This is a genomic window from Vibrio sp. 1557 (assembly GCF_033340175.1).
GTDB classification, from domain to species: Bacteria; Pseudomonadota; Gammaproteobacteria; order Enterobacterales; family Vibrionaceae; genus Vibrio; species Vibrio alginolyticus.
This window is the reverse complement of sequence record NZ_JAWOVZ010000022.1, coordinates 1-57671: the sequence shown is the minus strand read 5'-3', so window position 1 is coordinate 57671 and position 57671 is coordinate 1. Positions and strand designations below refer to the sequence as shown.

Sequence of the window (57671 nt, the reverse complement as noted above, 5' to 3'; positions counted from 1 at the left end):
ACGTTCGATCTTGTAACTAAAGGTCCTTACCCACTAGTGCTGCAAACCGCAACGTACATTTTCCCAATGGACAGCAAGTTCTACACTGGCAAAACTGCGGACGGCAAAGACAAGTCTGAGCTAGTGAAGCACGGTAACTCATTTGCATCGACTAACGTATCTGGCACGGGTCCATTCATTGTGACTTCACGTGAACAGGGCGTAAAAGTGGAATTTGAACGCTTTAAAGATTACTGGGACAAAGAGTCGAAAGGTAACGTTGATAAGCTAACGCTTGTGCCAATCAAAGAAGACGCAACTCGTGTAGCAGCGCTGCTTTCTGGCGGTGTTGACATGATTCACCCTGTAGCGCCAAACGACCACAAACGCGTTGAAGATGCTGACGGCATCGACCTAGTTACGCTACCTGGTACTCGTATCATCACGTTCCAACTAAACCAAAACAGCAACGAAGCATTGAAAGACGTTCGCGTTCGCCAAGCGATTGTTCACGCAATCAATAACGAAGGTATCGTGAAGAAAATCATGAAAGGCTTCGCAACGGCCGCTGGTCAGCAAAGCCCGGCAGGTTACGTAGGTCACGATGACAAACTGGTTCCTCGCTACGATTTGAAGAAAGCGAAAGAACTGATGAAAGAAGCGGGTTACGAAAACGGCCTGACGCTAACGATGATCGCACCAAACAACCGTTACGTGAATGATGCGAAAGTAGCACAAGCGGCAGCGGCAATGTTGTCTAAGATCGGTATCAAGGTTGATCTGAAGACCATGCCAAAAGCGCAATACTGGCCAGAGTTCGACAAGTGTGCGGCAGACATGCTGATGATCGGTTGGCACTCAGATACAGAAGACTCAGCGAACTTCAACGAGTTCCTAACGATGACTCGTAACGAAGAAACCGGTCGTGGTCAGTACAACTGTGGTTACTACTCAAACCCAGAAATGGACAAAGTGGTTGAAGCTGCGAACGTAGAAACGGATCCTGCGAAACGTGCAGAAATGCTGAAAGGTGTAGAAGCAACACTATACAACGACGCAGCATTCGTACCGCTACACTGGCAAAGTGAAGCGTGGGGCGCGAAGTCTAACGTGAAAGCGGCAGACATCGTTAACCCAATGGTAATGCCTTACTTCGGTGACCTAGTGGTTGAATAATCACGGTTAGTCGACTTTGAGGAGGGATGGATTTCCCTCCTCAACTTAAAGCACTCGACTCAGTTTTGTTTCAGTCGGATTGAGTGGGTTATTTAGACTGAATTTTCTCTCTAATTTAGAGATCTATGGATAGTTAAGGGGCAAGGAATGTTTTCGTTTCTGGTCAAGCGCCTGTTTCAGGCACTGATAGTGATGTTTGTGATCAGTTTGGTGGCGTTTGCCATTCAGGACAACCTGGGTGATCCGCTGCGTGAGCTTGTAGGTCAGTCGGTTTCGGAATCGGAGCGTCAAGCGCTACGCGACGACTTGGGCCTGAACGATCCCTTTATCACAAAGTACACGCGCTTTGTGGGTAATGCACTGCAAGGTGATTTGGGTACCTCATATTTTTTCAAGCGACCTGCGGTTGAGGTGATCCTCGATAAGCTGGTGGCAACATTAGAGCTCGTGTTTGGCGCGACGCTCATCATTATCGTTTTCTCTATACCACTCGGGGTGTATTCCGCGATTCACCCGAAGAGTGTCTTTACCAAATTTGTTATGGCGATGAGTAGTGTCGGCATCTCGATTCCGGTGTTCCTAACCGCAATCATGCTGATGTACGTCTTCTCCATCGAACTCGGCTGGCTGCCTTCCTATGGGCGAGGTGAAACCGCTAACGTACTCGGTTGGGAATCTGGCTTCTTTACCATTGATGGTATCAAGCACCTCATCCTACCTTGTATTGCGCTAGCGTCTATCATGCTGCCGTTGTTCATCCGTTTGGTACGTTCAGAAATGCTGGAAGTACTGAGTTCGGAATACATTAAGTTCGCCAAAGCAAAAGGTTTGAACTTACAAAAGATTTATTACCAACATGCACTTAAGAACACCATGCTACCAGTATTGACGGTAGGTGGCGTGCAGATTGGTACCATGGTGGCCTACACCATTCTTACTGAAACCGTGTTCCAATGGCCGGGCACTGGCTTCCTTTTCCTAGAGGCAATCAACCGTGTAGATACACCGCTGATCACTGCCTACGTTATCTTTGTTGGTCTGATCTTCGTGGTAACCAATACCATCGTTGACTTGCTGTACGGCATCATCAACCCAACTGTGAACCTAACTGGAAAAGGAGCTTAATCATGAGCCAATCAAATTTAACACCAGCTCCTGCTCCATCAGCGTGGCAGCGTTTCAAAGAGTCAGATTTTCTGTATTACTTCAAACGCGACAAAGTGGCGATGGCGAGTTTTACCGTCTTTATGATGTTCTTAGTATTGGCATTGGCTGCACCGATTCTTGCGCCAACAGACCCGTACGATCTGACGTCTATCGACATCATGGATTCTGAGTTGCCACCTTCGTGGATGGAAGATGGCGATGAGCGCTTTGTGTTGGGTACTGACGAGCAAGGTCGCGATATTTTATCGACCATTCTTTACGGTTCTCGTTTGTCTTTGACGATCGGCTTTTTAGCCGTCGGTCTTCAGTTGATTCTGGGTATCATCATTGGTTTGTCGGCGGGTTACTTCGGTGGTCGTATCGATAGCTTCTTGATGCGCTTTGCGGATGTTCAACTATCGTTCTCGACCATGATGGTCGCGATCATCGTCTCTGCAATCTTTAAAGCCAGCTTTGGCAGTGATTTTTACAGCCAATATGCGGTGGTCATGCTGGTGGTGATCATCGGTGTGGCAGAATGGCCGCAATACGCACGGACTATTCGTGCCTCGGTATTGGCAGAGAAGAAGAAAGAATACGTCGAAGCGGCGCGTGTGATGGGCTTTAAAGCGCCGCGAATCATGTTCCGTCACATTCTGCCGAACTGTCTATCGCCAATCTTGGTTATCTCGACGGTACAGGTAGCGAACGCGATCATGTCGGAAGCGGCGCTGTCATTCCTAGGCTTAGGTCTGCCAGTCGATCAGCCTTCTCTGGGTGCGCTAATCAGCATCGGCTTTAACTACATCTTCTCTGGTGCATGGTGGATTACTGCTTTCCCTGGCATCGTGCTCGTAACATTGGTTTTGGTTATCAACCTGTTGGGCGACTGGCTACGTGATGTATTCAACCCGAAACTGTACAAAGGATAAGAATTTTCCCACCAAGCGTTGTAAATTCGCTTAATTCCTTCCTAAACTGAGAGCCGGATGCAAATTCCGGCTCTTTTTTTGCTAGTTATTCTTTGTTCACATTTTTTTGGCGCTTTTCCGCCATGATGACCTTACCCACTAATTTAGAGTGAAGTGTATGGAAATGAAGAAGGCACAACACCCATCTCGTATCTTCCAAGCAAGCCTAGCTTTCGGCTTGTTGCTGGTATGCGCCCAGTTTTCTAGCCCAGTATCGGCGGAGGAGTTCCTTTGCCAAGCCACTCAAGCCAGCGAGAAAGAATTACCGATGCTTGAGAAAACGTGCCCAATTGGTAACGGAGTATGGGGAAAGAAAGTGCCGCAGGGGGGCAACTACCTTTACTGGATTCAATGCGGATTGCTACCCAAGCCTATGTCTCTCGCGAAAGCTAAGCCTCTCTATAGTAAAATCACGACCGACGTATGGATGAAGCCTGAATCCAAAGGCTATCGCTGTTTGATTGGACCTTACAAGGCATTGTCTGATGCGAGGGATGACTTACGAGGAGTCAAAACCTTGTCGAATTACAAAGAGGCGTTCATCCGAGTGGTTGGGAAAGGGACGAAACAACCAGTAACACCACCTACACCTAAATCTACTGTATCGTCGAAATCAGCCGCATCTTCGGTTAAGCCAACACCGACGGTGACCCCGAAACCCGCGCCAGTTCCTGCTGTGCGAGCTGATACCGACGCCTTTAAAGCGCGGGCAGAGAAGCCAGATACCAAGGCAAAAAGTTCACGTGATAGCTCTTCGTCTACGCCTGTTGCTAAGACCAAAGCGAAGCCAATTGTCACTGGAAATGATGACATTGAAGTTCGGTTGAGAACTTCAGTACAGGGCAAAACGTACGTGGTCCCATATTTACTCGATCACCATAATCAGTTTTACATGGAACATGGTAAGCCGTGGAACCGCCTCAACTACGAAAACTCGCACAAAGTATGTCAGCAACTGGGTATGAGCTTAGCTAACCCTGCAGAGTTTAAAGCGCTGAGGGCGTCTGGGGTGATGGAAAAAAATCAATGGCCACTGCAACTGCCGTATTGGGGCAAAGATAAGAAAGGTTTGTTCGCCGATCGTGAGCCCAATCAGCTCACCGGGACCTCATTATTGAACGTGGTGTGCGTGAAATAACGACTCAGATATTGTGGTCAAAATATAGAAGAAAGCCCCGAGTTCGGGGCTTTTTTGCGGTCTCAAATATTATCGCTATTTGAGTGGCGTTTCTTTGTGACAGTTAGAGCAGATATACACTTCTTTGATGCCGACCAATCGTTCCCAAAGTGTTCTGCGTCTTCTACGCAAATGTACGCTATCACAGCAAGGGTTAACGATGGTTGCTTTAGTCATCATCACCAGGCTCCAAAATCGGTAGTGAACTCGCGATGCTTGTCATGGCTTCTTTGCTGTTAGAGTACAGACCATATTCCGGTGCGGATTCATGACCGTTTTGTTCTTTACTCCAACGAATACCAATATAAAAGTCACCAAAATCGCGGTTGATGTAACGATGACGAGTTTTGTAATCTGACTCTGAGCCTGTTTCTTCTAGAATCAGCAGTTCGCGGTCTTCATCATTCTGGACTTCCCAATTACCTGGAGTTTGGAATCCTGTTGGCATGAACGAAGTGTAGTTGTAAGTATCAGTGTCGTATTCGTACGTACCTGACGAGTATTTCAGGACTGTGTCGTCGCCTGTGCCATTACTTTCTACCATCAAGTCATGCTCTACCGTGCCTTGTTTGATGTGTTCTGCAACCGAAAGTGATTCTGCAAATGGGGTATTGCTTGAGTCCATCCAGAACAGCTCATCATCTGATATTTTAACGATCATTTGAGTACCGTTATGCTCGGTTTTGTGCTGGTACAACATTTCATACTCGTCGCCGTAGCTGTTGTATAGCTTACCGTCTTTCAGCTCAACGTCGTTACAGTCTTTATTGTTGTATTCCGTGTAACCAGTTTGTTGGTCCAGATCGGCAAGAATGGCGTAAGCATCGTGTTCCCATGTGTCTTTTAGGAAGTCACTGATGTTCGCTTTGTACTCTTGATTCATCTCATCGTGGTTTGAACCCCAGCAGAATAGTAGGCCTTCAGAATCTTGCATCAACATGGCGTAGCCAATTTCACCATCTTTCTGTGCAAAGCTACCCATTTTCCATTCTTGACCGTTGAAGTGCTCGTGAGTGAAGCCCAAAGTCGGTACTACTGGTGGTGGCGTGACGCCTTCGATAACCGTTGGCATGCTGAGCGCAATTTGTACCGCGGTATGGCCATCTGTTGCGCTAATCGCAAGTACTGCTCCAGCTTCACCTGCTTTTGTTGGTGTGCCTTTAATGGTGATAATTGCATTACCATCCTCAGATACTGTTAGACCTTCAATGTCTACATAGTCCGCTGAGTAGTCGGTAATTTGACCGTCTTTATCTTGGAACAAACCAGAAATATCGAGTGTTTGTTCAAACACTTCACCTTGTTGTAGGTACCAACCATCAACGATGGACTGCAGACGCGCTTGTTCTGTTTCTACAACCATTGGTGGTAAGTTTGCCGATTCGATTTCGAACTGAAATACGGTGCTTACCGTACCCAAAACCTTACCTGACGAATCAATGTCTTGCGCCGTTAGAACAATCTCAAAATCACCAGCTTTCTCTACGATTGCAGTTGGATGTAGAACAATCAGGTTGCCAGTTTGCACAACTTCAATGCCTGTGCCTGCAAAGTTGTGCGTCAGTTTGGTTGTCACAAGGTTTTGGTCTTTGTCTGCAAATAGACCTTCAATGTCTAGCTCTAAGCCATCAAAATCCACGCCTTGTACGATTTTTGGTAGTTTTTCTAGCTTATCTTTAGCTGCCTTTTCGACGATTTTGTTTACGGTTAGCTTGTTATTAACTGCCGTTTCAGGTGCTAAGGTGTCGCTGTCTGGGGTCGCGTCAGTGATGATTGGACGTAGATTTGGGTCATTGATGTTTTCGCCAGATGCAACAAGACGTTCCACTTCTTGGTTTGCCGCTTGAGCAAACTCCGTGGCTTTTTTCTCGTAGTTCGTTGGGTTTTGTGCTTTCGAGTCGGTCAGAATCTGAGCGGTTTTATGTAGTTCGGCGTTTTTTGTCGCACCTTCAACAAAATCACTGTACAGATCAATTGGTGCTTCTTCTGAGCCTCCTAGCGCTTGGTTTACTTTCGCTTTCGCATCTTCTTCACTAATGGCTGGATCTTTTGCCATTTCAATCGCCACAAGATCCGTGATAGGTGAAATCACGTTTGACGATGTTGGTGCACGGAATACGATTTCGTGCGCCATAGCTTGGCCTGGATGATCCATATCAACCGTGTATTTGCCAGCGTACTCTTTCGCATCCAAGGCGATGAGCTGTTTCTGCTTTGAACCGTTTGGTGTGATGGTCTGTAGCGCTAGAGTGCTTTCTGGTGTTGCATCCAATTTCAGTTGACCTTTCTCATCGGTCAGACCAAGGAATGTTTCTTGAGTGTCCCATTGGCCGTTGTTGTTCGTATCTTCAAAAACAACGGCATGCTTGAAGTAGCCGTCAAAACCTGTGATCACAACGCCGTCGTTAGCACTGTTTGAACCACCATCTGAACCGCCACAGCCTGTAAGAGCGATAGCCACTGACGCTGCTAGTAAACTCACCTTATTCATTATTTATTTGTCCTTGTTTCGTTTCCGAATGAGAAAGTCGCTTTTTTTATTATTTTTTTCTTTATATCTCACTAGTGAGATATAAGAGAGTGGTGTCTTTTTAATGACTATTGAGCTTAGGTTCAAGACACGAAAATCCGCACAAAACCCGTAAAATTTATTTCTATTTTTTGTCTATGATGGAAAATTTATAATTTGATCACGGTTCCAGTTTTATTTTGGGAATGATTGTTTTGTTAATATAACCACCGGTAAAAAAGGTTTATTGGGTGTCGCTAAGGACAGGGGCGTGATAAATCATGTTGATCTTAAATTCCTCAACGCGATCAGCAAATTGAGGGTGAGGTTTAAGCACATAACTGTAGACTTCGCCTGGAATGAATATGTCGTAATCTGTGTATTCAAGGTTGTAAAACATAAATGTTCGTTGCCAGTAATTATCTGGCCATTCAGCACAATGTATTGGATTTATGCCGTCAAAATCCATTGAGCTAGAGATAATATCGGCAAACTCTCCTCGCCCCGCTACGATAGAGCTGTACCAGTAAAATAAATAATCATGACAAAATAGGTCATGTTGATTTGATTTCATATTGAGATCAGAGTCCAGCTTGTGCACTGGTTCGTTACCCTGAACACTTCTATCAAATATGTAGTTGCTAGCAGTCCCGTTTATGTAACCTCCTCCTGAAATTGGAAAGAGGTAGTCAAACGACGTTCCTTGATATTCGTACTCGCCAGTGTGGACATTGATGCGCTTTTCCATGGACTGCTTGTTCTTTTGCATGGTATAGCTTTCGAATTGTTTACCATCAAACACGGTGGTGAAGTAGTTCCGAGTATCTTCATGAACCTGAGATGGGTATTCTTTTTTGATGGTCCAAATTTGGCGTACACCTTGGACATAAACGATCAACGAGTCATCACTGATTTTGTACTTGCCCACTTTTTTCAAGTCTCCCTTTTCAGGACACTGGCGTTTGTTGTGTGAGGCGGCATAACTTACTTCGCCCCCCTCAAACTGAAAGGCCTCGCAATACACCACTTCATACGCGTACGCGATACCTGCAAGATTTTGTGTCGTCTCTAGGCGATAAACTACATCGCCAACTAACGAGTGTTCTGTGTCATTTTGATCGGGTGTGATAACGGGTAACTCAAAGCGCGTTGTGACCCATGCATGATCGCTATTACCGTGATAATCATCGCGCGCTGCTACCGCCAAATATGTGGTGGTTTTTATTTCCTCAGGCGCTCCTTGCACCATCATTTGTCCTTGGTTGAGGACTCTTAACCCATTGGCGTTTTCAAGCCAAATCTGAGTGGTGAGGAGATCGCCATCTGGGTCTTCAAAAAGCTGGTTAAGGTTGAGCGAATAACTCACCGGAGAGTTTTGTTTCAGCTCCCAAGCATAAATAATGGTTTGTAGCTGCTGTTCCACAGTGAGGTTGATGATGGGTTTATTATTCTCTGATGGGTCCTCTTGTGGTCGGCTGTTCTTATCACCCAATGCTGACTCGTAAAACGTGTTGTCTTCTGTGGTATGAAATGGATTCGTAACAGGGCCTGGTTGTCCTAAAAGGGCGGAGTTAAATGCGTCATCTCCCGCTTTTTTATGAGTGCGATCCAACGCAGAACCTGTCAACGCTTGCTTTACTTCAACTAAAGATGTGCGCTCATATTGACGATGTGCTTGCTGGGTTGACTTGTCGGCGTTGTCTGACGAGTCTTCCACAGATGCCAAATTGTGTTTGTTTGAAATGAAGTAAATACCGAACAAACCGACGCATACTGCGCCGATTATCCAAAGCTTTTTGTTCATGATTACGTGTGCGCCATTCGTGATTGTAGCCAACTGCGAGAGAATTTGAGGTCTTTCTCTATCAGGCTTGCGCTGCATTCGAGTAGCTCACTGATTTCTTGGTTTTTCATGCCCATTAAATACTTGAGTTTGAGTGCGCTCGATTGGCGTGGATAGCGGCTACTGAAACTATCCAGAGCTTTATCCATGATAATCAATTGCTCGAAACGATCTTCTTCATCTCTCATCAATGTAATGTGTTGACGCTTTTGTGCTTGGTGCGAGCGTGCGTTGTCGATCAAGATTTGACGCATCACTTTGGCGGCCATCAAAAAGAAATCGCGCTTTGTTTCAATTTCACTCATGTCGCAGTTGGACATTTTCAGGTAAGCATCATGAATTAATGCCGTGGTGCTGTTGACGCTGTCTGCCAGTACTTTGTTGTCGGTGCCGTACTTTTCTGCATTTCGTTCACGCTCGTGTTGGGCGATCTTACGCAACTGTAAATAAGCAAACTGATAGAGCTCGCTCTCAGCTCGTTTATCACCAGATTGCCATTGTTGAATGATTTGTGTCAGTGCTACTGCTGTTGCCATGGTTATACATCCTCGCTCACTTTGACAAATTCAGAAATGGTGTGGGTTTCAATGCGATCGGAACCGTCTTGGTTGCGCAGAACATTTTGTTGATAGCGATATAAAATGCCTTGCTCCCAAGTTGCACCAGCTGGCAAGTATTCCCAGGTGGTGTAATTGATTTCGGATGGGGTTGTTGACCAACGTACCATGACGTTCATTTGCGCGAGTTCGGCTTTGGGGGCGCTATTGTTGACCCACCACATGTCGGCAAATTCGCGGGTAACATCTTGGGTGTACAGGCTTGTATCGGTTGGGCAGGTGTCCGTATTTTGCGGCAGTCGCATGACTTGTTGATGGCGCATCAATAGGCACGATTGTGTCATGGACTGTTGGTGGTATTCGGTTTGCTGCCACACGCCGAGGTAGTCAATATCGTGTTCGCTAGTATTGGGATACGTAAACCAGAGCATTTCTGTGCGGTTATTGTGTTGGATGTTTTTTTTACGCCCGAGACCTTGTACTTTTTCCATCAATAACTCGGTGCTCGGATCAAAATTGAGGGCAACGGAGCGGTACTTCCAGTCGCCTTCATCATCGAAGTCTTCGAGAGAGAAGCCATTCAAGTCGTTGCGGGTGCACCCTGTGATTGAACAACCAACGATATTAAACCAATCCGCAAACTTGCTTATCGGTTCGACGACATCTTCCGTGATAGGGCGTTTCATCGAGAGGAAGCAGCCTTGAAAATGATCGCCAATGCTTGGGTGTTCAATCAATGAGTCTTTGGTGATGGTGAATCGAGTTTCACCAATAGGAGGACGATATTTGGGATGATGCTGATAGCGTAGATCGTAAGAACAAGCGCGGCCTTGCCAATCCTTCTTTTTGATGACGATGTTTTTGAACGTCATGTCGCGAGGTTCAAAAATGATCTCATCAGAGGAAAAATTTTTTTCAATGTACTGCTGGCTTTCGTTTAGGTGCTCAATCGCCTCATTGACAGATACCCAATCGAGATTGAGGTAGCGTTTAGCGTCATCTAGGTAATTGAGATCAAGGCCTTTGAGCTGGCTTTGAAAGTGAGGATCAGACAGCACACGGTTTGCTAGGACAATTTCCTCACGATTCTCAGGCGTGCTGTCGAGAGAAAGCAGCAGACGCGTCATATTGATGCTGCGGCTAGGTTTGGTTGTCGCCATCGTCGGCGTCAGCACTTCTTGGCTTGATAAGGTCGTCAGCAGATAACCTTTATCATCGTTACCAAGGAAGAAGCTAATTACATCACCGGGTTGGTAATGAAATGCTCCTTGCTGAGTGACGCCAGTGATATTGGAACTGGTTTTGTAATACAGGCCAGTCACTGGGGCGTCGATAAAGTAGCCTTGCTTCAAGGTTGAAGCTGGTGGGTGTGAAGTGGCAGCTGAAACGTCTGCTGCCAACGTGGACGTAGCCGTCAATGCAGACAGCCAAAATACCACTGAATGTGTATACATCTTGTTTTAAGCCTTATTGGTTGGTGCTGTCCTTAGACGCACAATTTGGCTGACAACTCATTGGTGTAGTTAGGTGCTTCTCTGGCACCGGTGTCATCATCGCCAACAACATTTTTTGTTTTATATGTTTGGGGATATCTGGGTTAGAGAGTATCCGCCTTCGTGTTAACTCCATCATGGAGTTCACTGAGAGATGTTCGACATTTTGCCCCTTCGCGTGGAAGATGAGGCGAGTCATTTCGTACATCATATCTTCTGCAATCTTCTTCTCTTGTTGCAGCTGGATATTCTTTTGCATCATGGCGCTGCCAAATAACACACCAGAGAGCACAATGATGCCTGACAATACCGAAGCAAGGGGACGTCGTTGTACCAAGCGAAAGGCGCTATACAATGGCCAGTTTTTTTTCTGCTCGATTGGACGGCGTTCGATAATTCGTTCGATATCAATGCGCAATGCTCGAACATTGATATATCGCATTTGAGTGGCAGGACGCGTTGCGCGTCTTATCACCCAGTAAACATCAGACCAAATTGTTGGTGATGGAAACATCAAAGCGAGAATTTTGCCTAAGGAGTACACGTCGCTTTGCTCTGTTAGAACCTGTCCTGCTTGCTGCTCTGGGCTGGCAAAATTTTGGCTAAACGCAATCAGCGCTGAGGGTGAATCTTCTCGGTTGGAGTGCGCTTTTTGAGTCAAGTTGAAGTCAAGCAGCTTGGGACGCTTGCTACGATCAATCAGTATATTTTCTGGTTTTAGATCGGCATGCAAAACCTGGTGCTGGTGGGCGTGCTCCATCGCCTGGCAGATCTGCTTAAACAACAGCAGCTTCTCCGTTTTTTCTAGCTTATTTTCAGATAGATACTCATCCAAAGTTTGACCAAACACCCGCTCCATCACGATGTAAACCGAATCTTGATGGAGACCGCCGTCAAACACTTTCGCGATGTAAGGATGGTTTAGACGCGCGAGAAGTTGAGCTTCATCGAAGAGTGCGCGTTGCCCTAACACATTGCTCAAATTGCTTTGAATAAACTTGATAGCCAGATCTTGCTCGAACGTTTCATCTGCACGTAGAGCGGCGTATACGACACCCATGCCACCACGCCCCAACTCATGAGTTAGGCGGTACTTACTGATGATTTCTCCGCTTAGATCGACGTCTTGGTTCGTAGCCTGATGAGCACCAAAATAAAGTAACTGCGTTAGTTGTTCTTCCGGTGTCTCGTTGGCTAAAAGAGGAACGAGTTGTCGATACAGCTCAGGTTGACTTCGTTGCAATGCTTGGAGGTATTGCTGCTTTTGGGAGTCGTCCAGATCAAGCAGGTGGTAGTAAATCTGGGTTTCGCTAGAGCCTAACTGCACTGTGACTAATGTCTTATTCTTTTAGGTACGGCATTTTATAAGAACTTTGATATAAATGTCATTTATTTATTCGGTTTTGATTCACAATCCATGAAACGCAATTTGATGGCTAGTGGAGTAATAACGTCATGATTTTGCGAATTATTTTCACTGAGCTTGTCGGCAGAGAGTCTATTCGTCATAATGTTACTTGTAACATTACTGATAAATCACATATTTATGGCTCAACAGAATAAGAAAACTCGTACGACATTGCAGGATGTCGCAGACCAGGTTGGCGTCACGAAGATGACCGTTTCACGCTATATGCGTAACCCTGAATCGGTGGCAGAAAAGACTCGGGCCAAGATTGCGACTGCGATTGAAGAGATGGGTTACATCGAAAACCGTGCACCGGCGATGTTGTCAAAGTCCTCCAGTAAAGCCATTGGTATTTTACTGCCGTCTTTGTCCAACCAAATTTTTGCTTCCTTTGTTCAGGGCATAGAGATGGTGACCAAAGCCAATGGCTATGAGACGCTTTTAGCGCATTTTAGCTACGATGAGCTTGAAGAAGAGCGCAAGATCGCGTCATTACTCTCTTATCAAGTCGATGGGCTTATTCTAACTGAAAGCCATCACACGCCGCGTACATTACAGATGATCAAAAATGCGGGCATTCCGGTGGTCGAAACCATGGAACTGCCATCGGAGCCGATTGATATGGCGGTTGGACTCGATCATGAAGATGCGTCGTACACCGTGGTTAAGCAGATGCTAGATACGGGGAAGCGTACAATCGTCTATTTTGGCGCGCGTCTGGATACGCGAACCAAATTGCGGATGCAAGGTTATGATCGCGCGATGACAGAAGCAGGGCTAGAACCCAAACATGTATTAACTGGTGATCATTCGAGTTTTTCTTTAGCGCATGATTTGCTCGAACGTGCACTGGAAACGCACCCAACGCTCGATGGGGTGTTCTGTACCAACGATGACATCGCAATTGGCACCATGCTGAGTGCGCAGCAACGTGGCATTCAAGTTCCACAGCAATTGGCAGTGGCGGGCTATAACGCGCTGGATATCGGTCAAACCATCAGCCCGAAACTGACCAGCGTTGATACGCCGCGTTTCCAAATTGGTGTAAAGAGCGCAGAGCTATTAATTGCACGCCTGAAAGGCGAAACGCAAGAAGAAAAAGTCTTCGATATGGGGTATCAGATCACGTCGGGAGAGAGTGTTTAACTAATTGTTAACTGCTCTTTGTATTCGCTCATCAATGGTATTGGTAGGTTAGGGTATGGCACATCAGCTGGATGCATTGGATCTCAACTTAATGCGTTTATTAAAAGCCGTGGTGGAAAACCGCAGCATCAAGCTGGCCGCAATGCAGCTTGGCATTTCTCAACCGAGCGCCAGCCGCGGCGTGATGAAGTTGAAGCAAGTGTTTGATGACCCGCTTTTTGTGCGTAAAGCACATGGGGTAGAGCCATCACCCATGGCGATTCGTCTCGCCGCCGAGTTCGACAATATGGTTGCGCCACTGGAAAAAGTGGTGCAAGAATTTGAAGTGTTCGACCCACTGCAATACCAAGGGCAGATTGCGATTGTAACTGATCCTTATTTGATGGATGAACAAGGGCAGCGACTGCTCACTGGCTGTCATCGAGCCTTTCCCAAAGCGCACTTTGCCTTTTCCAGCTGGAATACTTACTCGCACGATGAAATGTTAGAAGGCGAGCACGATTACTGCATTCTTGACCAAGAGACCGAGCTGTCGAAAGACATTTACATGCGCCCGTTATTCGTTGAAAAACGAGTGATTTTGGCGCGCAAAAACCACCCAACGTTGTCGAAAGTCAGCAATGATTGGGACACGGTGTCCAAACTACCACTCGTCTCTTTGCCTGCGCCAGCGTCATATAAACCGCTTTGTACCGTGGAGTCCGAGTATCGACGCATGGGTTATGAGCCAGTAGTGTTACTGAAGTCCTATAATTTGCGTTTGGCTTGCCAAATGTTGCAAGAAACCGACGCGATTATGTATGCCAGTCAAAGCTCGGCATTGTTGATGCCAGAACTCGCCTCTTACGCAATGCCACCCGTTAATCGTGAGTTTAGCCAGTTTGTTGTCTCTGGCGGTTTCCTTCAAACCAACCGCAACCATCCTTTGCACAGACACCTACATAAAGTGGTGCGACAAACCCTCAACACGCCTCTGATTTTTACGCAGTGATGTCACTTTATGGCATCGGCTGAATGAGAGTAGATGCTTTAACCTTATCAATATTGTGTGATTACATAGACAACTTACTTCTTAAGATATTCAAAAATGAATATCTCAATTACCTGTCTCTTTTTCCTACCCAGCGCTAACCTTATCTCAAATAGTCAGGAGAAGTGGCTCATTTTTATCTTTTTAACTTTTTGAATGTCGATACAGGTACGCGGCATTCACCATTCTCCGTTATGCATTTTTTTAATTTCTGATGGAGGATTAATCATGCTAGTTGCACGTCTATTTTTATTGCTCGCCATCGTTGCCGAAGTGGCTGGCACCAGCACTATGTCTCTTATCGGACAAGGGCACGGGTGGTGGGGCTACATCGTAATGTATGTGCTGATCGCAATCTCTTACTACTTTCTCGCGTTTGCCGCGAAGAAAATATCGATAGGTGTGGCATACGCTGTTTGGGAAGGGTTAGGTATCTCGTTGATCACCGTGGTGTCGATCATCGCCTTTGATGCCAACTTAAACCATCAAGAATTGTTTGGTTTGATGTTAGCCGTTGTTGGCATTGTGTGTGTGACCTTAGGGGAATCACATGGTCAACCTAACGCCAAGAAAAATGCCGATAAACCGGCAAAAGAACGTTCATTTTCTACTAGTACAAGGTGCGAATCATGAGTCAATTTTTTACGATGTCATTTGGATTTGTCGTGATGGCTGCCTTGGTCGATATCATGGCCAATATGGCGCTGACACGCTCAAAAGGCTTTAAATATAAAAGCTGGGGCATTGCGGCGATTGTGTTGGTACTGACAGCATTCACGCTGTTGGCACAAGCGGTGAAAGAGATCGACTTAGCCATTGCTTATGCCTCTTGGGGTGCGATCGGTATCTTGGGTACCGCAGTGGGTGGAGCCTTGCTGTTTAAGCAGAAACTCAAACCAATCGGCTGGTTTGGTATCTTTGTGGTGATTGCTGCCGTCGTAGTGATGAAGACCGCTTGATGTAATTTACTGAATGCTAGATATCGTCATTCTGAGCAGCAAGAGACGAGCGTGATTCAGAATCTACCAACAAAAAGTGCTGTGGAAGAGGGGTTTTCTCTGGCTTCACAGCACCTTGATATTAGATTCCTGATCTCGCCTAGGCTCGTCGGAATGACGGACTCATTCATTTTTAAAAAGAACAGAGGCCAATCCTAAAGTTCGTCATTTTGAACAGCAAGAGACGAGCGTGATTCAGAATCTACCAACAAAAAGTGCTGTAGCAGAGGGGATTTTCTCTGGCTTCACAGCACGTTGATATTAGATTCCTGAGCTCGCCTAGGCTCGTCGGAATGACGGATTCATTCGTTTTTAGAAAGAGCGGTGGCCAATCTCAAAGCTCGTCATTCTGAATAGCGAGGGACGAGTGTGATTCAGAATCTACCAACAAAAAGTGCTGTGGCAGAGGAGTTTTCTCTAGCTTCACAACACGTTGATAGTAGATTCCTGATCTCGCCTAGGCTCGTCGGAATGACGGATTCATTTTTTTAGAAAGAGCAGTGACCAATCCTAAAGCTTGTCATTCTGAACAGCGAAGGACGAGCAAGATTCAGAATCTACCAACAAAAAGTGCTGTAGCAGAGGGGATTTTCTCTGGCTTCACAGCACGTTGATATTAGATTCCTGAGCTCGCCTAGGCTCGTCGGAATGACGGATTCATTCGTTTTTAGAAAGAGCGGTGGCCAATCTCAAAGCTCGTCATTCTGAACAGCGAGGGACGAGTGTGATTCAGAATCTACCAACAAAAAGTGCTGTGGCAGAGGTGTTTTCTCTGACTTCATAGCATGTCGATATTAGATTCCTGATCCTGCTGAGGCTCGTCGGAATGACGGATTCATTCGTTTTTTAGAAAGAACTGAGGCCAATCCCAAAGCTTGCCATTTTGAAAAGCGAGGGATGAGCGTGATTCAGAATCTACCAACAAACAGTGCTGTGGCAGAAGTGTTTTTTCTGGCTTCACAGCACGTTGATAGTGGATTCCTGATCTCGCCTAGGCTCGTCGGAATGACGGATTCATTCGTTTTTTAGAAAGAACTGAGGCTAATCCCAAAGCTCGTCATTCTGAACAGCGAGGGACGAGCGTGATTCAGAATCTACCAACAAAAAGTGCAGTGGCAGAGGAGTTTTCTCTAGCTTCACAACACGTTGATAGTAGATTCCTGATCTCGCCTAGGCTCGTCGGAATGACGGATTCATTTTTTTAGAAAGAGCAGTGACCAATCCTAAAGCTTGCCATTCTGAATAGCGAGGAACGAGTGTGATTCAGAATCTACCAACAAAAAGTGCAGTGGCAGAGGAGTTTTCTCTGACTTCACTGCACGCTGATATTAAATTCCTGATTTTGCTTAGGCTCGTCGGAATGACGGATTCATTCGTTTCTAGAAAGAACCGAGGCCAACTCCAAAGCTTGCCATTCTGAATAGCGAGGAACGAGTGTGATTCAGAATCTACCAACAAAAAGTGCAGTGGCAGAGGGGATTTTCTCTGGCTTCACAGCTCATTGATATTAGATTCCTGATCTCGCTTAGACTCGTCGGAATTACGGATTCATTCGTTTTTAGAAAGAGCGGTGGCCAATCTCAAAAACTCGTCATTCTGAACAGCGAGGGACGAGTGTGATTCAGAATCTACCAACAAAAAGTGCTGTGGCAGAGGAGTTTTCTCTGGCTTCACGCATTTTGCTATTAGATTCCTGATCTCGCTTAGGCTCGTCGGAATGACGGATTCATTCGTTTTTTAGAAAGAACTGAGGCTAATCCCAAAGCTCGTCATTCTGAACAGCGAGGGACGAGCGTGATTCAGAATCTACCAACAAAAAGTGCAGTGGCAGAGGAGTTTTCTCTAGCTTCACAACACGTTGATAGTAGATTCCTGATCTCGCCTAGGCTCGTCGGAATGACGAGGTCTTTCTTCTCGCCTTAAACAATAAAGCTTGCGCCTTCTTCTGCACTCGATACGTTTTGGCGGATCACGCTAAACAAGCCTCGTCCCCAAGTTTGTTGGGTCGATTCGGTATCGAAATGAATCAACTCGCGACCAGTGGTGTCGCTTAAGTTGTTCAGTTCGCCCGTTTGGCAATCAAGGCGAATCAAATCACCGTTGCGCACCAAACCAATCGCGCCACCACGAATGGCTTCTGGAGAAACGTGAATCGCAGACGGAATTTTACCGGATGCACCAGATAAACGACCGTCCGTCACTAGCGCGACTTTAAAGCCCGCTTTTTGCACGTTCCCTAAAATTGGCATCAGCTTGTGCAGTTCAGGCATGCCATTTGCCGCTGGGCCGTTGTGTGTGACCACAACGATGCAGTCTTTGTTCAGCTCGCCACGTTTGTACGCGGCCTCCACTTCGTGTTGGCATTGGAATACGATCGCAGGTGCCACAATCACGCGTTGCTCTTCTTTCACCGCAGACACTTTCACCACGGCTTTGCCCAAGTTACCGTGAAGTACGCGAGTGCCGCCGGTGTTTTGGAAAGTGGCGTCTGGTTTGGCGATCACGTCACCGTCTTGGCTGCCTTGGCACGGTGTCCAAGTCAGTTGGCCATCGACAAGGCTCGGCAGCGTCATTTGGTCTTCAAATTCACCAAACACGGGTTTCACATCGCGATGCAAAAGCTCGGATTGGTTCAAGCGGTGCAATAACGCGGGCACGCCCCCCGCGTCTTGGAACGCGTTCATATCGGCTGGGCCGTTCGGGTAAACGCGAGCTAACAAAGGAACCACATCCGACAGATCGCTGATGTCTTGCCACGTGAGCAAGATGCCAGCAGCACGCGCCACGGCGATCATATGAATGGTGTGATTGGTACTGCCGCCAGATGCGAGTAGAGCGATGATGCCGTTGACCAAGCTCTTTTCTGTGACCACTTCTGCCAACGGACGGAAGTGTGCAGAACCCGCCGTCATTGAGGCGATTTTCAGAGCCGCGTGATCGGTTAACGCTTTACGCAGTTGGGTATGGGGATGGATGAATGCCGAACCTGGCAGCATCAAGCCCATGGCTTCGAACACCAACTGGTTGGTGTTGGCTGTGCCGTAAAACGTACACGTCCCCGCAGAGTGGTAAGCGCGACACTCCATATCCAGCAGAGCGTCTTTGCCGACTTCACCCGCTGCGTATTTTTGGCGCACGTCGACTTTCTCTTCGTTGCTGATGCCTGTTGCCATCAGACCCGCTGGTACAAACGCAGTCGGTAGGTGCGCGTAAGACAGCGCGCCCATCAGTTGCCCCGGGGCGATTTTGTCACAGATGCCAAGCAGTAATGTGGCATCAAAGACATTGTGGCTCAAAGACAACGCCGTTGATTGCGCAATTAAGTCACGCGAAAACAGCGACATATCCATGCCTGCTTGACCTTGAGTCACCCCATCGCACATCGCTGGCACACAACCTGCGACTTGCGCTGTATGGCCGTAGTCCGCCAGTACTTGTTTGATTTGCGCTGGATAGTCTTGGTACGGCTGGTGGGCGCTCAACATGTCGTTGTAGGCGCTGATCAGCGCGAGATTGGCATGAGTAAAATCGAGAATATTTTTCTTTTCAGAAGAGCAAGAAGCGGCGACTGCATGGGCTAAGTTACCACAAGATAAACCAACACGGCCTTTGCCAGCTTCGGCTTGCACTTCGGTGCGAGCAAGAAAGGCAGCGCGCGCTTCGCGGCTGCGCTCGGTCAAGCGTTGTGTGACCTCAATAACAACAGAGTGAGTCATTACGCCACCTCGATCGCTTGCATTTTGATTAGCTCAGTAGCAGAGCGTTCCACCACGTCGCTGATGTCTCCGTCGATACTGACGATCAGAGTTTGAGGCTCGTTGTCTGGGCGCTCTAGTGTCTCGAATTGGCTCTTCACCATGTTTTCTTTCATGAAGTGGCCTTTGCGCATACGCATGCGATTAAGGATCAACTCCCTATCGCCATCAAGGAACAGGAAGGTCACGTTGTCGTTGCCTTCGCGGATCTGATCGCGGTAAATCTTTTTCAGTGCTGAACAGACAATAATGCCGTGTTCGTTTTTGCTTTCTAGGCTGTACGCCGCATCACGAATGCGTTCTAGCCATGGCTTGCGATCATCATCGTTCAGAGGCTGGCCCGATGCCATTTTCTGAATGTTCGCTCGTGGATGAAGATCATCACCATCAATGAATTTACGCCCTAGCTTTTTCGCTAGATGCTCACCAATTGTGCTTTTACCACTAGCACAAACGCCCATAACGATGACACTACTACCAGCCATAACTTATCCTCATAACCAAATTTGCGCGTGATCTCAATTTTTGAATTCACTTTAAAATATGGGTTTATCTTATTCATGTTATCGGTAACATGTTACCGGTAACTGAAATAAATGTGAACCATAACACAAACAATAATTCTTAAAGGTGAACCTATGGAGCAATTAACCCAAGCCCCAGATCCTACGTTCCTACTGACGATTGCAGGCCTTGCCATTGCAGCGTTACTCGTTCTGATCATTAAACTGAAAGTCCATGCTTTTGCTTCCCTTACTATGGTGAGTTTAGGCACAGCAATCGCCACTGGCGTTCCTTCTGAGAAAGTCGTATCGACCATGATGGGCGGCTTCGGCGGCACACTGGCTTCCGTAGCATTGCTGGTTGGTCTTGGTGCGATGATCGGTAAAATTCTTGAAGTGACTGGCGGTGCGAAAGTGCTGGCAGACACTTTGATTGGTCGCTTTGGTAAAGAGCGCGCACCATTTGCTTTGGGCGTCGCTTCATTACTGTTTGGCTTCCCAATCTTCTTCGATGCTGGCCTTGTAGTGATGATGCCAATCATCCTCAGTGTGGCGGCTCGTTTTGGTGGCTCACCAATTAAATACGCGTTGCCTGCAGCTGGTGCTTTTGCGGTTATGCACGCGTTTGTTCCACCACATCCAGGTCCGGTTGCAGCGGCCGAATTCCTTGGCGCAAACATCGGTCTGTTATTGGTGGTGGGTATTCTGGTAGCTATTCCAACTTGGTACCTTGGCGCTTACCTATTTGGTTTGTACGCGGGCAAAAAATTCGATATCCCACTATCTAAAGCCTTCTTTAATGGCGAAGCGATGGTGGATGAGCGCAACGCACCAAAATTTGGCACGGTTATGACCATCCTTGTGCTGCCAGTCCTGCTAATCTGTTTGGATACGGTATTGAACACACTGGCGGTTGCGGGTGTGATTGATGGTAAAACGGCACTGGTTGAGTTCCTACGTATGCTAGGTAAAACCCCAGTTGCGTTGCTGATCACTTTGATTGTCTGTCTGGCTGTGTTTGCCAAAGACTACGGCATGGCAAAACTAGAAAAATTATGTGGTGAGTCATTGGCTCCTATCTGTGGTGTTATCCTAGTAACGGGTGCAGGTGGCATGTTTGGCGGCGTACTGCGCTCAAGCGGTATTGGTGATGCACTGGCTGACGTTCTTACAGACACAGGTATGCCTGTGATTGTGGCGGCGTTTGTGATTTCAACTTGTCTGCGTGTTGCTCAAGGCTCGGCAACCGTAGCGCTAACCACTACGGCGGCTCTTATCGCGCCAGTAGTGGCAGCATCAACAGGTTTGAGTGAACTCGACCTTTGCTTTATCGTAATCGCGATTGCGGGTGGTGCAACGGTACTGTCTCACTTCAATGACTCTGGTTTCTGGTTGGTATCTCGTCTGCTTGAGATGGATGAGAAAACCACATTAAAAACTTGGACGGTAATGGAAACGTTACTTGGCGGTATCGCGTTTATTATCGTCGCAACATTAAGCTTTATTCTTTAGAGGTTCCCCATGACAACACTTGAACAACGATTAAGAGAAATCAAAATCGTCCCAGTTATCGCAATCAACGACGTAGCACACGCTCTGCCACTGGCAAAAGTGTTGGTAGAAAACGGTTTACCATGTGCGGAAGTGACATTCCGCACCGAAGCGGCGGCGGAGTCGATTCGCATCATGCGTGAAGCGTACCCAGAACTGTTGATTGGCGCGGGCACCGTTCTGACCACAGAACAAGTGGATATCGCAATCGAAGCGGGCGTGGACTTTATCGTTAGCCCAGGCTTCAACCCAACCACAGTGAAATACTGTCAGCAACGTGGTGTGACTATCGTACCGGGTGTAAACAACCCAAGCTTGGTTGAGCAAGCGATGGAAATGGGTCTGCGTACGTTGAAGTTCTTCCCTGCTGAGCCATCAGGCGGCGTAAACATGCTGAAAGCACTGACGGCGGTTTACCCTGTGGAATTCATGCCGACAGGTGGCGTAAGCCCATCCAACGTGGAAGATTACCTAGCGCTGAAATCGGTTGTGGCTTGTGGCGGTACTTGGATGGTGCCAACCGCAATGATGGACAACGGCGATTGGGAAGGCATTGCTGAATTGGTGCGCGCAGTTAAGTAAAACGCACAAACGGCTCCGAAATACCCCCGAACGTTAGAAAACGTGATACGAAAAAGGGTCATCAAGTTACTTGATGACCCTTTTGCTTTTTGGAATGAAACGGCTTTAGAAGTGATGCTTCATAAAGCGCTTAATAAAGCGAATGAAATCTGCTTCGGCTAGCTTCGCGCACTTCAATGTTTGGGCGTGAGACAATTCTACATCTCCCAAGCCTTCTGCCATGTTGGTGATCGCACACACTGCCAATACGGGTAAGCCGCAATGCGCCGCAGAAATCACTTCTGGCACGACCGACATGCCCACTACATCACCACCGATGATTTGCATCATGCGGATTTCGGCTGCGGTCTCAAAGTTGGGGCCTGTGTAAGAGACAAACACGCCTTCATTGAGGTGAATGCCATTGGCTTTGCCGACTTCAAACGCTTCTGCGCGCAGGGCTTTGTCGTACGCATTGGCGAGGCTGAAGAACCTCGGGCCGTACTCTTCATCATTCGGACCGATCATTGGCGATTCAGGCATGGTATTGATGTGGTCATGAAATACCACCAGAGAACCGACGTCGATGCGTTCAGGGCGAAGTGAGCCTGCCGCGTTGGTGACGAGCAGAAACTCACAGCCCAGCTTTTTAAAGGTGCGTACGGGCGTGGTCATGACCTTCATTGAGCCGTGTTCGTAGTAGTGACCGCGACCTTTCATGCACACTACGTCTACGCCGCCCATGGTGCCAAGTACCAACTCACCAGAGTGGCCTTGCACGGTGCTAACCGGAAAGCCTTCGAGCTCTTCGTATGGAATGACCACTTTGTCTTGTAGCTCGTCTGCCAATACGCCTAAGCCAGAGCCTAAAATAAACGCCGCTTTAGGTTGGAAGTTTGGTTTGCGTTCGCGAATGGTTTGTAGCGCGCCGATTACTGGATCGTGATTCATGTTAGTCACCTTCTGGTTGTGTGTTGATTCCATTGTGTGACTTTCTGCGCTGGTTATCTTTGCTTTATTCTCTACTATCATCCTTAAAAAGAGGATGATGAAATTTGCTAGGACTCAATGCATGAAGTCAGAACCATTTGAGCGCGTGACGCTGAAGATGCTGCGTTACTTTTACGAGGTCGCACAAACCAAGCATTTCACTAAGGCCGCCGAGAACCTTAATATCACCAATTCGCCGTTGAGCAATCGCATCAAAGAGTTGGAAGAGGTGCTTAACGTCAAACTGTTTGAGCGTGATTCAAGAAACGTCATGCTAACGGAGGCCGGGCGATTGTTGGAGTCCAAATGCCAACTGATTTTTCAGACCTTAGATGTCTCGCTCAATCAAGTGCAGCAAGTGGGTTTGAACCAGAGAAACATCTTGCGAGTTGGTGTGGTAAGTAGCGCATTTTGGGGCGGATTTGATCGTCTGTTACAGCGCTTCCATGCTGAGCATGACACTTATCACGCCGACATTTTTGACCTTAACCCAGAGACGCAAAAGAAGCACCTGAGCGAGAAGAAAATCGATGTGGGCATTGTGCGTTTTGCCGATGCACTCAACATTTATCCGTATCAGTCGGTGTCTTTGGGCAAAGATGTGTTTGTGGTGGCGGTGTCGGAGCAACATGAGTTAGCCAGCAAATCTTTGCTGCGACTCCAAGATTTAAAGACGTGTGAGTTTGCGTTTATGAGTTTGGCGAATTCTGCCTCGGCAAACTTCATCATTAATGCCTGTCTGCAAGAAGGCTTTTCACCCCATATTGGCAAACAAGTGGTGGAGCCAAGCACCTTGATGGCGTATGTGGCAAACAGCAATACCGTGACGTTGGTGCCGTCGACGTTTTCTCAGCATCATTGGCATGGGATTCGTTTTATCAAGCTGAAAGAGTCACTGCGTGCAGACTTGTGTCTGATTCATGACGGTAAGCAGGAGAGTGCTATCAAAGCCGAGTTTATTCGCACGTTATTGGAGAGCGCGAGTTAAGCATGGGCTAACAAAAAAAGGTCACCCTAAGGTGACCTTTTCAAATGATTCGCTGAAATCAGCAATGCGATTAGCGCGTAATTAACGCATCGTTACGAACTCTTCAGAGCCCGTTGGGTGGATAGCCACAACAGAGTCGAAGTCTGCTTTGGTTGCGCCCATCTTCATTGCTACGCCGAAGCCTTGGATCATTTCATCTACCGTGAAACCGATGCCGTGTAGGCCAACAACCGTTTCTTCTTCGCCCGCACATACAAGCTTCATCTTACATGGTTGACGGTGCTTAGTAACAGCGGTGTACATCGCAGTAAAGCCAGATGTGTAGACTTTGATGTTGTCTTTGCCGTACTTCTCTTCTGCTTCTTGCGTTGTTAGACCGATAGTGCCGATTGGTGGGTGGCTAAATACCACAGTTGGTACTAAATCGTAGTCCATCTTCGCGTTTGGTTTGTTGTTGAACAAACGCTCAGAAAGTTGACGACCCGCTTTCACTGCTACTGGTGTTAGTTCGATACCGCCTTCCATGATGTCACCCACACAGTAGATGCCTTTCACGTTAGTTTCTTGGTATTCGTCTACCTTGATGTAGCCTTTTTCGTTCGTTGCCACGCCGGTTGACGCTAGGTTGATTGCGTCTGTCGCTGGGTGACGACCGATTGCCCAAATCAGTTGGTCAACGTTTTGGCTTTCACCGTTTTCTAGGTGCAGAGTTAGGCTGCCATCGGCTTCTTTTACCACTTCTTTTGGTACAGAGTGGGTGTGCAGTTTTGGACCTTCTGCGTCCATCACTTCAACCAACGTATCGATGATCATTGGATCGAAGCTACGTAGTGGTGACTCTTTACGTACGAACAGGTGCGTTTCTGTACCTAGCGCATGCAGTACGCCAGCAATTTCAACTGCGATGTAGCCTGCGCCCACAACCGCAACGCGTTTTGGTTGCTCTGCTAGGTCGAAGAAGCCGTTTGAATCGATGCCGTATTCAGCGCCTGGAATGTTTGGAATAGTAGGACGACCACCAACCGCGATCAGGATGTGATCTGCTGTGTAGTGTTCACCGTTTACTTCGACAGTTTTTTCGTCAACAAACTTAGCAAAGCCTTTAATCACGTTTACTTTATTGTTGCCAAGAACGCGATCGTAAGATTGGTGAATACGACCAATGTACGCCTGACGGCTCTCAACCAGTTTGCTCCAGTTGAAACCTTTCACGTCGACATCAAAACCGTAATCTTCTGCGTACAGGTTCATTGCTTCTGCGATTTGCGCGCCATGCCACATCACTTTTTTCGGTACACAACCTACGTTGACACAGGTACCGCCAAGGTCTTGAGCTTCGATTAGCGCAACTTTCGCGCCGTACATCGCCGCACGGTTTGCAGATGCGATGCCGCCACTGCCGCCACCGATACAGATATAGTCAAAATGAGTCGCCATTACTTTCTCCAAGAGCTTATAAATTTTATCTGGTACATAGATAGATTGGGATGACCTTGTCCGAACTCAATGCCACCGTTATCCCACTATCATAAATCGAATTCGACTAATTCCTAAATGGGAAAAAGCGACAATACTTATGACAAATAGCGATGAGAGGCACAAAAAGAAGAATAAGCACGACTGGAGGGAGAAGGTGAGAGCATAAAAAAGCGCAACGAGAATATCGTTGCGCTTGAAGGTATCGGTACTGAAGTGCTTACTCTGGCACAATCCAGTCCACTTTCCAGTGGCCAGTTGCTGGTGCGATCGCGTCTTGCAGGAATGGCAGAATCTCTTTCATCTGGCTTTCCAGTTTCCATGGCGGGTTAATCACAATCATGCCGGATGCCGTCATGCCGCGCTCGTTGGTATCTGGTGCAACACCTAACTCGATTTGCAGAATTTTACGAATACCGAGTGCTTCCAAACCTTCGATCATATCTTCGATGTCGTGACGGTTTACCACTGGGTACCAAATCGCGTAGATACCGGTTGCCCAACGTTTATGGCTCTGATGAATCGCTCGCACCACATCGCGGTACTCTTTCGCGAGTTCGTATGGTGGGTCAATCAGCACCAAACCACGACGTTCTTGTGGCGGTAAGCTTGCTTTGAGGCGTTGGAACCCGTCCTCTTTGAAGATGCTCACTTGGCGATCACGATGGAATTCTTGCTCTAACAATGGGTGATCGGCCGGGTGCAACTCGGTCAGCACCATGCGATCTTGTGGGCGGATTTGCGCGCGCGCTACACGTGGTGAGCCTGGGTAGTAACGCAGCTTCTCGCCGTTGTTGAGCACTTTAATGGCATCGATGTAGCTTTTGATGTCTTCAGGAATGCTTGGGTTATCCCAAATACGTGCGATGCCTTGTTTGTATTCGCCCGTTTTTTCAGACCATTCGTGAGTCAGATCGTAACGGCCCACACCCGAGTGGGTATCGTGATAAACGAATGGCTTATCTTTTTGTTTCAGCGCATCAAGAATGAGGCTTTGAACGATGTGTTTGACCACGTCGGCATGGTTGCCAGCGTGGAAGCTGTGGCGGTAACTTAACAAATTAAACTCTCGAAACACTCTTTGGCTGAGTGTGGTCTGTGATTTTCACTCTATGGCGGTATTATACTCAAGTAACTTAAAGATGTAGAACTTCCAATCAAATCTGTTCCTCTGATAAGGGGACGCTATTGAAATTTCTTTAAGTCACCCACACTTACTATTGGTAATCGAATTGAACTAGGTGAGTTTCTCGCACTCAAAAGGGTGTGAAATTTCATTTAGGTATAACAAGACTCAAGGACAGAGTAGCGCTGGTTGACTATATGATGGTCATCGCGGCATAGAGAAAGGGAACGGAGCTCCCCCAATCCATGTTGCTGGCTCGTCTGTACATTGAGTTGGCCTATCTACACAAAATAGACAGGCAATCACAGAGTCAAAACACAAAAGGAATTATTCATGTCTAATCCTCTTCTGACGTTTACGGACCTACCTCCGTTTTCTCAAATTAAACCAGAACACATCAAGCCTGCCGTTGAGCAAGCGATTGCTGACTGCCGAGCAAAAATCGATGAAGTTCTACAAGACAACGCTCACCCAACTTGGGACAGTGTGATTGCGCCAATTGAAGAAGCGGATGATCGCTTAAGCCGCATCTGGTCGCCAGTGGGTCACATGAACTCGGTAGTGAACAGCGAAGAGCTACGTGAAGCTTACGAAAGTTGCCTACCAATTTTGTCAGAGTACGGCACTTGGGTTGGTCAGCACAAAGGGTTGTACGAAGCGTACAAAACCATCAAAGCGAGCGAAGAATTTGCAACGTTAACTCGTGCCCAGCAGAAAACCATCACTGATGCACTGCGTGATTTCGAGTTATCAGGCATTGGTTTGCCATCCGATGAGCAGCACCGTTACGGCGAGATCAGCAAACGTATGTCTGAGCTGAGCTCTAAATTCTCTAACAATGTGCTGGATGCCACCATGGGTTGGACCAAGCACATCACAGACGAGAAAGACCTAGCAGGTATGCCAGAATCGGCGCTGGCAGCAGCGAAAGCTGCCGCAGAAGCAAAAGAGTTAGATGGTTACCTAATTACGCTAGATATCCCATCTTACCTACCTGTCATGACGTACTGCGATAACCAAGAGTTGCGTAAAGAAGTGTACGAAGCGTACGTGACGCGCGCTTCTGATCGAGGTCCAAACGCAGGCAAATGGGATAACTCAGAAATCATTACTGAGCAGCTAAAACTGCGCCATGAAATTTCACGTATGCTAGGTTTCAATACTTACAGTGAAAAGTCGTTAGCAACAAAGATGGCTGAAACGCCGGATCAAGTGCTGGGCTTCCTGAATGACCTAGCGACACGAGCGAAACCGCAAGGTGAACGTGAAGTCGAAGAGTTACGTCAGTTTGCGAAAAGTGAGTTTGGTGTTGAAGAGCTGAACGTTTGGGATATCGCTTACTACAGCGAGAAACAAAAGCAGCACCTGTTCCAAATTTCGGATGAAGAACTGCGCCCATACTTCCCAGAGTCAAAAGTCGTGAGCGGTCTGTTTGAAGTGCTAAACCGCGTGTTTGGCATGACCGTTACTGAGCGCGAAGGCGTAGACACTTGGCATGAGTCCGTGCGCTTTTTCGATATCTTTGATGCTGAAGGCACACTCCGTGGCAGTTTCTACCTAGATCTCTACGCTCGTGAACACAAACGTGGCGGCGCGTGGATGGATGATTGTCGTGGCCGTCGCGTTACGCTATCTGGCGAGCTGCAAACGCCGGTTGCGTATCTAACGTGTAACTTCAACCGTCCAGTGGGCGACAAACCAGCACTGTTCACGCACGATGAAGTCGTGACGCTATTCCATGAATTTGGTCATGGAATCCACCACATGTTGACGCAAGTTGATACAGGTGCTGTTTCAGGTATTAATGGCGTGCCTTGGGATGCGGTTGAGCTACCAAGTCAGTTCCTAGAAAACTGGTGTTGGGAAGAGGATGCGTTGGCGTTCATTTCTGGTCACTATGAGACAGGTGAGCCGCTACCGAAAGCGATGCTAGACAAAATGCTCGCAGCGAAAAACTTCCAATCTGCGATGGGTATTTTGCGTCAGCTAGAATTCGGCTTGTTCGATTTCACGCTTCACACCGAATATGACCCAGAAGTGGGTGCGCGTGTACTGGAAACTCTGGCGAAAGTGAAAGAGAAAGTCGCGGTAGTTCCTGCGGTTGAGTGGGCGCGTTTTTCACACAGCTTCGGCCATATTTTTGCCGGTGGCTACAGTGCGGGTTACTACAGCTACCTATGGGCTGAAGTGCTGTCGTCAGACGCGTATTCTCGCTTTGAAGAAGAAGGCATTTTCAACAAAGAGACGGGCCTAAGCTTCCTGAACAACATCCTAGAAATGGGGGGCAGTGAAGAGCCAATGGAGCTGTTTAAGCGCTTCCGTGGCCGCGAGCCACAAATCGATGCACTGTTGCGCCATTCGGGTATTGCGGCGTAAATTGAGCAAAAAACATCAAGGCCAACCGAACGGTTGGCCTTTTTTGTACATTTTTTATAAAAAATTTTACGGATTTACGTTTCGGTTGATCGGGTTCTGCAACGATATCAATGTCTCCGTGGACTGAACCTCATCAATGGCTTGCAGCTTGTCGATCAGTACAAATTGCAGCTCTTCAATCGATTTGCACATCAATTTGACGAATATGTTATACGCGCCCGTGGTGTAGTAAGCTTCAACGACTTCGTCGAGCGCGTTGAGTTTTTCTAACGCGGAGTGGTAATCACGAGCTGCATTGAGGTTAATACCAATAAAGCAGCACACATCGTAGCCAAGCTTTTTAGTATTGATGATCACCTCCGTTCCTTCGATGATGTCCGCCGACTTCATCTTCTCGATACGCACATGGATAGTGGCAGGGCTGACATCGAACTGCTTTGCCATTTCTGCGTAGGGCGTTCTGGCGTCAGCCATCAGTGTTTTTAATATTGCGCGGTCAAGGTCGTCGAGTTTCGGCAGGCTCGCATTCATACTATGATTTCCGTTAGGGATAGAGTTTTACCTCCCTTTTATACTCATAGCGGATAGGATTCACAAGGTTTGGCAGGAGTAACTGCGGGTTAACTCCGAGCTATGGAGATAATGTGCAGCGTTTTCTGGTTATTGCCGCGCTATGTTGGAGCGCGTTTGCTACGGCCTCAGATCCGAAGGTGTTGGTCGTGCACTCCTATCATCAGGGTTTTTTCTGGACGGACTCCATACAGCGAGGCATCGAGCAACAGCTGGGCGATCGAGCGCTGGACATGCGTGTGCTCTATCTAGACTCGAAACGTAACCAGAGTGAGCAGTTTTTTGCACAACTAAAATCCTTATATCTTACGAAATTACGCAAAGAGCGATTCGATGCCATTTTAGTGAGCGATAACAATGCGCTTGAACTCATGCAGCGTTTAGCCCCAATCATCAAAGACACCCCAGTTATATTTAACGGCATTAATAACTACCATCCTTCTTTACATCGTTCTCTGAATGCAACCGGAGTCATGGAAGATGTCGATTTGGAAGCGAATCTCGCTCTTATTGAGCGCTTACATCCGAACTACACACAAGTTCTCATCGTCAGTGACCACTCGGTGACCGGTGAGGTGTTGCGTTATCAAATCGACAATTTTGTCCTCAAGTTCCCGCAATATCGAGACAAAATCGTACAACTTGTCCCAGACAGCATCATCGATCTAAAACAACAAGTCGCAAAACTGAGTTCCGATAAAGTCGTCTTGTTCTGGACCTATTACCGAGATAAACAAGGTATGGTTGGCAGCGAGCGTGACTGGGTTGGTGTCAACAAAGTCTCAAACGCGCCGCTGTTTATGGTGCATGACATTGGTTTGGGTCATGGCGCAGTTGGAGGGGTTATTCAAAGTGGTTATCGGCATGGTATTGAGAGCGCAGAGATGCTTGAGTTCGTTTTGGATAATCCTGATCAGCCTCTGCCTGCCGTGAAAAAAAGTGATTCTGAAATAAAGCTCGATTACCAAGCGGTAGCGCGTTGGGGATTGGGGGCTGAACAAGAGGTTTCTGCGGTATTTTTTAATAAGCCAATGAAGCTTTCTGAACGTTTTGCCAAGGAAATTCGCCTGTTTGGTAGTCTGTTTGTGGTGATGTCGGTGGTCATTTTGCTGATGGGTTATTATTTACAGCGGATGCGTCGAAGTGAGAGCGCTGCGCGAGAAAGCCAGGCTATTCTAGAATCGATTTTCGATCAGAGCATGCAGTATATGGGCATTTTGGATGCCAACGGTGTGCTTAAATCGGGCAACGATCACCTTCAATCCTTACTTTATCACCGAGGACTGCGTTTAGACCGACCACTTTGGTTTCATCCCAACTGGAGTGAGAAAGCCCAAGCGCTGCTAGAGGAGTATTTCCATGCGCCTCACCATCAAGTGTCGACGTTTGAAGCTGAAATTTGGAGTAAAGAACACGGCGCCTTGGTATTAGAAGTTTCGCTCAAGCCTTTTTCTCAGCAAGTAGGGAACCATAAGCAATACTTGTTTGAAGCGCGCGATATTACCAGTCGTAAATTGATGGAGGACAAGCTCTACCAACGTGAGTCAACCCTACGCAACTATTACGAGCAGCAGCCCGTGATGATGGTGACGCTTGATAGTAATAACCGAATTCAAGAAGTGAATCGATTTGCTCAACTACTTCTTGGCTACAAACCGATGGACATGCTCGGACATCGCCTGAGGGAGTTCTATTTTGATGACAAAGTGCTGTTCCCTCGCCAAGTGTTATTGCAACCCAACCAGCAAGTGCATGGTGTTTGGCGACGTGAAGTCGAGTATCGTCATGCAAATGGTCATCGTGTTTGGGTGCGCGAGAATATTCGTCCGCTGAGTGAATCTGAGCAACTGCTGATTGTGGGCGAAGATATTACCGAAACCAAACTGCTTTCCGAGAAATTGGAATACCAAGCTCGCTATGACTTACTGACGGGGACTTACAACAGAAACCACTTTGAACTAGAGCTTAAGACCGCACTGTGCGAAGTGGACAGCCATCGTAGAGTCCACGCCATGTTGTACCTCGACTTAGATCAACTAAAAGTCCTCAATGATACGGTTGGGCATGATGCAGGTGATGCGGCGATTCAATTCTGCGCAAGTATGCTGGAAGGCGTTCTGCCGTACAATTCCATCTTGGCTCGAATGGGAGGCGATGAGTTTGCGGTGTTACTCAAAGACTGTGACGAATATGGCGCCATCAATATTGCCAAACTGATCATCTCGACACTAAGCGAACACCTCTTTATTTGGGAAGACACACGCCTGTTCATCAGTTGCTCAATTGGTATCCGTATCATCGATCATACCGCTGATACGCCACAAATGGTGCACGCTCAAGCAGACTCTGCTTGTCACGCCGCTAAAGAGCAAGGCCGTAACCGCTATAATCTATTCAGCTTAGATAACGAAGAGTTGCAGCGTCGTCAGATGGAAATGCAGAGCGTCAATTTGGTGCATGAGGCATTGTCGAATCAACGTTTAGAACTGTTTGCTCAACCGATAAAAAGCTTACAAAAGCACGAGACTCAAATGTATTTTGAGATTTTGGTGCGTATTCGCAATGGGTACGGTGATTATGTTTCTCCTGCGCTGTTTATCCCTGCTTCCGAGCGCTACAACATTGCCCATTGGATTGATAAGCAGGTTATTACTCAAACGCTAGAGTGGTTTGAACAGCGTCCTGAGGTGGTTGAACAGCTTGGTCGCTGTTCGATAAACCTTTCAGGTCAATCTATGGGGAATCAAGAGTTTATTGATTTCTTATTGGATCGATTGGAAAGTTCGACTCTGCCGTGTGAAAAAATCTGCTTAGAAATCACCGAGACAGCAGCGATGAGTAATCTGGATCAAGCCATTGAGCTGTTTACCAAGCTAAAGGCTTTGGGTTGCATGATTGCATTGGATGATTTCGGATCTGGATTGTCTTCATTTGGTTACTTAAAGAAACTTCCTGTCGATATCGTGAAAATTGATGGTCTTTTCGTGCAAGATATCAACGTAAATGAAATGGACCGCGTGATGGTTCGTTCCATCAATGACTTGGCGAAACAGCTCGGCAAAGTGACGGTGGCGGAGTTTGTCGAAAATGACCAGGTCATGCAGCATTTGATAGACCTCGGTGTGGACTACGGCCAAGGCTACGGTATTGGCCATCCTAAGCCGCTTTCTGAGCTAGTGGAGCAACTGACGGCTGTATAACCTTTGCGTAGCAAGCTCAACCTAGCATTAATAGGTAACTTAGGTATACACTCAGCGCCAGTTACCTCGATTTTTATTGGAGCCTCCTTTTGCAACTGCAATTGATCTGTGAAAACCCGTCTCAACAATCTCATCTTGATGAACTCGCTGCGCGTTGGCAGCTTTCACACACTGACGATAGCGATTTTGCTTTGGTGCTAACCACCGAGCGTTTGGAGCTACGTAAAGTGGATGAGCCAAAGCTGGGTGCAATCTTTGTGGATTTGATTGGTGGTGCGGTAGGTCATCGTCGCAAGTTCGGTGGTGGTAAAGGCCAAGCAATTGCGAAAGCGGCGGGGTTGAACAAAGGGGCAACGCCAACCGTGTTAGACGGCACGGCAGGTCTTGGTCGTGATGCGTTTGTGCTCGCCTCGCTAGGTTGTAAAGTGCAGATGGTCGAGCGTCATCCAGTCGTAGCGGCTTTGTTAGATGATGGCTTGGATCGAGCGAAACAAGACCCAGAAATCGGCACCTGGGTATCTGAGCGCATGTCGCTAATCCATGCCTCTAGCCATGATGCGCTGGAACAATTGGCGCAAGATAAAGACTTTGTCCAGCCAGATGTGGTGTATCTTGACCCGATGTATCCGCACCCAGAAAATAAAAAGAAGTCGGCGCTCGTGAAAAAAGAAATGCGCGTTTTCCAATCGTTGGTTGGCGCTGATTTGGACGCCGATGGCCTACTAGAACCAGCCATGGCGTTAGCCACAAAGCGTGTAGTAGTTAAACGCCCAGATTATGCTAACTGGCTGAACGAGAAAAAACCGACCATGGCGATTGAAACGAAAAAAAATCGCTTCGATGTCTATGTTAAAGCATCGATGGCATAACTTCCTGACGGCTCAACTTTTCTTGTCACAGTACGGTGTGTCGTGCTGTGACTCAGCCTCTCTTTCCTCGTCTCTATTGATAGTTTTCTCTTGCTAATTCCCTTCCCTGACTGTATATCTAACTAAGAATTATTATTATTTCACTTGTTGTGATGCGGTCGATAACTGGGAAGCTGGAGTAGTAGAATGGCTAAACGTTTATGTAAAATGAGTCGCAAACAGATCGCGGCAGAACTTGGTGATATCCATCGTTTAGTTGTCGCACCAAAATTCGTTTGTGGTTCTTGCGCACGCTCTTCATCGGCCAAAGATACCCTTTGTAAGCCAGCCGCAATTCCTCCACAAAAATGCCAAGACAAGCCATTGAGTGAGCAACAAGCATGTGGCTTATTGGTTGAAGCTCTGCCATCACAAGCGATTCCAGTGACCACGAAACAAAGCAACGAAAAAGCCGCGATTGTGAAGCGTGTTGTTGAGCGTGTGAAAGAGAAAAAACAAGCCGAAAAATCTCCGGAGCCAGTAAGAGCCGACGCACCAGTATGGTTTGATTTAGCGGATAAAAAATCGCTCAAGAAAGCGAAAAAAGCACTGAAAAAGCACTATAAGCAGCAAAAGAAGTTGCTAAAAGTGGCGAAAAAACAACAAAAGTTACTTAAGCGTCAGCGCAAGCTTGAAGCGCGCAATGCGAAACTAGAAGTGTTGCTGCCAACGCCACCTAATGCTTTGATGAGCGCAATCTCACAAGCCAAAGTGCATTAATCAAACAAAAAACGCTCTCCAGTCGGAGAGCGTTTTTTATTGTCGAAATGTTTATAGGATTAGCTGCGTTACTTATTGGCGTAACTCATCTCTACGCGCTTTTTCACCCAGGTTTCGTTAATCCATAGGGATAGCATGATGATCGCACCGCCAATGGCGAGTCGCATGACATCAACATCGCGGTTCCAAATCACAATGTTTACAATCAAGCCCGCCGGAACCAATGCATTGTTCATTACTGCCAGTGCGCCTGCGTTCACCATAGTCGCGCCTTTGTTCCAAGCAAAGTAACCAAAACCAGAAGCAATCAACCCAAGGTATGTCAGAATGCCCCATTGCGTTGTAGTGGTGGGTAGTTTGTCGAGGTTACCCATGAGCGCGAAAGCCACGGTTGCTACACAAAGTGCACCTAAGTAGAAGTAGCCAAACACGGTGTGTTGTGGCAAATCGACGGGTTCACTCTCCATGATATATTTGTAGCCCACCTGACCGATGGCAAAGCAGAGGTTTGCTCCTTGTACGACCAAAAAGCCCAGTAGGAAATCTTCATTAATGCCTGCAAATTTAATCCAGGCGGCACCAAATACGGCTATTGCAGCGGTAACTAAGTACCAAGGTGAAAAGCGACCTTTCAAGAAGTCATAGATTAGCGTGACGTAAATGGGTGTGAATACGGTGAACAGCAATACTTCTGGCACGGAAAGGAGCAAAAAAGATTGGTAGTAGAAGCAATACATCAAGCCGAGCTGGAAGCCACCGACGGTCATCAGTTTCGCGATTAGGGATTTGCTAACGCCACGGAATTTCAAAAAGGGAATGAAAACCAGGCTCGCCAGTGCCACGCGCATGAACACCGAGAACCAAGAATCAACCTGACCGGCGAGGTAAACGCCGATCAGGCTAAATGAGAATGCCCAAAGTAGGGTAACTGCGGATAGATAAGCCATGGATGAGAATCTTTATCAACAACAAATGTGCCCGCAGTCTAACCAAGTTTTATCGCTGCGCCAATCAGTCTTTTAGCGGTACGACCAGCATATCGACTGGTGAGCAGTTAATCAGCTGTCGAGTCGAAGATAGAATCTTGCTCCAGAAATCTTGGTGATGACCACAAACCACCAAATCAATACTGTAATCTTGAATGGTATCGCACAGCTCATTACTCAAATCGCCACTACCGACTAAAGTATGGGCAATTGGGTATTGCGCATATTCAGCGAAGTTTGCCAATTGTGTGCGCGATGCTTCCATTGCTTGATGTTGCGCTTCTGCCATATTGATATCGATAAGCCCGGTGTAGAGTTCTGCGTAGTTCACGTCGATGTGAATAAAAGAGACTTTCGCATCCAGAGGTTTAGCCAGTGATACGGCTTTCTTAATCAACACTTTACTGTCGTCTGAAAGGTCGACTGCCACAAGTATGTGTTTGTAACTCATATTGCTATCTCCTTGTAAGGTCATAGTTTTAGATTAGCACCAACCCCAAAAAAAATTTGCTGAAGTGATCTCATATCGGTGCCGTAGGTACAAAGTCTTGTCTCAGTAATCATGTTATAGTGGCGTTATACCCAAGTGACTTTGATATGCTGAAATAAGCGTAGTGTTACTGACTAGAGTTGAAGTGAAACTTCGCCGTGTCTGCCAGACCAAGCTATTCTCGCAGCGTCATTTATTTCGAGGTTACTTGGGTATATTGCATGCACAATAATAGGAGTTAACATGCTGTCTCAAACTATGGTCGAACAATTGAATGAGCAAATTAACCTAGAATTTTTCTCATCCAATCTATACTTACAAATGAGTGCTTGGTGTGAAGACAAAGGTTTTGAAGGTGCGGCTGAATTTTTACGCGCTCACGCCGTAGAAGAAATGGAGCACATGCAACGCCTATTCACTTACGTGAGTGAAACTGGCTCAATGCCAATCTTAGGCGCTATTGATGCGCCAAAGCATGACTTTGCGAGCCTAGGTGACGTTTTCCGCGAGACATTTGAACATGAGCAAATGATCACGGAAAAAATCAACAAACTGGCGCACGTTGCATTTACTAGCCAAGACTACTCAACGTTTAACTTCCTACAGTGGTACGTGTCAGAACAGCACGAAGAAGAGAAGTTGTTTAAAGGGATTTTAGATAAGATCGAACTGGTAGGTGAAGACGGTAAAGCGTTGTTCTTCATTGACAAAGATCTAGCACAAATGGCGAAAGAAGGTTCATCTTCAATCATGGATGCTCCAGCTGCGTAAACGCGTTTTGGGACGTTGTAAGTAGCGGGTAAAGACGAAGTGTTGATCGTCTTTTTCTCTTGAGCATTGTTGAAGATGTAGGGAGGAAAAGATGATCAGTGGAGACACAATCTTATTTGCGCTAATGGTGGTAACTGGAGTTAATATGGTCCGGTATCTCACCGCTCTTCGTTCTCTAATTTATATCATGCGTGAAGCGCATCCGCTGTTATATCAGCAAGTTGATGGTAATGGTTTTTTTACCACTCATGGAAATGTCACCAAGCAGGTGAGGTTGTATCACTACATTAAAAGTAAAGAATATCATCATCACCACGATGAAATTTTTACTGGTAAGTGTGAAAGAGTGCGTGAATTGTTTGTTCTATCGACCGCGTTGCTCGGCGTGACGCTACTTGCGGCCTTCATTCTCTAAGAGTCAATAATCCAGAAGTTGTTCTGTCTGAGATTTTGCGGACATACAGAGCGCTTAGAGTTTAAGCGCTTTTCCCTTTCGGTATTTGTCGGTAGAATGTCGCGCCTAGAAAGCAAGGATGTGCAATGTGCACATCCTTTTTTATTTTGATTCGATACCAATCAGTCTAAGAGCTACCGATGAGTAAGAAATTTGATGTTGTTGTAATTGGCGCAGGCGCAGCAGGTTTAATGTGTGCTGCAGAAGCAGGCAAGCGAGGCCGCCGTGTTTTGGTGCTCGATCATGCTAAAAAGCCAGGACGTAAAATCCTTATCTCGGGCGGTGGTCGTTGTAACTTCACTAACTACGACGTTTCAGCTAATCACTATTTGTGTCAAAACCCGCACTTTGTTAAGTCGGCGCTCTCCCAATACACTAACTGGGATTTCATCTCGATGGTGTGTAAACATGGCATTGAGTTCGAAGAGCGTGATCACGGCCAGTTGTTTTGTGTCGATGCATTTACGGCCAAAGATATCGTGAAGATGTTGTTAGCTGAGTGTGACATGCCGAACATCGAGCAGCGTTACCAATGCGATGTTCATTCGATTGAAAAAATTGATGAAGGCTTTCGTTTGCATGCTGGTACTGAGATTGTCGAATGTGAGTCTTTAGTTATCGCAACAGGTGGCTTGTCGATGCCAAAACTGGGAGCGACACCATTTGGTTATAAAGTCGCGGAACAATTTGGTCTTCGAGTTATCCCAACCACGGCAGGGCTTGTACCATTTACTCTGCATAAAGAAGACAAAGAAGACTTTGCTGAGTTATCTGGTATCGCGGTACCTGCGGAAATTACGGCTGAAGATGGCACCATGTTCAAAGAAGCCCTGTTGTTCACACATCGTGGGTTATCTGGTCCAGCAGTGTTACAGATTTCTTCATTCTGGCGGGCCGGACAAAAGGTGTTGATCAATCTTGTGCCAAACGATGATGTTGCTGAGTTATTAGAACGCAGTCGTGAGAAGCATCCAAATCAGTCACTCAAGAATACGCTTGCCAAAGTGCTGCCTAAGCGTCTGGTTGAAGTCTTAATTGAACGTAAAGAGCTAGTCGATAAACCGCTAAAACAGTTCAATCAAAAGGAGCTTGCGGCGATTGTGGAGCGTCTAGAGCATTGGGATATCGCCCCGAATGGCACTGAAGGCTACCGAACTGCGGAAGTGACACTCGGCGGTGTCGATACTGATCACTTATCCTCGAAAACCATGGAATGCAAAGACATTAAAGGGCTTTATTTTATTGGTGAAGTGATGGATGTGACTGGTTGGCTAGGGGGCTACAATTTTCAGTGGTGCTGGTCGAGCGGTTTTGTTGCTGGGCAGTGGGTTTAATCAAACACCAAACGCAGCCTAACTGCATAAAAGATAAGATACAAAAAGAGCACTGAATAAAAGTCAGTGCTCTTTTTGTATTCCCATAGCGAGTTACTCGTCTTGATACTTTTCGAGTTTGTTATAGAGCGTTTTCACGCTAATGCCTAACTCCTGCGCTGATTCCGTTTTATTACCTTGATTCTCTTCAAGGGTATTGAGAATGGCGGCTTTTTCTAGCTCTTCTAGCGAAACGCCCGCCGGAACAAGGTCTTCGATGCTGGTGCCTGTTTCCAATGGTGGTGTGTCGAAGATAAGGTGTTCATCTCGGATGGTGTCATCAGCCAAAATAAATGCACGCTCGATCGTGTGTTTGAGCTCACGGACATTACCTGGCCAGTCGTGTGCAGCGATTTTTTGGATCGCAGAGTCAAGAATCGTTTTGGTTTTTGCCTCATTGGCGTTGCGGTGTGCAATAAAGTGCTTGGCCAGACCGACGATATCACCGCCTCGTTCTCGCAGTGGCGGTATCGTTAATGGGAAATGCGATAACCGGAAAAACAGATCTTCACGCAGGAACTGCTCCTCAATGGCGATTTTAGGATCACGGTTTGTAGCAGCAATGATGCGAGTATTAGCGATATGAACTGTATTACTGCCAACTGGGCGATACTCTCCGGTTTCTAGCACCCGCAATAGCTTCACTTGATGCTCGATAGGCATCTCGGTGATTTCATCTAAAAATAGGGTGCCGCCCTCTGCCTGCTTAAATACACCTTGGTGAGTTTTATTTGCTCCGGTAAAAGCGCCTTTCTCATGGCCAAACAGTTCGCTATCAACTAATTCAGGGCTAATGGCACCACAGTTAATCGCTATAAAGGGCTGTTGTTTACGCTCACTCGCTAAGTGGATGGTCTGCGCCACCAGTTCTTTGCCTGATCCACTTTCACCGACAATAAGGACGTTGGCTTCTGTTTTAGCAACGCGCCTGATCATACGATAGAGCTGATGCATCGGAGAGGAAGAGCCGACCAAAAGACCAAATTGGTCAAGATCGCTGGTGGACACTTTACGCCCTTGATCTTGTTTGTGTTGATAGTATTGGCTGACTTCGCTCAGGGTGTCCGTCAGAATGGCAATATCAACGGGCTTTCTGTAGTGAAAAATAGCACCCAAGTTCATCAGCTTATCCAAGTTCTCGTTTGGAGCGCCTGAGCTAATGATGATCAAGTCCATATCGTAGATGTCTTCGATATTAGAAAGACGTTGATAATCTGCACTAGTAAAGTGGGCGACTTCAACAATCGCAACTTCCGGTTTGAGTTGTAGAAAATCTTCAATCCATTGGTCTGCGGCATCGATGTCATGCAGACGAAATTTGTTCAGTTCCTGGCAAGAAGCGATGGCATTTTTAAGTGATGGATCTTGTATTCTTAGAAACAGGCTTGGCATCGACATAGAAATGTCCTCTTTACTATGACAGAAACAATGTACGTGGATTATTCTCACTTCACAAGACAAAATATTGTCAGCATAGATTTAAGGATTTGTTCGGTATTTTTATGTTGTTAGCCCCTTTTTGATATATATCGGTGAGAGCCATCAGTAGATATTTCCTTTTGTTCAGATTTTTATTTTTAAAATAATAAGTTTGCTATTAATTGATTCTGGGGAAATAGCCTTTCTGTTTTATCAGGTTATTTAGGCACAAGTGACGGAGGCTTTATCACCGATTAAAAATTACATTTTTTACGTGTAAATAATTCATGCTTATACTTTATTGCTCATCTCATTTTTACCTCTTTCCTTTATTAGTCACTTAAAAACAATGAGTTATAAAGTTGGCACATGGTTTGCTCCCAGGGAAGTGCAACGTCAATAAAGGAGAATTACCATGAATAACATCGCAGCTAAAATTGTACTTACGTCAGTTCTTGCTACTTCATCTACAGCAGTCTTAGCGAGTGATAAATGGGAAAAAGAATCCATGGACGCTTGGCTAGATGGTAAAGCTGAAACCACACTACTGCTAAACAGCAATCTCAACTCTTTTGATATCAATACCGATGTTGAGAATCAGGTCGTTACCCTTTCTGGTTCGGTAAACAATGATCTTGAAAAATCACTTGCCGAAGAGCTTGTTACTGGTCTTGATGGTGTGAAAAAAGTAAACAACGAATTGTCAGTAGTGAATGAAGGCAAGAAAGAAACTGATTCAGAAGCTTTAGCTACACTGACCGATTCTAAAATCACGACTATAGTTAAAACGCGCCTACTAATGGATACCAATGTGAGTGGTACGGATATTGATGTAACGACAGAACGCAAAACGGTAACATTGGCAGGTAAAGTTAATTCAGATGCGGAGCATGATCTTGCAATTTCAATTGCAAATAACACCAATGACGTAAATAAGGTGGTTGATAAGCTAGAAGTGGTTCAATAATAGCGAGCCGAGTGATTTAACCCACTTTTATTAGGAGGTAACACTATGGTTCGTTGGATGTTTATTTTTCTGGCACTGGCACTAATTTCTGCACTATTAGGCTTTACCGGTATTGCAGGAGCTGCTGCCTCTATCGCGCAAGTGATATTTTACCTATTCCTATTGTCATTAATTGTATCAATAGTGATTGTTCTGCTGGGAAGAAAAAACGTAAATAGATAGGAGATTCCATGCGACTTACGTCATTTATTTACCGTATCGCCGCAGTATTCGGTTTGGTGTTTGCGTTGGCAGCTTGTAGTGAAGAAGGGCCAATGGAACAGGCCGGCAAAAAGATAGATGAAGCCGCCGAAGAAACCCAAAATGCGATTGAAGATGAATGTGAAAACATTAAAGAAAACCTAAACGCTGAAGACCAAGATTGTTAGCCGAATCAGGTTAGGTTTTTACGCATAGCTATGTAAGAGAGGGGCGGTCAATCACCGCCCTTCCTTTTGTCCCAATTGTTTACAATCAGATAAGGAGTCAAAGATGAAAAACATATTTGATGTACTGAAAGAGAGTCATGAAAAGCAGCGCCTTTTACTCGATGCTCTGATGGAAACGTCTGGAGATTCCCCTGCTCGTGAAGAGTTTTACCACAACCTTAAAGAGGAACTCGAACAGCACGCAGCGGCAGAAGAGCGATTTTTCTACGCGCCTTTAATAGATAGCGATAAGACCATTGATCTCACTCGCCATGGCATCGCAGAGCATCATGAAATTGATAAAGTGATTGCACAGCTTGATGCAACCGATATGAGCTCGCCAGCGTGGCTCAACCTAATGAAAACCTTGCGTCACAAAGTGTTGCACCATCTTGAGGAAGAAGAGCAGCGTTTCTTCCAGTTAGCCGGTAAGGTAATGACCGATAAGCAGAAAATGAAACTAGCGGATGGTTATGTTGAAGAGATGGCAAGCTAGGTAGAGTGTTGGACCTTTTCGTGCCATTTCGGCACGGGAAGGCACTCAATCAAGGCGTTTACTCAAGTTCATGTATCCAAGCTCAATCCCCCGCGTATTCTAACTTCCACTAAAAAGTGCACTCGCTGAAGGCAAGGAGAGCGAATGTTTATCATCAAATATTATATTCTTGGCGCTCTGATCAGTTTATTGGCCGCTATCTATACGCCTCAAATTATCGTTAGTTTGCTGTTCTTGTGGATATCTCTTTCTTTAGCGTTGGTCAGCGTAGCCTACGTATTCGACATTCCCTCTATTTTTAGAAAAAACCAAGATGGCAAGATTGTCAGGTGGATTCGCTGGGCATTCATCCCATTTCTATTGGGGGCTAGAGCGTATAACGCCTGGGAGAGACGGCGTGATACTGTACCTCCAATCCAAAAAGTCAGCGACAATTTATACCTATCTCGCCGTTTGTTTCAGAGTGACTTAGATTTTCTCGAATCCAATGAGATCTCTTGTATTGTCGATGTCACCGCAGAATTTGCAGGCCTTGAAAGTGCGATGACCGACAAGCAGTTTCATTACCTTTCGATTCCGGTACTCGACCACAAAGCCCCAACGCTAGAGCGTCTTCGCCATGCGATTAACTGGATTGATACTCAAATCTCGTGCTCGCGGGCTGTGGTTGTGCATTGTGCGTTAGGGCGTGGTCGTTCAGTGTTTGTTGTGGCGGCGTATTTACTGAGCAAAGACCCGTCACTGACGGTTGAATCCGTGATGAAAAAAATCAATGACGTACGCAGTACCGCGAGATTGAATAAATTACAGATTAGGACGCTACGAGCGATCAGTGAAAAAGGCGTACTGGGGCTGGATCAATCCACTTGGATGGTGGTTAACCCTGTTGCAGGTGGCGGCAAATGGGAGGAAAACGAACAGCACTTGATTCGTGAACTAACCAAAAAATATCGCTTGAGTATTCATCAAACCACCACAAACCTCAGCGCCGAGCAGCTAACACAACAGGCAAAAGAAAGTGGAGCTAAGCAAATCATCGTAGCTGGTGGCGATGGCACTGTAACAGAGGTGGCGAGCCAATTGGTGGATACCGACCTAAAACTCGGTATTGTTCCGCTCGGAACTGCCAATGCGTTATGTCATGTGCTCTATGGCGTTGGCGCAAAATTCTCACCGGTCGAAAAAGCGTGTGAAGCGTTGCTTGGCGGACACTGCCAACGTATTGATACTGCGGAATGTAATCAGCGGCTTATTTTGTTGGTCTTAGGTATTGGGCTAGAACAGAAAATGATCGAGCACGCTCAGCGAGAAGAGAAAAATGTTTTTGGACAACTCGCTTACCTCACCGGCTTTTTTAATGCTGTAGTGGCGGAAGAAACGCAAGCTTTAACCGTTTCGTTAGACGATCCAACTGAAGATGGAAACCACGACAATAATACACAAACGCTTGAAGTCCATAGCTTTGTCGTTGCGAATATCGCTCCATTTAGTACGTTGCTTGCCCAAGGTGGTGATGCGCCGCAGCCTGATGATGGCAAGCTGCATATCACATATTTAGATAACACCGAGTCTTTAGGCGGACGTCTTATCGCATTGTCGGATCTGACATTAACGAGCGTAGGCGCACAGGAAGAATCGACACATTTTCAATACGCGACGGCTCAGAGCGTCACTATTTCTGCGAATAAACCGATTGAATATGTGATTGATGGTGAACTGTATTCTGATGAGCAACTGGCAATCAAGCTGCGTCCAAAGTCATTGAACGTATTTGTTCCAAGCCAGAGACGTAAATCAGCTTCGCTTTAACACAGAAATCCGCGGATAACGCGCCATTTGCTTCGTATTCTACATGGCGCTTTTTCTGTGTTGTTTGATGATTTGGTGTGCGTCGTAAAAAAGGCTATTAAGGTCGCTGCGTAGTAGATGCAGCAGCTTTTTTCTATCTGTACCTTTTACTAGGTTGATTGGGGATGAGGGTTAAACAAAGTGAAGAAAGAAGGGCGAGTATAATTACTCACCCTGAGGTAAGTGCTTTTCAATTTCATCGTTTTCAACTTGTAAAGCAGCTAACCAATAAGAAACAAGTGCGGTTAAGTTGGTGTCGTCAATGGCTCTAAGCAGGGCTTTTAAATCATCTAACAGTAATTTATTCATAAAATGCATTTCTTTGTAATTACCTAACTCGGCAACGCCGTATTCGGTGGCATTTTCTGCAATGAATTGTTCACCATCTTGATCGAAAAACAGCTTCGCCATCTTTTTGATCATCACTTTTTCTATTTTCACGAATCGATATGCCGCTCTTGCGAGTGTCATATGTGATTGCGGGTTAACGAGAGGCAAACACGTTTGGCGATGGTGTGTCATTTTTACGAGTAGCTCCCTTACTCGATTGTTATCCAATGTCATAGTGACCTCTTTATTTATGACTATTGTCGTGGGACATTTCTCGTGATGGTTATGTTAATGCGCCTGTGGGCTTGTCAGAAATGGCCAAAGCAAGTTGGCCATTTCTTTGATCAATACCGAGCTTTATTGCAAAGGCGACCACCAAGTTTTAGCTAATAAGGCTGATGCTGCTGAGTTTTTCTTTGCAGCTTTTTATATCGCTACGAACTTTCAGCAGAACCGAGTTATCCGCCTGCTCTGGGTGGGAAGTAATCAAATTCTCAATCTCTTTGAGTACCTTGCTTTCGACACCTTCAAGCTGTTCTAAATACATAGACTCTTTGTCAGAGGACACTTCCTTCATCACGTCGCTGTAGACCTCACGCGCCTTGATGGTGTAGGAAACCGGAGTGTCGTCGGCAGATTCTTCATTGTTACTTGCTAGAGAGTAGGGAGTGAGCTCAATGACTGCACGCTCACGTACTCTGAGCAGTTCTACCAACACATTATTCAAAGAAGTGTTGTCGATGTTCTCGATGGCCTTGTTGTAAATTTCATTTCCGCTTTCGATAAGCTCAATGATTGAGGCGATGTTTTCATTTTTCATATGCCACTCCTTATTTACTGGTGATAGGGGTGTTTGAGCGTATGGAATACAAACACGATGTTTCGTCTTCAGTTGCAGGTTGTATGCCAATGAACTTTAAGTCTTATTAATCAGTGACTTAATATCTTGTTTTGCAATAACTTGCTAACAGTCGGTAAGGCGCTAAGAAAAAATTACAAGAATGGCGGGGAAAGCCTGGAAAGAATTACACGTACAGATACGGCTTTTTATCGAAACAAAAATAAAACCAATAAAAAACAATAACTTAAAATTCTGGCATGGATATGGCTTTGTAGGGAGTAAGTGAGGTCAAACATTGTTTCACTTGATTCACTACTCAACTCATTAATGGAGGCTAGTTATGGCTACTACAAAAGAAAGCACAGTAAAACCTCAAGAGCAGTTAGAAGAAGCATATCACTTAGCGGAGCAAGCCACGACGGAAGCTGTTGGCGCGATGAAAGACCAAGCCAAAGAGAAGCTGGATGTAGGTGCGCAGCAAGTTCAGCAGGCGACTAAGTCGGCAGAAAATGTAATCAAGGAGCGCCCATTGCTGAGCATAGGCTGTGCCTTCCTTGCTGGTTGGGCGGTTTCGAAGCTGATCAAATAATAGTGGTCACCAAGGATTAAGCCACACAACAGAAAGGCGAGGCTTCACATGAATAACTCAGGGCAAGTTACCAATCAGCAATCAGGCTCGGCGGCTTCAGACAGCGGCCGAGCCCCTGATGGGGCAGAAGAACAGGATATCCAACAAACCATTAATGGTTTGAGCAGCATTCTTGCGCAATTGGACCAACTGACGAAATCGCTAAAAGCATGGTCAGGTTCAACGTTGGATTTGTTCCTCTTGGAGATGAAAGTTAACGTGTCCGCAGTGCGTCAAATTTTGCTGTGTACCGTTGTTTTTACCCTATTGTCGGTATTGTTCGTATTCAGTTTGTGCCTTGCCTCTGGGGTGGTGGCTTATCAGTTAACTGCCAACGTATATGTTGCCGTGGGTGTATTTATCACATCATTAGGCTTGGCATTATTTGCTTTAGCCTGGTGGCAGAAGCGTTTAGTTGGATTTCTTGGATTCAAAAATACGACAGAACAATTACAGGAGGGGTGGGATGCGCTCGCTACAAAAGCTCAATCGAGCCATGCGGATCAAGCGGATGGAAGGTAAAGCGTCTCTAGAGCAATGCTGTTTGTCAATGGAAATGTTCACGTTTACCACCAAGAAGTTTGTGAGAGAAAACCCTTGGACGACATTAGGCATTAGTGCTGTCGTTGCCGTTACCGCTGCAAAAGCAGGTCGATTGTCTCGACTGACTTCTTCTATTTCGTCAATGGGGCTATTGGTTAGCAGCGTGTCTGATATTACCGATTCGCTCACAAAGCCGGTCGCGGCAGCTTCTCTGGATGAGTCAGATGCGGAGCAAAATGGAAATGCAGCAACACAAGTAAGCAACGCTGCGACGACAGAGGGCGAACCACTCTAATAGCGGATTTCACCGCAAAATTTTCTTACCGATTCTGAGCTTATTATGACAGCGAAATTGAACATTCCTGCCAACACTGCGATTGGTGCAACGCTTCTCGTCCTGTTACTAGTCCCAGGGCTGTATTTTGCCAAGCCAATATTGTTACCTATTGTGCTTAGCACCTTTATTTCTCTGCTGTGCAGTCCTTTCATTAATTATCTTGAAGACAAAGGCTTACCACGTGCTATTACCGTCGTGTTGACGCTGTCATTCCTCGTTGGCGCTTCAATTATTGGTCTTGCCGCCATGTCGGAGCCCGCCAAGCAATGGTGGTCTGAGCTGCCTAGTATCGTGAAAAATGTGTCGCAAGAAGTAAGCGAAGTTACTAAAGCTTCGGCTGATCACCTTAATACTCCATTGAATATCGCCAACGATATGAGTATGGATGAGGTCGGGAACAACACCGTATTTTCTTTGGTAAAAACGCTCGCGACCACTACGCCGACGATTTTGACACAAGCGATGATCGTGCTGTTTATGGTTTACTTTATGCTCAATCATGGACGAAGCTTATTTCGAAAGTCAGTGTCTTACTTACATGGGTTCGCCAAACAGCGCCAAGCGATTGAGTTGGTCAAAGCGCTACAGAAAGACCTATCTCGATACATTGGCACCATCACTTTAGTGAATGCGGGGCTGGGGTTGAGTGTTGGGGCCGTGTTTTTTGTTCTAGGCCTTGAAGATCCATTTCTATGGGGCGCATTTGCAGGCGTGATGAATTTTGCGCCGTACCTCGGCCCTGTCATATCCATGGTGAGCTTTGGCTTTGTTGCTTATCTTCAGTTGGAGTCGGTCAGTTTTATGCTGACGGTGGTGTCTATCTATTTACTGCTCAATTTGATTGAAAGTCAGTTTGTTACACCAACACTATTGGGGAAAAGGTTTAACTTAAACCCGTTAGTGATTTTTGTTTGGCTTGTTTTTTGGGGCTGGCTTTGGGGCGGAATGGGACTATTGATCGGTGTGCCGTTGCTGGTTTGTATCAATATTTTGGTTGATCGTCTAGAGCTATGCCAATCAACCCAAAATCAAGCAAAACAAATCACCTCCGCGGACGTGGCACCGCGAGAGTGACTTGAGGAGCAAGCTGGTTCAACGAAGAAACAGTTTTTCAGCGCTCACTGGCTGACTAAATAAATATCCCTGACCATAAATACAGCCTTTTTCGAATAAATAATCGGCTTGTTCCCGAGTTTCTATCCCTTCCGCGACGACTTTCAACGACAGCGTTTTTCCCATGGCAATAATGGCATTCACAATCGCGTTGCTGTCGCTATTACTTGGGACATCACTGACAAATGAGCGGTCAATTTTCAGTTTGTTGATTGGCAAACCTTTCAAGTAAGACAAAGACGAATAGCCAGTTCCAAAGTCATCCAGAGAAATCTCAATACCCAGTCCTCGTAATTGATTTAACGATGCAATGGCTTGTTGAGGGTCGATCAGTAAAAAGCTCTCTGTGATCTCCAAATCTAACCGTTGGGCAGGGTATCCGGTGTTATCGAGGATAGTACTTAATCGCTGAATGAAATTTGACTGCTGAAGCTGCAACGCAGAAACATTTACGGCGATTTTGCCAAACTCGATGCCTTGGTCCAGCCAAGCATTACCTTGCAAACAAGCTTGTTGTAACACCCACTCACCAATGCTTTGAATCAGCCCTGTTTTTTCTGCAATTGGAATAAAGTCTGCTGGTGGTACAAGGCCAAACTCTGGATGCTGCCAGCGTAATAAAGCTTCCACGCCGACAATCGTATTTTGTTCCAAATTGTATTGCGGTTGGAATTCTAACCGGAGTTGTTGTTTTTCTATTGCTTGATGCAAAGCGGATTGAATGCGTACATGGGATACGGATTTATCGGTCAAATCCGGTGAGTAAAACGCGTAGCCGTTGCGTCCATTTTTCTTCGCTAAGTACATCGCGGTGTCTGCGTTTTTCAGTAAGGTTTCACTGTCTTGACCGTCTCTTGGGTACAAGGCAATACCAATACTAGTCGAGACACGAAGTGAGTCGTGATTTGCCAAGTCGAATGGTTGCTGGAATACGCTTAGAATATCGCCGACGGTTTTCAATAAGGCAACATCACTATGGATGTCTGGCAAAATAATCACAAATTCATCGCCGCCAATGCGAGCCACATGCGCATTGAGGTGAAGCACATCTTGCAAACGAATCGCTAACTTAGACAGCAATTGGTCACCACAGAAGTGGCCCATGCTATCGTTGATGTGTTTGAAATGGTCGATATCTAAGAATAGGGTGGCAAACGTCTGCTGGTTTTTGTGTCCGGTTTCGATGTGTTGCTCAAGTAAGCTGAGTAAATGAGTGCGATTAGGTAGATTGGTTAATGGATCGTAAAAAGCCATGCGCTGCAGCTTTTCTTCGTGTGCCTTACGCACAGAGATATCTTCAAACACACAAATGTAGTTAATAAGGTGGTTTTTATCGTCCATTACGGCGCTAATGGTCGCTAATTGCGGATAAATGCTGCCATCTTTCTTTCTGTTGATGAATTCGCCTTTCCATTGGCCTTTGTTTTCAAGTTGATGCCACAACTGTTGATAGAAACCTTGATCATGATGGCCTGAGCGCAGAATTCGTGGGTTTTTTCCTATCACCTCTTCAGAGCGGTAACCTGTAATTTGGGTAAAAGCCGTGTTTACATCAATGATGTTGGCATTGCGGTCTGTAATGACCATGCCTTCTTGCGAATTGTTGAAAATTTGGGACGCTAAGGAGAGCTGCGTTTCTACCATTTTTCGGCGGGTGATGTTACGTGTCATCCCCAGAATGCCGATTAAGTTTCCCGCATGATCACGGACAGGAGACTTAATGGTTTCTAGCCAAGTGGGGTTATTGTTTTCATCAATTTGACGGCATTCTTCAACAATATTTTGCGTGCCCGTGGCTACCACCAATTTATCGGCATCAATGAATTTTTCCGCACGTTCATGGCTAAACAGAGCAAAATCGTCTTTGCCAATGATTTCACTGTTGGTTTTTTGCCACGCATTTTCTACGCTTCGGTTGGTCATCGAATAAAGACCATCCATGCCTTTTATCCATACGTGGTCTTCAAGGCAGTCGATAAACTCTTGTAGTGTTGGTGTTGGCTTTATTTCCGCGCTTTGATGTCGCGTTTGTTCTTGCTGACAGTGCAAGTTGATATCAAAGCTGATCCGCCCCGCGATTGCGCTTAGCCATGCCGAAACAACCGTTGATTGATCATTAGGGTGAGTCAGTGTCAGTACGGCAAGCAATTCGCCATTAGGTAGCCAAATCGGTCCAATGCTCAAGGTTTGCTCTTCAAAGGGGGTATGGCTAACTGTAAAATCTGTCGGCGTAAAGTGATCGACAACTTGCGTTATCACATCGATGATAGCACGATGATTTTGGGTTGAGGTGGACACCTCAGTCGATAGCCACTGCTGAGTATCGCTCAGAGTATAAAGCTGTCCCTGAGCTTGAGTTACATCACAGCATTGTCGCAGAACGTGTTGCCAGTCTGCCATCAAAGGCGAAGGAATAGCGAAGCGAAACATAATTAATAACGAGTCCTAAATCGCCCAAAGGTAATTATATTAGAATCTAGCGTAAGCTATTGGGCTTTGTGAGTATCGTATCCAACGCGTAGCCAAATCCTAGCAGCGTAAAGTGCTTTCTATCATTAAAATGTTATCTATATCTCTTTTTTATCCAACTTATTGCATCGTTTTTTAGGGCTTTTGATAGGTGATTAAGAAGCGTTTACCGCTTTGGTTTTCTTGCCCCATGAGACTTGCTGAATGACTAAGCCACTGATGATCAATACCAGGCCAATCAAGGTTGAAGGATGAATTTCCTCGCCGATGATGGTAGCTAACAACATGAGTGAGATAAATGGAGAAGCAAAGATCAGATTACTGATACGCGCGGTGTTTTGCGTTGATTTGAGTGCGCTCAGCCACAAAACGAAAGTGATCCCCATTTCAAACAGTCCGACATACGTCACCGCTGCCCAGCCTTTAGCTGAGATTGCCTGCCAGCTCGCACCTTCATAAAGACTTAAACCAATGGCGAATGGAATAGCGACCAAAAAGCCGAGCAGAACGCCAACCACAGGGTCGGACTTATTTTTGGTATTTAAAATCCAGTAACCGGCCCACAGCAGCGTTGATAGCAGCGCAAGACCAACACCCAACGGGCTCTCAAACTCCATGCCTAAAAGATTGCCTTGCGTGGCAATCACTATCACGCCGACATAACTAAAACCGCAAGCCAGCCAGTCCTTACCACGGATCTTTTGTCCTAAGAAAACAGCGGCCATTAGCGTTAAGGTGATGGCCCAGCTGTAGTTGATCGCTTGAGCCTGAGATGCGGGCAGCAAGTCATATGCTTTGAACAGAATAACGTAATACGCCAAAGGGTTAATCAACCCAAGCAGTAGGTAATACCAAGGGTTTGAGAAAAATGTAGCGCTTAACTGGCCCAGTTTACCTTGCACACCACAGATTACTGTTAGCGCAATCGCAGAGACGATGCTGGCAATGCATAGCATTTGAATCGGCGTAAATTCTGCCAACGTGAGTTTAAATGCGGTTGCAACGGTAGACCAAAGTAATACTGCTGAGAGCCCAAATCCTAGGGCGCGACGCTCGTTCATGATGCCTCTGCGTGATGATGTGCCGCTCGGTTTGGATAATTTGAGCGGAAGAAAGAATATTATAGGAAGGCCTAGTGTATGCGAGGATTTTTCATCCAACAAACTGGACATTTATCCAGTGTCTAAATACCATTGTTATAGATACAAAACACAGGCTAACTCGCTATTATGCAATGGATTCTTGAGTACCAATCTCTCATTCTCTCTTCTCTTTGTGCTGCCACGCTTAGTGGTGTCGCTGCCGGTTGGTGGGTGAAACAGCGTTTTATCACCCAAACTCAGCTTCTCGAGCAACAACTTGTTTCAGAAAAACAGCTTCATCAACAGCAACTTGAACAGGTCAAGCAAAGCCTTGCCGATGCCCAGCAAGAGTTGGATGAATTAGATGATGAGCGCGATAAAGCCGCGTTTGAAGTACGCCAAACACATGGAAAGCTGATGGCAGCAATGGAAAAACTACGTTACTTCGAGGCTGTAAAGCAAGAGCGCCAGCAATACTTTGATGAGCTTGGCCAAATGCGTGAACACAAATCACGTCTAGAAACGCAGCTGCGTGAACAGCAAGCTCGCCATGAGCAAATTAACCAAGCTAATGCCGAAAAACTGCAAATTTTAGAACAAGCAGAAGCACGCTTGAAACAACAATTTGAGCACTTGGCCAATCAACTGTTTGAAGAAAAAACCGCGAAGGTCGATTTGCAAAACCGTCAGAGTTTAGAAGGCTTGTTGTCACCGCTTAGAGAACAGTTAGAAGGGTTCAAAAAGCACGTTAATGACAGCTTTAGTCAAGAAGCTAAAGAGCGCCATACCTTAGTGCATGAGCTGAAAAACCTGCAACGTTTGAACGAGCAAATGACGCGCGAAGCGGTTAATTTGACCCAAGCGTTGAAAGGGGACAACAAACAGCAAGGTAACTGGGGCGAAGTGGTGCTCGCTAGGGTACTTGCCGAATCTGGCTTGCGTGAAGGGCACGAATATCAGACTCAGGTGAACTTACAAAATGAAGCAGGCAAGCGTTACCAACCTGATGTCATTGTTCATCTCCCACAGAACAAACAAGTGGTTGTAGATTCCAAAATGGCGTTGGTTGCCTATGAGCGCTACTTCAACGCCGAAACTGATGCTGAGCGCGATCAGGCTTTGAATGCGCACTTAGCTGCTCTACGTGCACATATCAAAGGGTTAAGCATGAAGGACTACCACAAACTCAAAGGTATTCAGAGTTTGGACTATGTTCTGATGTTTATCCCGGTTGAGCCGGCGTTCCAAGTCGCGATTCAAGCCGATCCAAGTTTGATCAAAGACGCGATGGAGCAAAACATCATTTTGGTGAGCCCAACAACGTTGCTGGTGGCACTGCGCACCATTGATAATCTATGGCGCAATGAACGCCAAAATGAAAACGCCAAAATGATTGCGCAGCGTGCGACAAAACTCTACGACAAATTACGATTGTTTGTAGACGACATGGAGGGGCTCGGCGGTGCGCTGGATAAGGCGAATCAAAGCTATCAAGGTGCGATGAACAAGCTTGCCACAGGGCGCGGAAATGTGATTCGCCAAGCCGAAAGCTTTAAACACTTGGGAGTTGAAATTAAACGACCGATTTCTTCCGACCTCGCGCAGTTAGCGCAGAGTGATGCATTTTCAGAAAATGACCCGTTAGTAGAAAGACATCCGGCTGAGGATAAAGTAAACTAATCGCCCGCAGTGCAGTGGGCGATTTTATTTGTCAACAAACGCCCCGTAGAGGAAAGCGCTGCCTAAGAGGAATTAGAATGACGGACACAAGTTTGCAATCCAATACAGCGTTAGAGAATGAAACCACTCACTTTGGTTTCTCTACAGTGGCAAAAGACGAAAAAGTGACTAAGGTTGCCGAAGTATTCCACTCCGTGGCAACAAAATACGACATCATGAATGACCTGATGTCAGGTGGTATTCACCGCCTTTGGAAGCGCTTCACTATCGATTGTAGTGGCGCTCGCCCTGGCCAACGTATTCTTGACCTAGGTGGTGGTACGGGGGATTTGACGGCGAAATTCTCGCGCATTGTTGGCGATGAAGGCCATGTCATCCTTGCCGATATCAATAACTCAATGCTTAACGTTGGTCGCGATAAACTGCGTGATAACGGTATTGTGGGTAACGTGCATTACGTTCAAGCCAACGCAGAAGAACTGCCGTTCCCAGATGATTATTTTGATGTCATCACCATCAGTTTTTGTTTGCGTAATGTGACTGACAAAGACAAAGCGCTTCGTTCAATGTTCCGCGTACTGAAGCCAGGCGGCCGTCTATTGGTGTTGGAATTTTCAAAACCAGTGCTAGAGCCGTTATCGAAAGTATACGACGCATATTCATTCCACTTGTTGCCGAGAATCGGTGAGCTAGTTGCGAATGACTCAGAGAGTTACCGCTACCTAGCGGAGTCAATCCGTATGCATCCAGACCAAGAAACGCTGGAAGGCATGATGCAAGAAGCAGGTTTTGAAAACACCAAATACTACAACTTAACTGGTGGTATTGTGGCTTTGCATCGCGGTTATAAATTCTAAGGGTTAACGGCATGCCATTTGAACCACTTATCACCGCTGTGATTGAAACGTCACTGAATACACTGATCAAAGACGACCCTGCATTGGGCCGTCGTTTAGCGCGTCTAAAAGGTCAAGTTATTCAAGTTCACCTGAAAGAGATCAATAAAACACTGACATTCGTTTTTAGTCAGCAAATTGATGTGCTCGGTCATTACGAAGGGCAGCCTAACTGCTATCTATCGCTCAACTTGAGTGTGTTACCAGAGCTGCGCGATCAGGCCAACATCACTCGTCTTATTAAACAAGATAAACTTGAACTTGAAGGCGATATTCAATTGGCGCAGAAATTCTCTCAGTTGATGGTGGATTGCAAACCAGATGTTGAAGAGTGGTTGTCTCGCGTGACTGGCGATGTCGCCGCACATACCTTTGTGCAAGGTTCAAAAAACATCGGCAACTTTCTTGCGTCTCAAGCAGAAAAACACCAGCGTCATCTTGCGCAAGTAGTGACTGAAGAATGGAAACTGGCTCCCGCTCCGTTAGAAGTGGCCTATTTCTGCGACCAAGTTGATGAGGTTCGCAGCCAGGCTTCTCGCATTGAAGCTCGTTTAACGGCTTTGCTGAATAAGCTGGATGCAGATAAGCCTGCATTGGAGAAACCATGACGCCAGCAGAACTAAAGCGCTTATACCACATCGCCAAAGTACAACTGGAATACGGCTTAGATGAGCTGCTTCCCGATCACCAACTGACCAAAGCTCCGCTTTTACTGCGCAAAAGCTTGTTTTGGATTAAGAACAAGCACCCAGAAAAACCACTCGGTGAACGTCTGCGTTTAGCACTGCAAGAGCTGGGGCCGGTTTGGATTAAGTTCGGTCAGATGATGTCGACGCGCCGTGACTTATTTCCTCCGCATATCGCTGATCCCCTAGCTTTACTTCAAGACCAAGTCGCGCCTTTTGATGGCGAGTTGGCAAAAAAGCAGATGGAGCAAGCATTAGGTGGTCCGTTAGAAAAATGGTTTACCGAGTTTGATATCAAACCACTGGCGTCTGCGTCGATTGCTCAAGTACATACTGCGCGCATAAAAGACACTAATCAAGAAGTGGTATTAAAGGTTATCCGCCCAGATATTCGCCCAGTCATTGATTCAGATCTAAAACTGATGCACCGAATGGCGCGTATAGTCGCCGGAGCGATGCCTGAAGCACGTCGTTTAAAACCAGTTGAAGTCGTGCGTGAGTACGAGAAAACCCTGCTTGATGAACTCGACTTGCGACGTGAGGCGGCGAATGCCATTCAGTTGCGCCGCAACTTTGAGGGCAGCGAAGAATTGTATGTTCCTGAAGTTTTTCCCGACTTCAGTAATGAAACTGTCATGGTTTCTGAGCGAATATATGGCATTCAAGTCTCTGATATTGAAGGCTTGAAAGCAAATGGCACCAATATGAAATTGCTCGCGGAACGCGGTGTGAGTGTGTTCTTCACTCAGGTGTTCCGAGACAGCTTTTTCCATGCCGATATGCATCCGGGTAATGTGTTCGTCAAACCCGAACATCCAGAGAACCCAATGTGGATAGGGCTAGATTGCGGAATCGTTGGTACACTTAATAGCGAAGACAAGCGTTATCTGGCGGAAAACTTCCTGGCGTTTTTCAATCGTGACTACCGCCGAGTGGCGGAGTTACATGTGGATTCAGGGTGGGTGCCTGCGGATACCAATGTCGATGAGTTTGAGTTCGCGATTCGCATTGTGTGTGAGCCTATTTTTGCTAAGCCATTGTGCGAAATCTCCTTTGGTCATGTGTTGTTGAATTTGTTCAACACGGCACGTCGATTCAATATGGAGGTTCAGCCACAGCTTGTACTGTTGCAAAAAACGCTGTTGTACGTGGAAGGGCTTGGTAGGCAGCTATATCCTCAACTTGATTTGTGGGAGACCGCAAAACCATTCCTGGAGGAATGGATGATGAATCAAGTTGGGCCGCAAGCTCTAGTGAATGCGATTAAAGACCGCGCACCATTTTGGGCAGAGAAATTACCTGAACTGCCAGAGCTACTTTACGATAGCCTGAAACAAGGTAAAGCGATGAATCAACGTATGGATCAGCTTTATCAAGGGTATCGCCAGAGTAAGCGCCAGCAGGCGACAGGAAAGTTTTTGTTTGGCGTTGGCGCGACTTTAGTCGTATGCTCGGCAATATTGGTGAACGATGCTTTTGAGCAGCTTTCGTTGGCCTGCGGTATCGCAGGTGTCACATTTTGGCTGCTTAGTTGGCGAGCTTATCGTCAATAGACGTTAAACTCTTGAAATATTTTTGTTTGTTTAAAGACCCGAGGTAAAGAGAATGGGTGGTATCAGTGTTTGGCAACTTCTAATCATTGCTGTAATTGTTGTATTGCTATTCGGAACAAAGAAACTACGCGGTATCGGTGGCGATCTGGGTGGTGCCGTTAAGGGCTTCAAAAAAGCGATGAGCGAAGATGAACCTGCGAAAAATGACAAAGACGCAGACTTCGAACCAAAAAGTCTAGAAGAGCAGCAGAAAAAAGAAGCTGCTCCTGAAACGAAAAAAGACAAAGAGCAGGCGTAAAACGTGTTTGATATCGGTTTTTGGGAACTGGTATTAATATCTGTTGTTGGTCTGGTCGTTCTTGGGCCGGAGCGTTTGCCTCATGCTATTCGCAGCGTGTCTCGCTTTATCGGTGCCGCTAAGAGTATGGCAAATAGCGTCAAAGACGAATTGTCACACGAGCTGAAAGTCCAAGAGCTGCAAGAAAACTTGCGCAAAGCAGAACAAATGGGGATGGATGATTTGTCCCCTGAGTTGAAATCTTCAGTTGAAGAGTTGAAGAAGGCAGCGCAATCTGTAAATCGTCCTTACGCAAAGAACACCGATTCAGAGGCTGAGCCTGTAAAAACAGAGCCAGCAGTCGAAGAGGCCGTGAAAGCGCAAGAGAGCAAGGTTACAGCGGCAGATAAGAAAGCCGAATAGTCTCATTAGGAGGAGCTACTAGTGATTGGTAGCTCCTTTTTGATCTGGTTTTTAATAAGAGGTTTGCCATGTCTACCGTCGAGCAGACACAACCTTTAATTAGTCATTTGTTGGAGCTTCGCAACCGACTACTGCGCTCAATCCTCGCAGTGTTGGTCGTGTTTGTCGGACTAATTTATTTCTCTAACCACATTTACGAGTTTGTTTCCGCACCTTTAGTAGAACGTCTACCTGAAGGCGCGACCATGATTGCTACGGATGTAGCGTCACCTTTTTTTACGCCACTTAAGCTGACGTTAATTGCTTCGGTATTTATTGCGGTGCCGTTTATCTTGTATCAAGTGTGGGCATTTGTAGCGCCAGGTTTGTACAAGCATGAACGTCGATTGATCATGCCATTGCTGTTCTCTAGTTCGCTATTGTTCTACTGTGGAGTGGCATTTGCCTACTTCGTGGTATTTCCATTGGTGTTTGGCTTCTTTACCGCCATCTCTCTTGGTGGAGTAGAGTTTGCAACTGATATCTCGAGTTATCTCGACTTTGTGCTGGCGCTATTTATGGCGTTTGGTATCGCATTCGAGGTGCCTGTTGCGATTATTTTGTTGTGTTGGACTGGGGCCACTACACCAGAAGATTTAAGACAGAAACGTCCTTATATTATAGTGGCTGCGTTTGTCGTAGGTATGGTGTTAACGCCACCAGACATGATCTCGCAAACCTTACTCGCTATTCCGATGTGTTTACTGTTTGAAGTCGGTTTGTTCTTCGCGCGTTTTTATACTCGTCGAAGCGAAGAAGTAGAAGCGGAAACCGAAGAATAAGGCTAATCTAGATGTGAAAAGCGGCTCAATTGAGCCGCTTTTTTTTGCGGTTGGTTTTTTCTTGGGCTAATTACTTAACTTTCATGACGTAACCACATTTTGTGCATACGTATACTTCCTTGATGCCCAGCAGCTTTTGAAAAAAACTGCGCGGTACGCGTTGTAAGTAAGCACCATGTGTACACACTTCAACTTCCATATTCATGCTGTTTTACATTTGTGCTAATTAATGGGCGTAAATCAGTATAGAAAAATAATGTGTCGAGTTGTCGACAGTTTTGCAAAGCGGACGAAGTAAAGTGACGATATGAGAAGTAAGTAGAGTTGCTAGTTAATTATTATGTTTATCAATAATTTTGTATGGATTGTTCTACTATTTCAACAGGTTGAATCGTTCATTCAATAGTTTAGGTGATAAAAAAGCGACGTTGATTTCGTCGCTTTTTCAATTCTCGTTGTGCCGTCCTAAATAAGGTTGACACTTTCCACCCCCAAAATTGGAGAGTGTTATGAAATCAACAACTAAAAGAACTCAGCGCGATTACTCCCTCGCTTTTAAACTCA

Annotated in this window: 53 protein-coding genes (1 of these 53 running past the window's edge); 34 read left to right on the top strand and 19 right to left on the bottom strand. The window is 46.2% G+C overall.

The window, feature by feature from the left end; all coding sequences use genetic code 11:
* The 4 genes from R7070_RS19950 to R7070_RS19935 all read left to right on the top strand — a co-directional run.
* Window positions 1-1155: the 3' portion of an ABC transporter substrate-binding protein gene (locus tag R7070_RS19950; protein WP_005379109.1), read on the top strand. It extends 399 nt beyond the left edge of the window; the window shows 1155 of its 1554 coding nt (coding positions 400-1554); its start codon lies beyond the left edge, outside the window; the stop codon is at window positions 1153-1155.
* Between the two features lie 147 nt (window positions 1156-1302).
* Entirely contained in the window at window positions 1303-2280 is a 978-nt protein-coding gene (locus R7070_RS19945) for an ABC transporter permease (protein ID WP_005379110.1), read from the top strand.
* A gap of 2 nt (window positions 2281-2282) precedes the next feature.
* A complete protein-coding gene (locus R7070_RS19940; RefSeq protein WP_005384239.1) occupies window positions 2283-3233 on the top strand; it encodes an ABC transporter permease in 951 nt (316 codons plus the stop codon).
* Between the two features lie 157 nt (window positions 3234-3390).
* Entirely contained in the window at window positions 3391-4410 is a 1020-nt protein-coding gene (locus R7070_RS19935; protein WP_104976033.1) for an SPOR domain-containing protein, read from the top strand.
* Between the two features lie 75 nt (window positions 4411-4485).
* Here R7070_RS19935 and R7070_RS19930 read toward each other — a convergent pair whose 3' ends face one another.
* From R7070_RS19930 to R7070_RS19905, 6 genes are all read right to left on the bottom strand, one after another.
* Window positions 4486-4629: a hypothetical protein gene (locus R7070_RS19930; RefSeq protein WP_012841245.1), complete on the bottom strand. Its 144-nt coding sequence runs from the start codon at window positions 4627-4629 to the stop codon at window positions 4486-4488.
* Window positions 4619-6940, bottom strand: a complete 2322-nt coding sequence (locus R7070_RS19925) for a hypothetical protein (protein WP_017821132.1) — start codon at window positions 6938-6940, stop codon at window positions 4619-4621. The genes R7070_RS19930 and R7070_RS19925 overlap by 11 nt, the downstream gene beginning before the upstream one ends.
* A gap of 262 nt (window positions 6941-7202) precedes the next feature.
* Window positions 7203-8762 carry a hypothetical protein gene (locus R7070_RS19920; protein WP_017821131.1) on the bottom strand — a complete coding sequence of 520 codons (1560 nt, stop codon included), beginning with the start codon at window positions 8760-8762 and terminating at the stop codon, window positions 7203-7205.
* Between the two features lie 2 nt (window positions 8763-8764).
* Window positions 8765-9337, bottom strand: a complete 573-nt coding sequence (locus tag R7070_RS19915; RefSeq protein ID WP_005379118.1) for a sigma-70 family RNA polymerase sigma factor — start codon at window positions 9335-9337, stop codon at window positions 8765-8767.
* 2 nt (window positions 9338-9339) lie between these two features.
* Window positions 9340-10812 carry a chromosome partitioning protein ParA gene (locus tag R7070_RS19910; RefSeq protein WP_170890707.1) on the bottom strand — a complete coding sequence of 491 codons (1473 nt, stop codon included), beginning with the start codon at window positions 10810-10812 and terminating at the stop codon, window positions 9340-9342.
* 13 nt (window positions 10813-10825) lie between these two features.
* The gene (locus R7070_RS19905) at window positions 10826-12178 is read right to left on the bottom strand and encodes a serine/threonine-protein kinase (protein WP_053349772.1); all 1353 of its coding nucleotides are present in this window, start codon (window positions 12176-12178) and stop codon (window positions 10826-10828) included.
* Between the two features lie 219 nt (window positions 12179-12397).
* Between R7070_RS19905 and R7070_RS19900 the strand changes: the two genes are divergently transcribed.
* The 4 genes from R7070_RS19900 to R7070_RS19885 all read left to right on the top strand — a co-directional run bounded on the left by R7070_RS19900 (window position 12398) and on the right by R7070_RS19885 (window position 15394).
* Window positions 12398-13405 carry a substrate-binding domain-containing protein gene (locus tag R7070_RS19900; protein WP_017636149.1) on the top strand — a complete coding sequence of 336 codons (1008 nt, stop codon included), beginning with the start codon at window positions 12398-12400 and terminating at the stop codon, window positions 13403-13405.
* Window positions 13406-13460: 55 nt separating this feature from the next.
* Window positions 13461-14396 (top strand): LysR family transcriptional regulator, encoded by a 936-nt coding sequence (locus tag R7070_RS19895; RefSeq protein WP_005379132.1) that lies wholly within the window; start codon window positions 13461-13463, stop codon window positions 14394-14396.
* A 267-nt stretch (window positions 14397-14663) separates the two neighbouring features.
* The gene (locus R7070_RS19890; RefSeq protein WP_005379135.1) at window positions 14664-15068 is read left to right on the top strand and encodes an SMR family transporter; all 405 of its coding nucleotides are present in this window, start codon (window positions 14664-14666) and stop codon (window positions 15066-15068) included.
* Window positions 15065-15394 (top strand): SMR family transporter, encoded by a 330-nt coding sequence (locus R7070_RS19885; protein WP_085570076.1) that lies wholly within the window; start codon window positions 15065-15067, stop codon window positions 15392-15394. The genes R7070_RS19890 and R7070_RS19885 overlap by 4 nt, the downstream gene beginning before the upstream one ends.
* 1958 nt (window positions 15395-17352) lie before the next feature.
* Here R7070_RS19885 and edd read toward each other — a convergent pair.
* Together edd and R7070_RS19875 are read right to left on the bottom strand one after the other, a co-directional pair.
* Window positions 17353-19149 carry a phosphogluconate dehydratase gene (gene edd / locus R7070_RS19880; RefSeq protein ID WP_033905870.1) on the bottom strand — a complete coding sequence of 599 codons (1797 nt, stop codon included), beginning with the start codon at window positions 19147-19149 and terminating at the stop codon, window positions 17353-17355.
* Window positions 19149-19673 (bottom strand): gluconokinase, encoded by a 525-nt coding sequence (locus tag R7070_RS19875; RefSeq protein WP_033905875.1) that lies wholly within the window; start codon window positions 19671-19673, stop codon window positions 19149-19151. The genes edd and R7070_RS19875 overlap by 1 nt, the downstream gene beginning before the upstream one ends.
* A 153-nt stretch (window positions 19674-19826) precedes the next feature.
* Between R7070_RS19875 and R7070_RS19870 the strand changes: the two genes are divergently transcribed.
* Together R7070_RS19870 and R7070_RS19865 are read left to right on the top strand one after the other, a co-directional pair.
* On the top strand, window positions 19827-21203 hold the full coding sequence (locus R7070_RS19870) for a GntP family permease (RefSeq protein ID WP_012841240.1): 1377 nt from the start codon (window positions 19827-19829) through the stop codon (window positions 21201-21203).
* A gap of 9 nt (window positions 21204-21212) precedes the next feature.
* Window positions 21213-21824: a bifunctional 4-hydroxy-2-oxoglutarate aldolase/2-dehydro-3-deoxy-phosphogluconate aldolase gene (locus R7070_RS19865; protein WP_005394384.1), complete on the top strand. Its 612-nt coding sequence runs from the start codon at window positions 21213-21215 to the stop codon at window positions 21822-21824.
* Window positions 21825-21929: 105 nt separating this feature from the next.
* Here the strand turns inward: R7070_RS19865 and xapA are convergent, their stop codons facing one another.
* The gene (gene xapA / locus R7070_RS19860) at window positions 21930-22754 is read right to left on the bottom strand and encodes a xanthosine phosphorylase (protein WP_054579537.1); all 825 of its coding nucleotides are present in this window, start codon (window positions 22752-22754) and stop codon (window positions 21930-21932) included.
* 121 nt (window positions 22755-22875) lie between these two features.
* On the opposite strand from xapA, the gene R7070_RS19855 reads away from it, so the two are divergent.
* Window positions 22876-23781, top strand: coding sequence for a LysR family transcriptional regulator (locus R7070_RS19855; RefSeq protein WP_318141280.1), 906 nt, complete (start codon window positions 22876-22878; stop codon window positions 23779-23781).
* An 81-nt stretch (window positions 23782-23862) separates the two neighbouring features.
* Here the strand turns inward: R7070_RS19855 and gorA are convergent, their stop codons facing one another.
* Window positions 23863-25218 carry a glutathione-disulfide reductase gene (gene gorA, locus R7070_RS19850; protein ID WP_054579538.1) on the bottom strand — a complete coding sequence of 452 codons (1356 nt, stop codon included), beginning with the start codon at window positions 25216-25218 and terminating at the stop codon, window positions 23863-23865.
* Between the two features lie 259 nt (window positions 25219-25477).
* Window positions 25478-26317: a 23S rRNA (adenine(2030)-N(6))-methyltransferase RlmJ gene (locus R7070_RS19845; protein ID WP_005379158.1), complete on the bottom strand. Its 840-nt coding sequence runs from the start codon at window positions 26315-26317 to the stop codon at window positions 25478-25480.
* A 399-nt stretch (window positions 26318-26716) separates the two neighbouring features.
* On the opposite strand from R7070_RS19845, the gene prlC reads away from it, so the two are divergent.
* Window positions 26717-28759, top strand: a complete 2043-nt coding sequence (prlC, locus tag R7070_RS19840) for an oligopeptidase A (RefSeq protein WP_017635033.1) — start codon at window positions 26717-26719, stop codon at window positions 28757-28759.
* A 66-nt stretch (window positions 28760-28825) separates the two neighbouring features.
* On the opposite strand, the gene asnC is transcribed toward prlC, so the two are convergent.
* Window positions 28826-29290 (bottom strand): transcriptional regulator AsnC, encoded by a 465-nt coding sequence (gene asnC / locus R7070_RS19835; protein WP_005389595.1) that lies wholly within the window; start codon window positions 29288-29290, stop codon window positions 28826-28828.
* A gap of 113 nt (window positions 29291-29403) precedes the next feature.
* On the opposite strand from asnC, the gene R7070_RS19830 reads away from it, so the two are divergent.
* The 3 genes from R7070_RS19830 to R7070_RS19820 all read left to right on the top strand — a co-directional run bounded on the left by R7070_RS19830 (window position 29404) and on the right by R7070_RS19820 (window position 34157).
* Window positions 29404-32529 carry an EAL domain-containing protein gene (locus R7070_RS19830; RefSeq protein ID WP_222716760.1) on the top strand — a complete coding sequence of 1042 codons (3126 nt, stop codon included), beginning with the start codon at window positions 29404-29406 and terminating at the stop codon, window positions 32527-32529.
* An 89-nt stretch (window positions 32530-32618) separates the two neighbouring features.
* Window positions 32619-33398, top strand: coding sequence for a class I SAM-dependent methyltransferase (locus R7070_RS19825; protein ID WP_005379162.1), 780 nt, complete (start codon window positions 32619-32621; stop codon window positions 33396-33398).
* A gap of 186 nt (window positions 33399-33584) precedes the next feature.
* Entirely contained in the window at window positions 33585-34157 is a 573-nt protein-coding gene (locus R7070_RS19820; RefSeq protein WP_176311225.1) for a hypothetical protein, read from the top strand.
* Between the two features lie 68 nt (window positions 34158-34225).
* Here R7070_RS19820 and R7070_RS19815 read toward each other — a convergent pair whose 3' ends face one another.
* Both R7070_RS19815 and uspA read right to left on the bottom strand, forming a co-directional pair.
* A complete protein-coding gene (locus R7070_RS19815) occupies window positions 34226-35104 on the bottom strand; it encodes a carboxylate/amino acid/amine transporter (protein ID WP_025768287.1) in 879 nt (292 codons plus the stop codon).
* Between the two features lie 64 nt (window positions 35105-35168).
* Complete coding sequence (uspA, locus tag R7070_RS19810) at window positions 35169-35594, bottom strand: universal stress protein UspA (RefSeq protein ID WP_005379165.1); 426 nt, start codon at window positions 35592-35594, stop codon at window positions 35169-35171.
* Between the two features lie 282 nt (window positions 35595-35876).
* Between uspA and ftnA the strand changes: the two genes are divergently transcribed.
* From ftnA to R7070_RS19795, 3 genes are all read left to right on the top strand, one after another.
* The gene (ftnA, locus tag R7070_RS19805; RefSeq protein WP_005379167.1) at window positions 35877-36404 is read left to right on the top strand and encodes a non-heme ferritin; all 528 of its coding nucleotides are present in this window, start codon (window positions 35877-35879) and stop codon (window positions 36402-36404) included.
* Window positions 36405-36495: 91 nt separating this feature from the next.
* Window positions 36496-36819, top strand: coding sequence for a universal stress protein UspB (gene uspB / locus R7070_RS19800; protein WP_005379169.1), 324 nt, complete (start codon window positions 36496-36498; stop codon window positions 36817-36819).
* 179 nt (window positions 36820-36998) lie between these two features.
* Window positions 36999-38192 (top strand): NAD(P)/FAD-dependent oxidoreductase, encoded by a 1194-nt coding sequence (locus R7070_RS19795; RefSeq protein ID WP_005382944.1) that lies wholly within the window; start codon window positions 36999-37001, stop codon window positions 38190-38192.
* A 93-nt stretch (window positions 38193-38285) separates the two neighbouring features.
* Here the strand turns inward: R7070_RS19795 and R7070_RS19790 are convergent, their stop codons facing one another.
* Window positions 38286-39629, bottom strand: a complete 1344-nt coding sequence (locus R7070_RS19790; protein WP_005382945.1) for a sigma-54 interaction domain-containing protein — start codon at window positions 39627-39629, stop codon at window positions 38286-38288.
* 436 nt (window positions 39630-40065) lie between these two features.
* Here R7070_RS19790 and R7070_RS19785 point away from each other — a divergent pair, with 436 nt between their 5' ends.
* The 5 genes from R7070_RS19785 to R7070_RS19765 all read left to right on the top strand — a co-directional run bounded on the left by R7070_RS19785 (window position 40066) and on the right by R7070_RS19765 (window position 43389).
* The gene (locus tag R7070_RS19785; RefSeq protein ID WP_170893620.1) at window positions 40066-40617 is read left to right on the top strand and encodes a BON domain-containing protein; all 552 of its coding nucleotides are present in this window, start codon (window positions 40066-40068) and stop codon (window positions 40615-40617) included.
* 45 nt (window positions 40618-40662) lie between these two features.
* Window positions 40663-40839: a DUF1328 family protein gene (locus R7070_RS19780; RefSeq protein WP_005379177.1), complete on the top strand. Its 177-nt coding sequence runs from the start codon at window positions 40663-40665 to the stop codon at window positions 40837-40839.
* An 8-nt stretch (window positions 40840-40847) separates the two neighbouring features.
* Window positions 40848-41045 (top strand): hypothetical protein, encoded by a 198-nt coding sequence (locus R7070_RS19775; protein WP_005379178.1) that lies wholly within the window; start codon window positions 40848-40850, stop codon window positions 41043-41045.
* A 103-nt stretch (window positions 41046-41148) separates the two neighbouring features.
* Entirely contained in the window at window positions 41149-41580 is a 432-nt protein-coding gene (locus R7070_RS19770) for a hemerythrin domain-containing protein (protein WP_005379185.1), read from the top strand.
* A gap of 144 nt (window positions 41581-41724) precedes the next feature.
* Window positions 41725-43389, top strand: a complete 1665-nt coding sequence (locus tag R7070_RS19765; protein WP_130544874.1) for a diacylglycerol kinase family protein — start codon at window positions 41725-41727, stop codon at window positions 43387-43389.
* Between the two features lie 204 nt (window positions 43390-43593).
* On the opposite strand, the gene R7070_RS19760 is transcribed toward R7070_RS19765, so the two are convergent.
* Together R7070_RS19760 and R7070_RS19755 are read right to left on the bottom strand one after the other, a co-directional pair.
* Window positions 43594-43992 (bottom strand): hypothetical protein, encoded by a 399-nt coding sequence (locus R7070_RS19760; protein ID WP_005379193.1) that lies wholly within the window; start codon window positions 43990-43992, stop codon window positions 43594-43596.
* 148 nt (window positions 43993-44140) lie between these two features.
* Window positions 44141-44578, bottom strand: a complete 438-nt coding sequence (locus tag R7070_RS19755; RefSeq protein WP_005379194.1) for a DUF2383 domain-containing protein — start codon at window positions 44576-44578, stop codon at window positions 44141-44143.
* A 361-nt stretch (window positions 44579-44939) separates the two neighbouring features.
* Between R7070_RS19755 and R7070_RS19750 the strand changes: the two genes are divergently transcribed.
* From R7070_RS19750 to R7070_RS19735, 4 genes are read left to right on the top strand one after another with little or no spacing between them, the layout of a single operon-like run.
* Window positions 44940-45188, top strand: coding sequence for a hypothetical protein (locus R7070_RS19750; RefSeq protein ID WP_005379196.1), 249 nt, complete (start codon window positions 44940-44942; stop codon window positions 45186-45188).
* 48 nt (window positions 45189-45236) lie between these two features.
* The gene (locus R7070_RS19745; protein WP_005379198.1) at window positions 45237-45749 is read left to right on the top strand and encodes a phage holin family protein; all 513 of its coding nucleotides are present in this window, start codon (window positions 45237-45239) and stop codon (window positions 45747-45749) included.
* The gene (locus R7070_RS19740) at window positions 45739-46065 is read left to right on the top strand and encodes a hypothetical protein (RefSeq protein ID WP_005379200.1); all 327 of its coding nucleotides are present in this window, start codon (window positions 45739-45741) and stop codon (window positions 46063-46065) included. The genes R7070_RS19745 and R7070_RS19740 overlap by 11 nt, the downstream gene beginning before the upstream one ends.
* Window positions 46066-46110: 45 nt before the next feature.
* Window positions 46111-47181, top strand: coding sequence for an AI-2E family transporter (locus R7070_RS19735; protein WP_005379202.1), 1071 nt, complete (start codon window positions 46111-46113; stop codon window positions 47179-47181).
* Window positions 47182-47199: 18 nt separating this feature from the next.
* Here the strand turns inward: R7070_RS19735 and R7070_RS19730 are convergent, their stop codons facing one another.
* Both R7070_RS19730 and R7070_RS19725 read right to left on the bottom strand, forming a co-directional pair.
* The gene (locus tag R7070_RS19730) at window positions 47200-49650 is read right to left on the bottom strand and encodes an EAL domain-containing protein (RefSeq protein ID WP_256900682.1); all 2451 of its coding nucleotides are present in this window, start codon (window positions 49648-49650) and stop codon (window positions 47200-47202) included.
* Window positions 49651-49844: 194 nt separating this feature from the next.
* Window positions 49845-50750, bottom strand: coding sequence for a DMT family transporter (locus R7070_RS19725; protein WP_256900681.1), 906 nt, complete (start codon window positions 50748-50750; stop codon window positions 49845-49847).
* A 168-nt stretch (window positions 50751-50918) separates the two neighbouring features.
* On the opposite strand from R7070_RS19725, the gene rmuC reads away from it, so the two are divergent.
* The 7 genes from rmuC to tatC all read left to right on the top strand — a co-directional run bounded on the left by rmuC (window position 50919) and on the right by tatC (window position 57107).
* Window positions 50919-52451 carry a DNA recombination protein RmuC gene (gene rmuC / locus R7070_RS19720; protein WP_005379209.1) on the top strand — a complete coding sequence of 511 codons (1533 nt, stop codon included), beginning with the start codon at window positions 50919-50921 and terminating at the stop codon, window positions 52449-52451.
* A gap of 77 nt (window positions 52452-52528) precedes the next feature.
* Window positions 52529-53308: a bifunctional demethylmenaquinone methyltransferase/2-methoxy-6-polyprenyl-1,4-benzoquinol methylase UbiE gene (ubiE, locus tag R7070_RS19715; protein WP_017635022.1), complete on the top strand. Its 780-nt coding sequence runs from the start codon at window positions 52529-52531 to the stop codon at window positions 53306-53308.
* Window positions 53309-53319: 11 nt separating this feature from the next.
* On the top strand, window positions 53320-53955 hold the full coding sequence (locus R7070_RS19710; protein WP_005379213.1) for an SCP2 domain-containing protein: 636 nt from the start codon (window positions 53320-53322) through the stop codon (window positions 53953-53955).
* Window positions 53952-55586 carry a ubiquinone biosynthesis regulatory protein kinase UbiB gene (gene ubiB / locus R7070_RS19705; RefSeq protein ID WP_005379226.1) on the top strand — a complete coding sequence of 545 codons (1635 nt, stop codon included), beginning with the start codon at window positions 53952-53954 and terminating at the stop codon, window positions 55584-55586. Before R7070_RS19710 ends, ubiB begins: the two co-directional genes overlap by 4 nt.
* Window positions 55587-55638: 52 nt before the next feature.
* Window positions 55639-55884: a Sec-independent protein translocase subunit TatA gene (gene tatA, locus R7070_RS19700; protein ID WP_005382958.1), complete on the top strand. Its 246-nt coding sequence runs from the start codon at window positions 55639-55641 to the stop codon at window positions 55882-55884.
* Between the two features lie 3 nt (window positions 55885-55887).
* Window positions 55888-56286, top strand: coding sequence for a Sec-independent protein translocase protein TatB (gene tatB / locus R7070_RS19695; protein WP_017635021.1), 399 nt, complete (start codon window positions 55888-55890; stop codon window positions 56284-56286).
* 68 nt (window positions 56287-56354) lie between these two features.
* Window positions 56355-57107 carry a twin-arginine translocase subunit TatC gene (gene tatC, locus R7070_RS19690; RefSeq protein ID WP_005379234.1) on the top strand — a complete coding sequence of 251 codons (753 nt, stop codon included), beginning with the start codon at window positions 56355-56357 and terminating at the stop codon, window positions 57105-57107.
* Window positions 57108-57671 lie beyond the last annotated feature (564 nt).

Coding starts and splice junctions, on each gene's coding strand:
- R7070_RS19710 (WP_005379213.1), top strand. CDS start 53,320: ATGCCATTTGAACCACTTATCACCGCTGTGATTGAAACGTCACTGAAT.
- R7070_RS19760 (WP_005379193.1), bottom strand. CDS start 43,992: ATGACATTGGATAACAATCGAGTAAGGGAGCTACTCGTAAAAATGACA.
- R7070_RS19780 (WP_005379177.1), top strand. CDS start 40,663: ATGGTTCGTTGGATGTTTATTTTTCTGGCACTGGCACTAATTTCTGCA.
- uspB (WP_005379169.1), top strand. CDS start 36,496: ATGATCAGTGGAGACACAATCTTATTTGCGCTAATGGTGGTAACTGGA.
- R7070_RS19870 (WP_012841240.1), top strand. CDS start 19,827: ATGGAGCAATTAACCCAAGCCCCAGATCCTACGTTCCTACTGACGATT.
- R7070_RS19725 (WP_256900681.1), bottom strand. CDS start 50,750: ATGAACGAGCGTCGCGCCCTAGGATTTGGGCTCTCAGCAGTATTACTT.
- R7070_RS19940 (WP_005384239.1), top strand. CDS start 2,283: ATGAGCCAATCAAATTTAACACCAGCTCCTGCTCCATCAGCGTGGCAG.
- R7070_RS19935 (WP_104976033.1), top strand. CDS start 3,391: ATGGAAATGAAGAAGGCACAACACCCATCTCGTATCTTCCAAGCAAGC.
- ubiE (WP_017635022.1), top strand. CDS start 52,529: ATGACGGACACAAGTTTGCAATCCAATACAGCGTTAGAGAATGAAACC.
- R7070_RS19915 (WP_005379118.1), bottom strand. CDS start 9,337: ATGGCAACAGCAGTAGCACTGACACAAATCATTCAACAATGGCAATCT.
- R7070_RS19910 (WP_170890707.1), bottom strand. CDS start 10,812: ATGTATACACATTCAGTGGTATTTTGGCTGTCTGCATTGACGGCTACG.
- R7070_RS19770 (WP_005379185.1), top strand. CDS start 41,149: ATGAAAAACATATTTGATGTACTGAAAGAGAGTCATGAAAAGCAGCGC.
- ubiB (WP_005379226.1), top strand. CDS start 53,952: ATGACGCCAGCAGAACTAAAGCGCTTATACCACATCGCCAAAGTACAA.
- R7070_RS19930 (WP_012841245.1), bottom strand. CDS start 4,629: ATGATGACTAAAGCAACCATCGTTAACCCTTGCTGTGATAGCGTACAT.
- uspA (WP_005379165.1), bottom strand. CDS start 35,594: ATGAGTTACAAACACATACTTGTGGCAGTCGACCTTTCAGACGACAGT.
- gorA (WP_054579538.1), bottom strand. CDS start 25,218: ATGGCGACTCATTTTGACTATATCTGTATCGGTGGCGGCAGTGGCGGC.
- R7070_RS19815 (WP_025768287.1), bottom strand. CDS start 35,104: ATGGCTTATCTATCCGCAGTTACCCTACTTTGGGCATTCTCATTTAGC.
- R7070_RS19745 (WP_005379198.1), top strand. CDS start 45,237: ATGAATAACTCAGGGCAAGTTACCAATCAGCAATCAGGCTCGGCGGCT.
- R7070_RS19945 (WP_005379110.1), top strand. CDS start 1,303: ATGTTTTCGTTTCTGGTCAAGCGCCTGTTTCAGGCACTGATAGTGATG.
- R7070_RS19750 (WP_005379196.1), top strand. CDS start 44,940: ATGGCTACTACAAAAGAAAGCACAGTAAAACCTCAAGAGCAGTTAGAA.
- R7070_RS19900 (WP_017636149.1), top strand. CDS start 12,398: ATGGCTCAACAGAATAAGAAAACTCGTACGACATTGCAGGATGTCGCA.
- edd (WP_033905870.1), bottom strand. CDS start 19,149: ATGACTCACTCTGTTGTTATTGAGGTCACACAACGCTTGACCGAGCGC.
- R7070_RS19740 (WP_005379200.1), top strand. CDS start 45,739: ATGGAAGGTAAAGCGTCTCTAGAGCAATGCTGTTTGTCAATGGAAATG.
- tatC (WP_005379234.1), top strand. CDS start 56,355: ATGTCTACCGTCGAGCAGACACAACCTTTAATTAGTCATTTGTTGGAG.
- R7070_RS19775 (WP_005379178.1), top strand. CDS start 40,848: ATGCGACTTACGTCATTTATTTACCGTATCGCCGCAGTATTCGGTTTG.
- R7070_RS19865 (WP_005394384.1), top strand. CDS start 21,213: ATGACAACACTTGAACAACGATTAAGAGAAATCAAAATCGTCCCAGTT.
- R7070_RS19920 (WP_017821131.1), bottom strand. CDS start 8,762: ATGAACAAAAAGCTTTGGATAATCGGCGCAGTATGCGTCGGTTTGTTC.
- rmuC (WP_005379209.1), top strand. CDS start 50,919: ATGCAATGGATTCTTGAGTACCAATCTCTCATTCTCTCTTCTCTTTGT.
- R7070_RS19730 (WP_256900682.1), bottom strand. CDS start 49,650: ATGTTTCGCTTCGCTATTCCTTCGCCTTTGATGGCAGACTGGCAACAC.
- R7070_RS19735 (WP_005379202.1), top strand. CDS start 46,111: ATGACAGCGAAATTGAACATTCCTGCCAACACTGCGATTGGTGCAACG.
- R7070_RS19785 (WP_170893620.1), top strand. CDS start 40,066: ATGAATAACATCGCAGCTAAAATTGTACTTACGTCAGTTCTTGCTACT.
- R7070_RS19765 (WP_130544874.1), top strand. CDS start 41,725: ATGTTTATCATCAAATATTATATTCTTGGCGCTCTGATCAGTTTATTG.
- R7070_RS19895 (WP_005379132.1), top strand. CDS start 13,461: ATGGCACATCAGCTGGATGCATTGGATCTCAACTTAATGCGTTTATTA.
- asnC (WP_005389595.1), bottom strand. CDS start 29,290: ATGAATGCGAGCCTGCCGAAACTCGACGACCTTGACCGCGCAATATTA.
- tatA (WP_005382958.1), top strand. CDS start 55,639: ATGGGTGGTATCAGTGTTTGGCAACTTCTAATCATTGCTGTAATTGTT.
- R7070_RS19795 (WP_005382944.1), top strand. CDS start 36,999: ATGAGTAAGAAATTTGATGTTGTTGTAATTGGCGCAGGCGCAGCAGGT.
- prlC (WP_017635033.1), top strand. CDS start 26,717: ATGTCTAATCCTCTTCTGACGTTTACGGACCTACCTCCGTTTTCTCAA.
- R7070_RS19790 (WP_005382945.1), bottom strand. CDS start 39,629: ATGTCGATGCCAAGCCTGTTTCTAAGAATACAAGATCCATCACTTAAA.
- R7070_RS19875 (WP_033905875.1), bottom strand. CDS start 19,673: ATGGCTGGTAGTAGTGTCATCGTTATGGGCGTTTGTGCTAGTGGTAAA.
- R7070_RS19890 (WP_005379135.1), top strand. CDS start 14,664: ATGCTAGTTGCACGTCTATTTTTATTGCTCGCCATCGTTGCCGAAGTG.
- R7070_RS19820 (WP_176311225.1), top strand. CDS start 33,585: ATGGCTAAACGTTTATGTAAAATGAGTCGCAAACAGATCGCGGCAGAA.
- R7070_RS19925 (WP_017821132.1), bottom strand. CDS start 6,940: ATGAATAAGGTGAGTTTACTAGCAGCGTCAGTGGCTATCGCTCTTACA.
- R7070_RS19885 (WP_085570076.1), top strand. CDS start 15,065: ATGAGTCAATTTTTTACGATGTCATTTGGATTTGTCGTGATGGCTGCC.
- ftnA (WP_005379167.1), top strand. CDS start 35,877: ATGCTGTCTCAAACTATGGTCGAACAATTGAATGAGCAAATTAACCTA.
- xapA (WP_054579537.1), bottom strand. CDS start 22,754: ATGAATCACGATCCAGTAATCGGCGCGCTACAAACCATTCGCGAACGC.
- R7070_RS19755 (WP_005379194.1), bottom strand. CDS start 44,578: ATGAAAAATGAAAACATCGCCTCAATCATTGAGCTTATCGAAAGCGGA.
- R7070_RS19855 (WP_318141280.1), top strand. CDS start 22,876: ATGAAGTCAGAACCATTTGAGCGCGTGACGCTGAAGATGCTGCGTTAC.